47 protein-coding genes, 2 tRNA genes and 2 pseudogenes (1 of these 51 cut by a window edge) are annotated in these 56,421 nt (G+C 67.4%); 24 read left to right on the top strand and 27 right to left on the bottom strand.

Translation table 11 applies throughout. The annotated features are described in order from the left end of the window. A protein-coding gene (glyS, locus tag AC1RUS_RS08055) for a glycine--tRNA ligase subunit beta (protein WP_492914804.1) crosses the window boundary here: on the top strand, nt 1-1,360 show its 3' portion. 770 nt of this gene lie to the left of the window's left edge; the window shows 1,360 of its 2,130 coding nt (coding positions 771-2,130); its start codon lies off the left edge, out of view; the stop codon is at nt 1,358-1,360. Nucleotides 1,361-1,363: 3 nt separating this feature from the next. Here glyS and AC1RUS_RS08050 read toward each other — a convergent pair. From AC1RUS_RS08050 to AC1RUS_RS08025, 6 genes and pseudogenes are all read right to left on the bottom strand, one after another. Then, a pseudogene (locus tag AC1RUS_RS08050) lies at nt 1,364-1,479 on the bottom strand (hypothetical protein); the annotation flags it as partial. Nucleotides 1,480-1,503: 24 nt separating this feature from the next. Next, the gene (locus tag AC1RUS_RS08045; RefSeq protein WP_492914802.1) at nt 1,504-2,235 is read right to left on the bottom strand and encodes a DUF2334 domain-containing protein; all 732 of its coding nucleotides are present in this window, start codon (nt 2,233-2,235) and stop codon (nt 1,504-1,506) included. An 11-nt stretch (nt 2,236-2,246) separates the two neighbouring features. Beyond that, a complete protein-coding gene (locus AC1RUS_RS08040) occupies nt 2,247-3,083 on the bottom strand; it encodes a glycosyltransferase family 2 protein (protein WP_492914800.1) in 837 nt (278 codons plus the stop codon). 112 nt (nt 3,084-3,195) lie between these two features. Continuing rightward, nucleotides 3,196-5,640: a TonB-dependent receptor gene (locus AC1RUS_RS08035; RefSeq protein WP_492914798.1), complete on the bottom strand. Its 2,445-nt coding sequence runs from the start codon at nt 5,638-5,640 to the stop codon at nt 3,196-3,198. A 69-nt stretch (nt 5,641-5,709) separates the two neighbouring features. Beyond that, on the bottom strand, nt 5,710-6,708 hold the full coding sequence (locus AC1RUS_RS08030) for a FecR family protein (protein ID WP_492914797.1): 999 nt from the start codon (nt 6,706-6,708) through the stop codon (nt 5,710-5,712). A gap of 100 nt (nt 6,709-6,808) precedes the next feature. Beyond that, on the bottom strand, nt 6,809-7,300 hold the full coding sequence (locus AC1RUS_RS08025) for an RNA polymerase sigma factor (protein WP_492914795.1): 492 nt from the start codon (nt 7,298-7,300) through the stop codon (nt 6,809-6,811). A 432-nt stretch (nt 7,301-7,732) separates the two neighbouring features. On the opposite strand from AC1RUS_RS08025, the gene ppdK reads away from it, so the two are divergent. Further along, nucleotides 7,733-10,420 (top strand): pyruvate, phosphate dikinase, encoded by a 2,688-nt coding sequence (gene ppdK, locus AC1RUS_RS08020; protein ID WP_492914793.1) that lies wholly within the window; start codon nt 7,733-7,735, stop codon nt 10,418-10,420. Nucleotides 10,421-10,438: 18 nt separating this feature from the next. Here ppdK and AC1RUS_RS08015 read toward each other — a convergent pair. Further along, nucleotides 10,439-10,524 (bottom strand): annotated as a pseudogene (locus tag AC1RUS_RS08015) (hypothetical protein); the annotation flags it as partial. A gap of 45 nt (nt 10,525-10,569) precedes the next feature. Between AC1RUS_RS08015 and AC1RUS_RS08010 the strand changes: the two are divergent. From AC1RUS_RS08010 to AC1RUS_RS08000, 3 genes are read left to right on the top strand one after another with little or no spacing between them, the layout of a single operon-like run. Next, nucleotides 10,570-11,304: an SAM-dependent methyltransferase gene (locus AC1RUS_RS08010; protein WP_492914791.1), complete on the top strand. Its 735-nt coding sequence runs from the start codon at nt 10,570-10,572 to the stop codon at nt 11,302-11,304. 38 nt (nt 11,305-11,342) lie between these two features. Continuing rightward, entirely contained in the window at nt 11,343-11,804 is a 462-nt protein-coding gene (locus tag AC1RUS_RS08005) for a GlcG/HbpS family heme-binding protein (RefSeq protein ID WP_492914789.1), read from the top strand. A 13-nt stretch (nt 11,805-11,817) separates the two neighbouring features. Then, nucleotides 11,818-12,747: a DUF4861 family protein gene (locus AC1RUS_RS08000; RefSeq protein ID WP_492914787.1), complete on the top strand. Its 930-nt coding sequence runs from the start codon at nt 11,818-11,820 to the stop codon at nt 12,745-12,747. Between the two features lie 195 nt (nt 12,748-12,942). On the opposite strand, the gene wrbA is transcribed toward AC1RUS_RS08000, so the two are convergent. Next, nucleotides 12,943-13,542, bottom strand: a complete 600-nt coding sequence (gene wrbA / locus AC1RUS_RS07995; protein ID WP_492914785.1) for an NAD(P)H:quinone oxidoreductase — start codon at nt 13,540-13,542, stop codon at nt 12,943-12,945. Nucleotides 13,543-13,629: 87 nt separating this feature from the next. Next, complete coding sequence (locus AC1RUS_RS07990) at nt 13,630-14,328, bottom strand: pirin family protein (protein WP_492914783.1); 699 nt, start codon at nt 14,326-14,328, stop codon at nt 13,630-13,632. Between the two features lie 112 nt (nt 14,329-14,440). Between AC1RUS_RS07990 and AC1RUS_RS07985 the strand changes: the two genes are divergently transcribed. Continuing rightward, nucleotides 14,441-15,340, top strand: coding sequence for a LysR family transcriptional regulator (locus tag AC1RUS_RS07985; protein ID WP_492914781.1), 900 nt, complete (start codon nt 14,441-14,443; stop codon nt 15,338-15,340). Here AC1RUS_RS07985 and AC1RUS_RS07980 read toward each other — a convergent pair. The 3 genes from AC1RUS_RS07980 to AC1RUS_RS07970 all read right to left on the bottom strand — a co-directional run bounded on the left by AC1RUS_RS07980 (nt 15,333) and on the right by AC1RUS_RS07970 (nt 19,329). Next, on the bottom strand, nt 15,333-15,833 hold the full coding sequence (locus tag AC1RUS_RS07980) for a hypothetical protein (RefSeq protein ID WP_492914779.1): 501 nt from the start codon (nt 15,831-15,833) through the stop codon (nt 15,333-15,335). The two genes, AC1RUS_RS07985 and AC1RUS_RS07980, sit on opposite strands and share 8 nt — an antisense overlap. Before the next feature lie 262 nt (nt 15,834-16,095). Next, nucleotides 16,096-17,880: a beta strand repeat-containing protein gene (locus AC1RUS_RS07975; protein ID WP_492914777.1), complete on the bottom strand. Its 1,785-nt coding sequence runs from the start codon at nt 17,878-17,880 to the stop codon at nt 16,096-16,098. A gap of 129 nt (nt 17,881-18,009) precedes the next feature. Continuing rightward, entirely contained in the window at nt 18,010-19,329 is a 1,320-nt protein-coding gene (locus AC1RUS_RS07970) for an Hsp70 family protein (protein ID WP_492914776.1), read from the bottom strand. A 183-nt stretch (nt 19,330-19,512) separates the two neighbouring features. Between AC1RUS_RS07970 and AC1RUS_RS07965 the strand changes: the two genes are divergently transcribed. Then, nucleotides 19,513-21,345, top strand: coding sequence for a methyl-accepting chemotaxis protein (locus AC1RUS_RS07965; protein WP_492914774.1), 1,833 nt, complete (start codon nt 19,513-19,515; stop codon nt 21,343-21,345). Between the two features lies 1 nt (nt 21,346). On the opposite strand, the gene AC1RUS_RS07960 is transcribed toward AC1RUS_RS07965, so the two are convergent. After that, nucleotides 21,347-21,607: a type II toxin-antitoxin system RelE/ParE family toxin gene (locus AC1RUS_RS07960; protein ID WP_492915294.1), complete on the bottom strand. Its 261-nt coding sequence runs from the start codon at nt 21,605-21,607 to the stop codon at nt 21,347-21,349. Nucleotides 21,608-21,627: 20 nt separating this feature from the next. Next, nucleotides 21,628-21,876: a hypothetical protein gene (locus AC1RUS_RS07955; RefSeq protein WP_492914772.1), complete on the bottom strand. Its 249-nt coding sequence runs from the start codon at nt 21,874-21,876 to the stop codon at nt 21,628-21,630. Nucleotides 21,877-22,000: 124 nt separating this feature from the next. Between AC1RUS_RS07955 and AC1RUS_RS07950 the strand changes: the two genes are divergently transcribed. Continuing rightward, nucleotides 22,001-23,182, top strand: a complete 1,182-nt coding sequence (locus AC1RUS_RS07950) for a BaiN/RdsA family NAD(P)/FAD-dependent oxidoreductase (protein WP_492914770.1) — start codon at nt 22,001-22,003, stop codon at nt 23,180-23,182. A 38-nt stretch (nt 23,183-23,220) separates the two neighbouring features. On the opposite strand, the gene AC1RUS_RS07945 is transcribed toward AC1RUS_RS07950, so the two are convergent. From AC1RUS_RS07945 to AC1RUS_RS07920, 6 genes are all read right to left on the bottom strand, one after another. Then, nucleotides 23,221-25,434, bottom strand: a complete 2,214-nt coding sequence (locus tag AC1RUS_RS07945) for a DEAD/DEAH box helicase (RefSeq protein WP_492914769.1) — start codon at nt 25,432-25,434, stop codon at nt 23,221-23,223. Between the two features lie 240 nt (nt 25,435-25,674). Further along, nucleotides 25,675-27,189, bottom strand: a complete 1,515-nt coding sequence (locus AC1RUS_RS07940; RefSeq protein WP_492914766.1) for a glycosyltransferase family protein — start codon at nt 27,187-27,189, stop codon at nt 25,675-25,677. An 11-nt stretch (nt 27,190-27,200) separates the two neighbouring features. Continuing rightward, the gene (locus tag AC1RUS_RS07935; RefSeq protein WP_492914764.1) at nt 27,201-28,328 is read right to left on the bottom strand and encodes a glycosyltransferase; all 1,128 of its coding nucleotides are present in this window, start codon (nt 28,326-28,328) and stop codon (nt 27,201-27,203) included. A gap of 893 nt (nt 28,329-29,221) precedes the next feature. Beyond that, nucleotides 29,222-31,309 (bottom strand): DNA topoisomerase IV subunit B, encoded by a 2,088-nt coding sequence (parE, locus tag AC1RUS_RS07930; RefSeq protein ID WP_492914762.1) that lies wholly within the window; start codon nt 31,307-31,309, stop codon nt 29,222-29,224. 144 nt (nt 31,310-31,453) lie between these two features. Further along, nucleotides 31,454-32,806: an amidohydrolase family protein gene (locus AC1RUS_RS07925; RefSeq protein ID WP_492914760.1), complete on the bottom strand. Its 1,353-nt coding sequence runs from the start codon at nt 32,804-32,806 to the stop codon at nt 31,454-31,456. Next, nucleotides 32,806-34,275, bottom strand: a complete 1,470-nt coding sequence (locus AC1RUS_RS07920) for an amidohydrolase (protein WP_492914758.1) — start codon at nt 34,273-34,275, stop codon at nt 32,806-32,808. Before AC1RUS_RS07920 ends, AC1RUS_RS07925 begins: the two co-directional genes overlap by 1 nt. Before the next feature lie 166 nt (nt 34,276-34,441). Between AC1RUS_RS07920 and AC1RUS_RS07915 the strand changes: the two genes are divergently transcribed. Together AC1RUS_RS07915 and AC1RUS_RS07910 are read left to right on the top strand one after the other, a co-directional pair. Next, on the top strand, nt 34,442-34,795 hold the full coding sequence (locus AC1RUS_RS07915) for a Kazal-type serine protease inhibitor family protein (RefSeq protein ID WP_492914756.1): 354 nt from the start codon (nt 34,442-34,444) through the stop codon (nt 34,793-34,795). A gap of 2 nt (nt 34,796-34,797) precedes the next feature. Next, the gene (locus tag AC1RUS_RS07910; protein WP_492914754.1) at nt 34,798-35,196 is read left to right on the top strand and encodes a putative quinol monooxygenase; all 399 of its coding nucleotides are present in this window, start codon (nt 34,798-34,800) and stop codon (nt 35,194-35,196) included. Between the two features lie 56 nt (nt 35,197-35,252). Here AC1RUS_RS07910 and AC1RUS_RS07905 read toward each other — a convergent pair whose 3' ends face one another. The 3 genes from AC1RUS_RS07905 to AC1RUS_RS07895 form a co-directional block, all read right to left on the bottom strand. Beyond that, nucleotides 35,253-37,430, bottom strand: a complete 2,178-nt coding sequence (locus tag AC1RUS_RS07905; RefSeq protein WP_492914752.1) for a TonB-dependent receptor — start codon at nt 37,428-37,430, stop codon at nt 35,253-35,255. Nucleotides 37,431-37,729: 299 nt separating this feature from the next. Continuing rightward, nucleotides 37,730-39,139, bottom strand: a complete 1,410-nt coding sequence (gene glnA / locus AC1RUS_RS07900) for a type I glutamate--ammonia ligase (protein ID WP_492914750.1) — start codon at nt 39,137-39,139, stop codon at nt 37,730-37,732. A gap of 45 nt (nt 39,140-39,184) precedes the next feature. After that, entirely contained in the window at nt 39,185-39,523 is a 339-nt protein-coding gene (locus AC1RUS_RS07895; RefSeq protein ID WP_035046431.1) for a P-II family nitrogen regulator, read from the bottom strand. Nucleotides 39,524-39,773: 250 nt separating this feature from the next. Between AC1RUS_RS07895 and AC1RUS_RS07890 the strand changes: the two genes are divergently transcribed. From AC1RUS_RS07890 to AC1RUS_RS07860, 7 genes are all read left to right on the top strand, one after another. After that, complete coding sequence (locus tag AC1RUS_RS07890; protein WP_492914748.1) at nt 39,774-40,133, top strand: hypothetical protein; 360 nt, start codon at nt 39,774-39,776, stop codon at nt 40,131-40,133. Beyond that, nucleotides 40,115-40,684, top strand: a complete 570-nt coding sequence (locus tag AC1RUS_RS07885) for a histidine phosphatase family protein (protein WP_492914747.1) — start codon at nt 40,115-40,117, stop codon at nt 40,682-40,684. The genes AC1RUS_RS07890 and AC1RUS_RS07885 overlap by 19 nt, the downstream gene beginning before the upstream one ends. A gap of 10 nt (nt 40,685-40,694) precedes the next feature. Then, nucleotides 40,695-42,155, top strand: a complete 1,461-nt coding sequence (locus AC1RUS_RS07880) for an NAD(P)H-hydrate dehydratase (protein ID WP_492914746.1) — start codon at nt 40,695-40,697, stop codon at nt 42,153-42,155. A gap of 51 nt (nt 42,156-42,206) precedes the next feature. Continuing rightward, a tRNA-Leu gene (locus AC1RUS_RS07875) sits at nt 42,207-42,291 on the top strand. A gap of 191 nt (nt 42,292-42,482) precedes the next feature. Beyond that, nucleotides 42,483-43,841, top strand: a complete 1,359-nt coding sequence (gene tig, locus AC1RUS_RS07870; protein ID WP_492914744.1) for a trigger factor — start codon at nt 42,483-42,485, stop codon at nt 43,839-43,841. A 173-nt stretch (nt 43,842-44,014) separates the two neighbouring features. Beyond that, nucleotides 44,015-44,641 carry an ATP-dependent Clp protease proteolytic subunit gene (locus AC1RUS_RS07865; RefSeq protein ID WP_492914742.1) on the top strand — a complete coding sequence of 209 codons (627 nt, stop codon included), beginning with the start codon at nt 44,015-44,017 and terminating at the stop codon, nt 44,639-44,641. A gap of 202 nt (nt 44,642-44,843) precedes the next feature. Further along, a complete protein-coding gene (locus tag AC1RUS_RS07860; protein WP_492914740.1) occupies nt 44,844-45,344 on the top strand; it encodes a Spy/CpxP family protein refolding chaperone in 501 nt (166 codons plus the stop codon). Here the strand turns inward: AC1RUS_RS07860 and AC1RUS_RS07855 are convergent. After that, nucleotides 45,341-46,012, bottom strand: a complete 672-nt coding sequence (locus AC1RUS_RS07855; protein ID WP_492914738.1) for an HAD-IB family hydrolase — start codon at nt 46,010-46,012, stop codon at nt 45,341-45,343. The two genes, AC1RUS_RS07860 and AC1RUS_RS07855, sit on opposite strands and share 4 nt — an antisense overlap. A gap of 346 nt (nt 46,013-46,358) precedes the next feature. Here AC1RUS_RS07855 and clpX point away from each other — a divergent pair, with 346 nt between their 5' ends. The 4 genes from clpX to AC1RUS_RS07835 all read left to right on the top strand — a co-directional run bounded on the left by clpX (nt 46,359) and on the right by AC1RUS_RS07835 (nt 51,027). Then, a complete protein-coding gene (gene clpX / locus AC1RUS_RS07850) occupies nt 46,359-47,621 on the top strand; it encodes an ATP-dependent Clp protease ATP-binding subunit ClpX (protein WP_492914736.1) in 1,263 nt (420 codons plus the stop codon). A gap of 394 nt (nt 47,622-48,015) precedes the next feature. Beyond that, nucleotides 48,016-50,415: an endopeptidase La gene (lon, locus tag AC1RUS_RS07845; RefSeq protein ID WP_492914734.1), complete on the top strand. Its 2,400-nt coding sequence runs from the start codon at nt 48,016-48,018 to the stop codon at nt 50,413-50,415. A gap of 150 nt (nt 50,416-50,565) precedes the next feature. Continuing rightward, complete coding sequence (locus tag AC1RUS_RS07840; RefSeq protein WP_492914732.1) at nt 50,566-50,844, top strand: HU family DNA-binding protein; 279 nt, start codon at nt 50,566-50,568, stop codon at nt 50,842-50,844. A gap of 108 nt (nt 50,845-50,952) precedes the next feature. Further along, nucleotides 50,953-51,027, top strand: a tRNA-Val gene (locus AC1RUS_RS07835). Between the two features lie 3 nt (nt 51,028-51,030). On the opposite strand, the gene AC1RUS_RS07830 is transcribed toward AC1RUS_RS07835, so the two are convergent. Beyond that, the gene (locus AC1RUS_RS07830; protein WP_492914730.1) at nt 51,031-51,495 is read right to left on the bottom strand and encodes a low affinity iron permease family protein; all 465 of its coding nucleotides are present in this window, start codon (nt 51,493-51,495) and stop codon (nt 51,031-51,033) included. Between the two features lie 59 nt (nt 51,496-51,554). Beyond that, nucleotides 51,555-52,820: a glycosyltransferase gene (locus AC1RUS_RS07825; RefSeq protein WP_492914728.1), complete on the bottom strand. Its 1,266-nt coding sequence runs from the start codon at nt 52,818-52,820 to the stop codon at nt 51,555-51,557. Between the two features lie 101 nt (nt 52,821-52,921). Here AC1RUS_RS07825 and AC1RUS_RS07820 point away from each other — a divergent pair, with 101 nt between their 5' ends. From AC1RUS_RS07820 to AC1RUS_RS07810, 3 genes are all read left to right on the top strand, one after another. Beyond that, nucleotides 52,922-53,812: an SPFH domain-containing protein gene (locus AC1RUS_RS07820; protein ID WP_492914726.1), complete on the top strand. Its 891-nt coding sequence runs from the start codon at nt 52,922-52,924 to the stop codon at nt 53,810-53,812. Between the two features lie 54 nt (nt 53,813-53,866). Beyond that, nucleotides 53,867-54,025 (top strand): type II toxin-antitoxin system antitoxin, encoded by a 159-nt coding sequence (locus tag AC1RUS_RS07815; RefSeq protein WP_492914724.1) that lies wholly within the window; start codon nt 53,867-53,869, stop codon nt 54,023-54,025. An 89-nt stretch (nt 54,026-54,114) separates the two neighbouring features. After that, on the top strand, nt 54,115-55,308 hold the full coding sequence (locus AC1RUS_RS07810) for a glycosyltransferase family 4 protein (protein WP_492915292.1): 1,194 nt from the start codon (nt 54,115-54,117) through the stop codon (nt 55,306-55,308). Here the strand turns inward: AC1RUS_RS07810 and AC1RUS_RS07805 are convergent. Continuing rightward, nucleotides 55,305-56,315 carry an LLM class flavin-dependent oxidoreductase gene (locus AC1RUS_RS07805; protein WP_492914722.1) on the bottom strand — a complete coding sequence of 337 codons (1,011 nt, stop codon included), beginning with the start codon at nt 56,313-56,315 and terminating at the stop codon, nt 55,305-55,307. The two genes, AC1RUS_RS07810 and AC1RUS_RS07805, sit on opposite strands and share 4 nt — an antisense overlap. Nucleotides 56,316-56,421 lie beyond the last annotated feature (106 nt).

Here is a 56,421-nt window from a genome sequence, read left to right as displayed (position 1 = left end):
GGACCCGTCGTTCCTGGACCTGCCGGCCGAGGTGATCCGCACCTCGATGCGCACGCACCAGAAGTATTTCGCGGTGAAGAAGCAGGGCGAGGCCGGCCTGGCCCCGCACTTCATCACCATCGCCAACATCCAGGCCGCCGACGGCGGCAAGGTGATCGCCGAGGGCAACGCCAAGGTGCTGAGCTCGCGCCTGTCGGACGCCCGCTTCTTCTGGGACGAGGACGTCAAGGTCGGCTTCGAGGCCTGGCTGACGAAGCTGAACGGCGTGACCTTCCACGCCAAGCTCGGGACCATGGCGGAGCGCGTCGAGCGCATCGTCGCCCTGGCCGGCGAGATCGCCCCGCTGGTCGGCGCCGATGTCGAAAAAACCAAGGAAGCCGCGCGCCTGGCCAAGGCCGACCTTACCTCGGAAATGGTCGGCGAGTTCCCCGAGTTGCAGGGCGTCATGGGCGGCTATTACGCTCGCGCCGCCGGCCTGAACCTCGAGATCGCCGACGCGATCCGCGACCACTACCGCCCGCAAGGCCCCGGCGACGCGGTGCCTAACGCGACGGTCTCGGTGGCCGTGGCGCTGGCGGACAAGCTGGATACGCTGGTCGGCTTCTTCGCCATCGACGAGAAGCCGACGGGGTCGAAGGATCCCTTCGCGCTGCGTCGCGCGGCCTTGGGTGTGATCCGGATTATTCTCGACGCACAGAAGCGCCTCCCGCTCGAACACGTTCTCAAGCCCGTGCACTTGAGGGCTCATGAGGCCGCCCACGGCAATCAAACGGTTTTCGATGTCTCTGACGATGGTAGTTTGACGAACCCGCGATCAGTCGCGCTGAACCCTGCCGTTGTCAGCGACTTGCTGGTCTTCTTCGCCGACCGCCTGAAGGTCACCCTCAAGGACCAAGGCAAGCGCCACGATCTCGTCGACGCCGTGTTCGCGCTCGGCGATGACGACCTCGTGCGTATCGTCGCCCGGGTCGAGGCGCTGGACGGGTTCCTGAAGACCGACGACGGCAAGAACCTGCTGGCCGGCTACAAGCGCGCCTCCAACATCCTCAAGGCCGAGGAGAAGAAGGGCTGGAAGGCCGAAGGCGAACGCGACCTGCTGGACGACGCCTCGGCGCCGGAAGTGGCGCTGAACGACGCCCTGCGGATGGTCGAGCCGGCCCTGGCCGCGGCTTTGGCCAAGGAAGACTTCACCGGCGCGATGACCGAGTTGGCCGGCCTGCGTGGTCCGGTCGACGCGTTCCTTGATGGCGTTTTCGTCAATTCCGAGGTCGCCGCCGAACGCGACAACCGCCTCAAGACCCTGGCCGCCGTGCGCGACGCCATGGGCAAGGTGGCGGACTTCTCGCTGGTGGGCGGGTAAGCCCGACTTCCAAATCTTGTCATCCCGGAAAGCGCGCAGCGCTTGTCCGGGACCCAGGATCGCCGCAATGCGGTCGCCCCTGGGTCCCGGCTCTCCGCTTCGCTGCGGCCGGGATGACAAGTTTTATTGGATGAGAGTGAGCGCTAAAGCGCCCGCCGACTCACCGGCGTGAACGTCGACAGGAACGCCTCGAGGAACTTCCAGCTGGCCTCGTCGTGATCCAGGTGATGGGTCAGCAGGCCGATCGGATCATCCCACAGCCCGCGCACCCGGCGCTCTTTCATCAGCTTGCGGGCGCGCAACAGGAACTTCACGCCGCCGCGAAAGCGGGCTTCGGGTTTCCAGCGCATGACGTCCAGATGGGCGTCCACCCGCGGCGGCGCGGCGTCCGGCGCGCGGACCTCGCCGTAGCGCGACACCGTCAGGCCGTGGCGGACCAGCGCCGCGTCCAGCGTGGCGTGGGCGTTGTTCCAGGGCGGCACGAAGAGTTCGGGGGTCAGGCCGGCGCGGGCGAAGACGCCGATGGCCGCCTCGACCTCGGCGGCCACCGCCTCGACGGTGTCTTGATCATTGACCTCGCCCGAGGGCTGGCCGGCCGGCGCGCGGTTCTCGTGGCGAAACCCGTGGATGGCCAGTTCGAGATCGGGGGTGGTGGCGCAGGCCTCGACCAGGGCGGTCATGTCGCCGTCGGGCACCGCCGCCAGGGTCAGGGGCGCCCTGAACCGCCGCGAAAGGTGCAGCAGCCGATTCAGGGCCGGCCCCGGTCGGCGCGCGTCATCGTCGCGCCACCAGAACACCGGGGTCTTGCCACTCGCTCTCCAGCGCGTGAGTTCAGGCCCGACGAGGGTGGTAATCAGGATTCGGTGAAAAAGCATGCCATCGGAGACTAGCCCGAATGGCCAAGCCTGACTTCACTCATATCCATCGGCAGGCCGACAACGTCGCCGCTGACGTCATCATTTCGGGTCAGGTGCAGGATTTCCCGCGCCTTCAGGTTCGACAGCAGCGGATACAGTCCCGCCATCACGGCGATCAGGAAGCCCAGGTCGCCTTCGCGATAGCCCTTGCGCGAGATGTAGCACTTGTAGAAACGGCGCACGCCGCGGAACAGGTCGTTCCACAGGCTCTTGAGCTTGCCGCCGTCGGCCAGGTCCTGGCCGCGCAGGGCCGTGTAGCGGTTTAGGCGCTGGACCATGTCGGCGATGTCGTCGTCGACCTTGTGCAGGATCGGATTTTCCAGACGGCCGCCATAGACGCCCGTGAAGTTGGTGCCCGGATGGACGCGGTCGGCCTTCCAGGTCTTCACGCCCTTGCGGAACAGGCGCGCGACCGACGATGCGCCGAACGAGCCGCCCCAGCCGTGGCGGACGAGGCGGTCGCCGACGAAGTTGTCCACCGGCACCTGATACCAATCTCCCCCCGAAGCGGAATCGACCCTGTGACGCACTTCGTCGGCGAGTTCAGGCGTAACGGCCTCGTCTGCGTCCAGCTCGAGAATCCATTCGCCCCGGCAGGCCGCGACGCCCGCCGTCTTTCTGAGGCCTTCGACAGGAAAGATCCCCGAGATGACCCGGGCCCCCATCTGCCTGGCGATAGCCTCCGTACGATCGGTGCAGCGGTCAGCGACCACGACGATTTCGTCGCAGAAGGACAGGCGCGCGAGGCACTCGGCGATCCGAGCTTCCTCGTTGTGCGCGCAGACCAGTCCCGACAGCACCGACATTCCCAGTTCCCCCGACGCCGGCCAGATCCACAGGTGTGGTTAGCCCGTCATTGATAGGACGCCGCCGCGAGGCCGCCCCCTCAGGAGAAAATTCGTCAGTGGTCGAAGCGCCCTAGAAGGCGCGCGAGACATCCAGGATCCAGGTGCGCGGACGCAGGGGCGTCACCTGGCGTACCTGACCGAAACTGAAGGGGTTGCCGTAGGAGAAGGTGTCGCTGGAGGCGTTGGCGGGATTGGTCACCGCCGCCGCGACGCGCCAGGACCCGGAGGTCACCTGAGCGCCCAGGCGCCCGGTCACATAGCCGCCCATCGAGGGCGAGAAGCGCCGGTCGAAGGTCAGGCGCGAACGGCCGATATAGCCCAGCTGGGCGGTGAGGATCAGCGAGGTGTCGGCGCTGAGCCAGGTCTCGTGGCGGATCAGCGCGCCGGCCGACAGGTCGGGCACGCCGGGCAGGGCGCTTTGGGCGGCCGAGGCGAAGGTCGGGTCCACCTTTGTCAGGCGCGGACGGTTGAAGAGCGCGTTGGCCGACAGCGTGAGACGCTCAGTGGGCCGCATCACCGTCTCGAGCTCGAGGCCCGTGTTGCGGCCGTCGCCGACATTGGCCGTATAGGACAGGCCCGAGGACAGGTACTGGTCGGTCTGGATGTCAGTCCAGACGTCGTGGAACAGGGCCGCGCGCACGGTCATGCGGCCCTTGAACGGCTCGGCGCTGCCGCCGATCTCGTAGTTGCGCAGATGGTCGGGCTTGAACGACGACCGCAGCGCCGAGAGCGCCGAGGTGCCGCCGGTGTTGAACCCGCCCGACCGGAAGCCTTCGGAGGTCAGCAGGTACAGCATCCCGGTGTCGCCCCAGGGGTGCTGCAGCGTGAACTTCGGCGAGACGCCGCTGAAGGTCTGCTGGCGGTCGAACGCCCGCGACTGGGTCGACTGCACGGTCGAGGTTGTGCGCACGGTGGTGGTGAAGGCCCGGCCGCCCAGGCTGGCCGTCCAGCCTCGGCCCAGGTCGTAGGTGGCCTCGCCATAGATCGCCGTTTCGCGGCGCCGGTCGCGGCGGGCTTCCAGATAGACCAGACGCGACGGGTTGGTCGTGGTGCGGGCGCGCAGTTCGCCCGTCCCGTCTTCCTGGGTCACCATGCCGTAGAGGCCCACCAGCCAGCGCAGGCGTCCGGTGTCGGGCGAGGACAGCACGGCGTCCTCGGCCAGCAGCTTGATGTGGCTGGCCTCGTCGAACAGGCCCAGCTCGACGGCGTCCTCGCTGTCGGCGGTCAAGGCGGCGGTGGCGTCGAACCGGCTGGCGAACCGATGGACCACGTAGCCGGTCGAGGACTGGAACTGACCCCAGGGCCCTTCGCCGGTGATGGTCACTGCGCCTTGGCCGAACGCGTTCTTGTGGGTCTCGCGCACCCGGTTGGCGCGGCGCTGACCGCCCAGGGCGGGCGTCGTGTACTGGGTGTCGGTGGAGCGCAGGTCCTGGCGGGTGGCCGAGGCGGTCACCGACCAAGCCTCGTTCAGCTTGATCGCCACCGCCGCGCGCCCGCCGCGCCGGGTGGTGCGGTCCACGTTCGACAGGCGCAGATTGACGTCGTCGACATAGCCGCCCTCGGCGTCGCTGTAGAGCGCCAGCCGCAGCGCCGCCTTGTCCTGGACGATGGGCAGGTTGACCATGCCCTCCAGTTTCTGGCTGGGCGAGCCGGACTCGGTGGTGGCGATGCTGGCCAGGGCGAAGCCTGAGGCCGTGTCCAGGTCGGGCTTGCGGCTGACGATGCGATAGACGCCGCTGAGCGAGCCGCTGCCGTACAGCGAGCCCTGCGGGCCGCGCAGCACCTCGACCCGCTCGACGTCGATCAGCCGAAGGTCCGGATCGGGCGCGTTGTAGGTGAGGGGAACGTTGTCGAGATAGGTGGCGACGGTCTGCTGGGTGCGGCCCGTGAACGTGCCGTCCGACAGCCCGCGCAGCATGATCTTGTTGCGCGCCGCGCCCAGGTTGGTGGTGAAGAAGCCGGCGGTCTGCTGCGAGATGCTGGTGGTGTCGATCGCCCCGGTGTCGGTCAGGCGGCCTTCGGAGACCACGCTGATCCCGCCCGGCGCCGACCGCAGGCGGGTGCGGCGCTTGGTGGCGGTGACCACCACTTCCTCGATGGCCGCGACCTCATGCACCATGGGCGCGACCCTGGGCGCGGGCGCCGGCGCGGGCCTGAGGACGGAGAGGCGCACGGTCGAGGCGTCGACGATCTCGAACCGACACGCGCCGGCGGTGAGCTTGGTCAGGGCCTGGCTCAAAGTCAGGTTGCCCGACACGGCCGGCGCGCGGCCGCCGCAGACCTGGGCGCCGCCCAGGGTGACGCGCGCCTGGACGCCCAGGTCGATCAGGGCTTCCGAGCGGGCCTTGGCGGCGATCTGGATGCGGTAGCGGGGCGCGGACGCGGCCGACACGCCCGAGGCCAGCGCCAGGGCGGAGGTCAGGGTCAGCAGGAAAGCGGGCGTGCGGAACCACGCGCAGGACGCACGTCGATAACGGGATCGGCATAGAAACGGGAAGCCCGCGTTCGAGGTCATGCGCTCCAGCTCTGAACCCTAGAGCCGTCGCCTCGCCGCTAGAACGTTTTGGTTCGCTCCGACAAGACTCTAGCGCGCCCGGATCACGACAGCCTCGGGGGTCGTTGTGGCTTGGACGGGAAGCAGATTAGACAGTCGTCCAATCATCGCATCCTGCTGGTCCACGATCAACACACCCGAAAGTCGCAGGTTCGCGGCGCGCGCATCTCCCAGTTTAACGGGGCGATCAAAGAGCCTGTTCATGTCGGCCGCGATCGCCGAGAGCGGCTGGTCGCGATAGATCAGCCGGCCTTCGCGCCAGCCGAGGATTTCGTCGGTGGCCACGCTGGCGACCTGGGCGTCGGCCTGGCCTTCGACGTGCGAAAGGCCCATGCCGGGCTTCAGGCGATAGGGCGTGGCGGCGCGATCGGTGGTCGGGCGAACCTCGACCAGGCCGCGCTGGACGGCCACGGCGACCGCGCCGTCGCGGCGACGGACGTCGAAGGCGGTGCCCACCACGCGCACCTGGGTTTCGCCGGCGTCGATCAAGAGAGGCCGCTTGGGATCCTTGGCGACGTCGAAATAGGCCTGGGCGTCGCCCATGCTGACGTGACGCTCGCCGCGCTCGAAGCGGACGCTGATTCGCGAGGCCGCGTTCAGGTCGATGCGGGTGCCGTCCTCGAGGGCGATGGTCTTCCGCTCGCCGACGCCGGTGGAATAGACCGTCTCCTTGGCCGCGCCGGGACCGTACATCGGAACCAGAACCACGCCGGCCACGAAGGCCGCGGCGATCGCGCCGCCGGCTGACCACAGCGCCACGCGGCGCGACGCCTGCACCGGCTTGGCGGTGCGGAAGGGAATGATGACGCCGCTTTGCGGGCTCTCGGCCAGGCCGTCGCGATCGATCGAGCGGGTCAGCAGGCCGAACTCCTGGTCGAAGGCCAGGACCTTGTCATAGGCGGCGGCCTTGTCGGCCGAGCTGGACAGCCACGCATCGAACGCCAGCCAGTCGCCGTCCGTGACGGACGGCCCCTGGAGGCGAACCAGCCATTCGATGGCTGCGTCGATGTCGTTCTGAGCCCCGGTCATGCCGCCCTGTCCCGACGCCCGTGCGCGCCTCTACATATGTGAGACGCCGCCACGCGGCCGCTCCCTCCAGAAATTGCGCTCAAGACGCGAATATTCGTCATCACGTCCTCACCATCAACGCCTTCAAGGCCGCGCTTACGTGCTTCTCCACAGCGCTGCGGCTGATTCCCATGGTCGCGGCGGTCTCCGCATGGCTCAGACCGTCCAGTTTGTGCAGCGTGAAGGCCCTGGCCGTCTTGGGCGGCAGGGTCTTCAGCGCGGCCATCATCGCGGCGAGTCGTTGCCGACCGCTTACGACGTCTTCCGCCGAGGGAACGTCCGCGATCGGATCGCCGCCGATGGCCGTGGTCTGAGAGTCGCGCCAGCGCTCGTCGCGGGCGCTGGCGCGTGTCTGGCCGCGCAGGCGATCCAGCATCAGGTTGTTGGCCATCCGGAACAGCAGCGCCGAACTGTCCTCGCGCGCTTCCAGGTCGCCCTGGGCCTGAATCTTCAGGAAGAGGTCCTGCACCAGATCCTCGGCTTCGGCGGTCGAACGCAGTCGCGCCGCGAAGAAGCGAATGAGGTTGGCCCGCTTCTCGCCGTACAGCCGCATCAACGGCGTCTCGGTCGGCGGCGGAGAGGATCGAGGCGGCGACCCGGACAGAACGAGACTCCCAGGGTTTCGGCGACGGGATCGTTGAATGATTCACTTTAGGAGACCGGGAACCCACGGTCCAGCCGCCGATGGATTGAACGCGCGCGACGGCGAAGCTCCGTCTGGCGAACGCTTCTAAAATTTGTTGTTGGCGCGATTACGTCCAACCTTGTCAAAACGCGATCAAGACAACGTTGTCATTGAAATTATTTGCCGAATTTCGGCTCTGATCTCTGGAACGAAAAGCGCTGGTGGACGCCTTCTTTGCCAAAGTGCTAGTGAACGCCCCGGATATTGCAGTGCGGGATCACCGTTCCACGCTTTGTCCCAAGGCAAGACGATCACAAAGAAGATCGCGGCCTGTTTCACTTATCGCAGGGTGAATTCAAAATGCCGGTTGAGACGCTGACCAAAGCCCGTTGGGTCTATTCGTTCGGGGGAGGCGGCGCCGATGGCGACGCTTCGATGAAGAACTTGCTGGGGGGCAAGGGCGCCAACCTGGCGGAAATGTCCTCCTTGGGACTGCCGGTGCCTCCGGGCTTTACGGTCACCACCGAAGCCTGCGTGCACTACTACGCCAACGGCAAGCAGTACCCGGCCGAGCTGGCCCAGCAGGTCAAGGACGGCCTGGCGACGGTCGAGGGCCTGACGGGCAAGACGTTCGGCTCGGTGGCCAACCCGTTGCTGGTCTCGGTGCGCTCGGGCGCCCGGGCCTCGATGCCGGGCATGATGGATACCGTTCTCAACCTGGGCCTCAACGACGAGACGGTCGAAGGTCTGGCCAAGTTGTCGGGCGACCGACGCTTCGCCTATGACAGCTATCGCCGCTTCATCCAGATGTACTCGAATGTCGTGCTCGATCTGGAGCACCACATGTTCGAGGAGATCCTCGACGACCACAAGGATCGCCTGGACGTTCACGTCGACACCGGCCTCACCGCCGACGACTGGGCCGCAGTGATCAAGGACTACAAGGCCGCCGTGCAGGATCAGCTGGGCAAGCCGTTCCCGCAGGACGCCCAGGAGCAGCTCTGGGGCGCCATCGGCGCGGTGTTCGCCAGCTGGATGAACGACCGGGCCAAGTTCTATCGCCGCATGCACGACATCCCCGAGGCCTGGGGCACCGCCGTCAACATCCAGTCGATGGTGTTCGGCAACATGGGCGAAACCTCGGCCACGGGCGTGGCCTTCACCCGCAACCCGTCGAACGGCGACAGCCGCCTGTACGGCGAGTTCCTGATCAACGCCCAGGGCGAGGACGTCGTCGCCGGCATCCGCACGCCGCAGTCGATCACCAAGATCGCCCGCGAGGAGATGGGCGACACCAACCCGTCGATGGAAGAGGCGATGCCGGTCGTCTTCCAGCAGTTCAAGACCGTGGTCGAGACGCTGGAACGCCACTATCGCGACATGCAGGACATCGAGTTCACGGTGGAGCAGGGCAAGCTCTACATGCTGCAGACTCGCAACGGCAAGCGCACCGCCAAGGCTGCGTTGAAGATCGCCGTCGACATGGCCGCCGAGGGCGTGATCTCCAAGCAGGAGGCCATCGGCCGGGTCGAGCCGGCCTCGCTGGACCAGCTGCTGCACCCGACCATCGATCCCACCGCCCATCGCGACGTGATCGCCGTCGGCCTGCCGGCCTCGCCCGGCGCCGCCACCGGCAAGATCGTCTTCGACAGCGACGCCGCCGAAAAGGCCGCCGCCGCCGGTGAAAGCGTCATCCTGGTGCGCGAAGAGACCTCGCCGGAAGACATCCACGGCATGCACGCCGCCCGTGGCATCATCACGGCGCGGGGCGGCATGACCAGCCACGCCGCCGTGGTGGCGCGCGGCATGGGCCGGGCCTGCGTCTCGGGCGCCGGCGACGTCGGAATCTTCCCCAAGGAAGCCCTGTTCAGGGTTCGCGGCCGCGAGTTCAAGGCCGGTGAGATCATCACCATCGACGGTTCGACCGGGGAAATCCTGGTCGGCGCGCCCAAGATGATCGAGCCCGAGCTGACCGGCGACTTCGCCACCCTGATGGGCTGGGCCGACGAGGTCCGCCGCCTGAAGGTGCGCGCCAACGCCGAGACGCCGCTGGACGCCAAGACCGCCCGCCAGTTCGGCGCGGAAGGCATCGGCCTGTGCCGCACCGAGCACATGTTCTTCGACGACACCCGGATCGCCGCCGTGCGCGAAATGATCCTGGCCGACGACGAAGCCGGTCGCCGCACGGCCCTGGCCAAGATCGCGCCCTTCCAGAAGGCCGACTTCGTCGAGCTGTTCACGATCATGGAAGGCCTGCCGGTCACGATCCGCCTGCTGGATCCGCCGCTGCACGAGTTCCTGCCGCACACCGAAGAAGACGTCGCGGCCGTCGCCCAGGCCACGGGTCTCGACGCCGACAAGCTGCTGCGTCGCGCCAAGGAACTGCACGAGACCAACCCGATGCTGGGCCACCGCGGCTGCCGCCTGGGCGTTTCGTATCCCGAGATCTACGAGATGCAGGTCCGGGCGATCATCGAGGCCGCCTGCGACATCGCCAAGTCCGGCAAGGCCGCGCCGATCCCCGAGATCATGCACCCGCTGGTCGCCAAGGGCGAAGAGATGAAGTACCTGCGCGATTTGACCGACCGCACCGTCAAGGCGGTGCTGGCCGAGCAGGGCGTCACCATCGAATACATGGTCGGCACGATGATCGAGCTGCCGCGCGCCGCCCTGCGGGCCGGCGACTTGGCCGCGAACGCCGAGTTCTTCAGCTTCGGCACCAACGATCTGACCCAGACGACGTTCGGCATCAGCCGCGACGACGCCGGCAAGTTCCTGGGCGCCTACATCGACAAGGGCATCTTCGAAAAGGACCCCTTCGTCAGCCTCGACCAGGAAGGCGTGGGCGACCTGATCCGCATCGCCGCCGAGCGCGGCCGCGCGGCCCGTCCGGGCGTGAAGCTGGGCATCTGCGGCGAGCATGGCGGCGACCCCGCCTCGATCGCCTTCTGCGAAAGCGTCGGCCTCGACTACGTGTCGTGCTCGCCCTATCGCGTGCCGATCGCCCGTCTGGCGGCCGCCCAGGCGGCGCTGGCCAACAAGGCCTAGGCTCAACGCCTTGCGTGGTCCTCGCCCTTCGACAAGCTCAGGGTGAGGACCATTGCTAGCCTTCCGTAGATAACCTCATCCTGAGCTTGTCGAAGGACGAGGATCGGGCCCGCACTATCCGGGAACCGGTAGTTCTGGGGTGAGAAGACATGGCCTATATGCGCTGGCGGCGGTTCACCGAACTGCTCTCCCTGGACCAACCCTGGCTGGGCGAGGTCTTCATGCGCAAGCGGGGCAAGGCCATCGTCGCCGCCCCGGTCGAGAAGTGGGACGCCGAATACCAGGCCGGGCTTTATGACCGCCTGGCCCGCTCCGACCAGCGCCATCACCATCGTATGCTGGCCGCGATGATCGCCGATCGCTGGCCCAATCCGCGCGTGCTCGAGATCGGGGCGGGCGAGGGCGTGTTCTTCGAGGCCCTGCGGGCCCACAGGCCGGCCCGCTATGTCGGCGTCGACTTCTCCAAGCCCGCCGTCGACAAGGGCGCCGAACGCCTGGCGCCCGAGATCGCCGCCGGCCAGATCGCCATGCTGCTGGGCGACGGGCGCACCTTCAGGACCGACGAGACCTTCGACATCGTCGTCTTCTCCGAATGCATCGAGCACCTGGGCGAGGTCGAGGATCTGGTGGCTCACTATCAGCCCAACCTGACACGCGACGGCGCGGTGGGGTTGACCATGTGGCTGGCGCTAAAGCCCTTGCGGCTATGGCATCGCCTGAAGGCCATGGGCGAAGTGCTGGACGAGGCGGTGATCAACACGCCGTGGGGCGGCGGCTGGCTGACGGCCGTCGTGCGCACGGGCAAGCGCATGGGCGTGCAACTCGCTCTGCTTGGCATTTGGTTTAACCAATTTGATATTTTGGATAGACCAATTTTCGCCTAGCTGTATATCCGGAAGCCAGACTTCTGGGAGGAAGCACGATGTGGGCGCTTTTTGCGTTGGCCGCTGGTCTCGCCGCGACGCCTGAACCGCCCGTTCTGACCCTTCCCGTGGCGATCGACCTGGCCAGATCGGCCGTCGAGGTCTGCGCCGCCAAGGGTTTCCATGTCAGCGCCAGCGTGGTTGACGCCAAGGGCCTGCCGCTGGTGGTGCTGCGCGACGAAGCCAGTCCCAAGCCGCCGATCGCCGCGCCGCGCAAGGCCGCCACCGCCGTGCTGTTCGACGCGCCTGGCAGCGTCATGGAGCCGCGTGAGAAGGCCGACGCCGACTTCGCCGCCAGGATCGCCGCCGATCCGGACCATCTCAATCCGCATGGCGGCTCGCTGCCGTTGCACGCCCACGGCGTGCTGGTCGGCGGCCTGGCCATCGCCGACACCGGCCACGACACCGCCGACCAGTGCGCCCGCGCGGCCCTGGCCAAGTTCGCCGACCGTTTCCAATAGTCCGGAGTTTCCGATGTTGAAGAGCGCCTGCCTCGGGCTCGCCGCCCTCCTGGCCCTGCCGATGGTCGCGGCCGCCCAGACCACGCCGGTCCCGCCCAAGCTGGTCTCGGCGATGGAGAAGCCGGACGCCGAGGGCCAGAAGCCGCGCGCCAGCGTCGTCTTCGCGCCGTGGCGCTATGACGACATCCTCTGGGAGAACGACCGCACGGCCCACCGTATCTACGGCCCAGCTCTCCAGGCCTACGAGCCGCCGTCGACCTCGGGCATCGACGCCTGGGGCAAGGGCGTGCGCTGGCCGTTCATGGTGCGCCAGTTGAAGACCGGCCAGCAGCACGACTATCACGGCGAGGGACTGGACTTTTACAACGTCGACACCTTCCGCGGGGCCGGCGGTCTGGGGATCTGGCAGGACAACAAGCTGTGGGTCTCCCGCAACTGGAAGTCCCACGAGATCCTGAAGAACGGCCCTGACGTGGCGGCCTTCAAGGTGGACTACGCGCCCTGGCCGGTCGACGTGGATCGCAAGGTCTGGGAGACCCGAACCTTCACTCTGCCGATGGGCACCAACTTCACGCGGATGGTCTCGACCATCAGCTCCGACAAGCCGGGTCCGCTGGTGGTCGGTATCGGCATCAGCAAGCGCAAGGGTCCCAACGGCACGGGCAAGTTCGTCAAGGACCTGGCCCCGGGCCGGGTCTCGTACTGGGAGCCGACCGATCCGGACAAGGGCACGATGGGCGTCGCCCTGATGGTCGATCCCGCCTCTGTGGTCGAGGTGCGGGCCGACGCCGACAACTACCTCGTCCTGGTCAAGGTCGAGCCGGGCAAGCCGTTCGTCTACTACATGGGCGCGGGCTGGGACAAAGGCCTCGACTTCCACTCCAAGGACGAGTGGGAGGCCTACGTGAAGGCCCAGAAGCCGGACTTCGATCCCAAGCATTGAAAGCTGTCATCCCGGCCAAGCGCGCAGCGCGCCGAGCCGGGACCGCCGGAAACGCATGAGCTTGCCGTGGTCCCGGGTCTTCGCCCGAGATGACAAGCGCTGATGATCCCAAACGCAAACCGCCCCGAAGCCGTGAGGCCTCGGGGCGGTGCGTCGCCGTCCTAACCGGGGGAGGGAACGTGGACGGCGAAAGCCTTAGCCGTGCAGCTTGATCGCCGTTTCGGCGACCTTGCGGCCTTGGTAACGCGCGCCGACCAGTTCGTTCTCGGTCGGCTGACGCGAGCCGTCGCCGCCGGCGATGGTGGTGGCGCCGTAGGGGCTGCCGCCGGTCACTTCATCGATCTTCATCTGGCCGGCGTGACCATAGTCGAGGCCGACGATGACCATGCCGAAGTGCAGCAGGTTGGTGATGATCGAAAACAGCGTGGTTTCCTGGCCGCCGTGCTGGGTCGCCGTCGAGGTGAAGGCGCCGCCGACCTTGCCGTTCAGGGCGCCGCGCGCCCACAGGCCGCCGGCCTGGTCGAGGAAGCTGGCCATCTGCGAGGTCATGCGGCCAAAGCGCGTACCCGTGCCGATGATGATCGCGTCATAGTCGGCCAGTTCGGCGACGGAGGCGACCGGAGCGTCCTGGTCCAGCTTGAAGTGGGCGTTCTTGGCCACGTCGAGGGGCGCGGTTTCCGGGACGCGCTTGATGTCGACGGTCGCGCCGGCTTCGCGGGCGCCCTCGGCGACGGCCTTGGCCATCGTTTCGATGTGGCCGTACGACGAGTAATAGAGAACGAGAACCTTGGCCATCATGGCCTCCTGACAACGGATTGAGGGAAAAGGGGCGGGAAGAACCCTATGGGTCCGCCCCGCCCGGGGATTGAAGAATTCGACCGTTTAGGCCGCGTCGACCAGCACCAGTTCGGCGTCTTCGAGGGCCGTGACGGTGATCACGTCCTCGTTGGCGATCGCCGCGCCGTCACGGGCGTCGAGTTGGACCCCGTTGACGGTGACCGAACCGACCGCCGGCACCAGATAGGCGTGACGGCTCTTGCCCAGGTCGTAGGTCGTGCTTTCGCCGGCCTTAAGCGTGGCGCCCAGAACCCGGGCGTCGGTGCGGATCGGCAGGACGTCGCCGTCATTGTCGAAGCCGCTGGCCAGGGTCACGAACTTGCCCGAGCGGTCGCCCTTGGGGAAAGGCTTGGCGCCCCAGGACGGCGCGCCGCCCGTGCGGTTGGGCTCGATCCAGATCTGGAAGATGCGGGTGGTGTCGCTTTCCAGATTGTACTCCGAGTGACGGATGCCCGACCCAGCGCTCATCACCTGGACGTCGCCCGCCTCGGTGCGGCCCTTGTTGCCCAGGTTGTCCTGGTGGGTGATCGCGCCGCTGCGGACATAGGTGATGATTTCCATGTCCGAGTGGGGGTGCGGCGGGAAGCCCGTATTCGGGGCGATCTCGTCGTCGTTCCAGACCCGCAGGGCGCCCCAGTTCATGTTCCTGGGGTCGTAGTAGCTGGCGAACGAGAAGTGGTGCTTGGCCTTCAGCCAACCGTGGTCGGCGCCGCCAAGCTTGTCGAACGGTCTGCGATCGATCATGGCCTGAACCTCTGAATTCTGTGGGCGCCGCCGTCGGCGTCCTTGCTTGAGGTGAAGATAGCGATCAGGATCAGAACCGAAATAGAAACTATTGAAACGCATTGTTTCCAAAATGAGCAAACTTCCTGACCTTGAAGGCCTGGCGATCTTCGCCAAGGTGGTGGAGCTGCGGTCGTTCGCCGGCGCGGCCGACGAGCTGGGCCTGTCCAAGGCCACGGTATCGAAGGCCGTCACCCGGTTGGAAACGCGGCTGGGCGCGCGGCTGTTCAATCGCACCTCGCGACGCCTGGCCCTGACCGACGCCGGCCAGAGCCTGGTCGAGCCGGCGACGCGCGTGCTGGTCCAAGGCGAGGAGGCTGAGAACACGGCTCTGGCCCAGTCGGCCGCGCCCCGGGGCCTCGTGCGGCTGGCCGTGCCGATGTCGTTCGGGCTCAGCGACGTCGCGCCGGTGCTGCCGAGGTTCCTGGAGGCCTATCCCGAGGTCTCGGTCGACCTGCATCTCAGCGACGCCACCATCGACCTGGTCGGCATGGGCTTCGACGCCGCCCTGCGGATCGCGGCTCTTCCGGACTCCTCGCTGGTCGCCCGCCGCCTACGGCCGGTGAAGCGCTACGTCGTCGGCGCGCCGGACTATCTTGAGCGGCGCGGCCGGCCGACCCATCCGGGCCATCTCGCCGAGCACAGCTGCCTGGGCTACGCCTATCTGCCGACGCTGGACACCTGGCGGTTCGTCAACGCGGCGGGCGAAGAGGCTTCCGTCCGTCCCGCCGGGCCGCTGCGGGTCAACAACGCCGACGCCCTGATGCCGGCCCTGATCGCCGGACAAGGCTTGGCCGTCATGCCCGACTTCATCGCCCGCGAGGCCCTGGCCGACGGCCGGCTGGAGGCGGTGATGACCGACTGGAGTCCGCCGCCCATCGCCCTGCACCTGGTCATGCCGCCCGGCGGGCCCAGGCCCGCGCGCGTGGAGGCGCTGACGGCGTTCCTGGCCGAGACCCTGAGGTCTACTTGATCCGCCGGAAGGTCAGGGCTTGGTCGGGCGGGCCGGGCAGGCCGTCGACGTCCTGCTCGATCTTGATGGTGTCGGCGTCGACCAGCCAGACCTTCATCGACTGACGCCGACCCGACTGCCCCTGGGTGACGACATTGACGCCGCGCGGGCCGTCACGCGTCACGCTGATCTTGACCGCCGCCATGTTGACCACCGCCCAGGCCGTGGCGCCGTCCAGCCTGGCGTCGGCGAACTGGATCGCGGCCACGCCGTCCTCGTCGTTCTCGACCAGGGTCCAGGCCAGCATCACGCCGTCGTCCTTGGTGATGTCCAGCTCCGCCGTCGTCGGCGCGGCGCCGGTCATCGACTCGTTGAAGCGCGACGCCGGCAGGTCCAGCGCCCAGCGGCCCAGGGCCCCGATCGGCCCGCTCTGTCGCGCCTGGGCGGTCGGGACCAGGGTCGAGGCGGTGAGGGCGATGGCGAGGGGGATCGCCTTGAGCATTGCGGATTTCATGGACGGCTTCCTGGCGGCGCAGGCGAAAGATAGGCGTGGCGGACGGGAACACAAAGGGTCGGACCGCCCGCTCCGGATCGGGGGAGACAAGGGAGCGGGCGGTCGCCATGGACCCGGCGAGGCCGGGGGAAGCGGCCAGGTCCTGTTCTGGAAACCGGAGGGGGCGGGGGAAGTTCCCTGAACGTCGCCACTCTGCGCGCTCGCCGGTCGTCGCGATTGCGGTTTCCAAGCGCCGTTTGAACGGATCGCGCGCCGATCGCGCCTAGAGGCTCTCGACCTGGGTGGGTGTCAGGGCGCCGACCTGCACCGGTGTCATGGCCTCGATATTGGTCGTCGACAGCCAATCCAGCTGCGTGACGGTCAGGCCCGGAATCTGGGTGGGCATGAGGTAGCCGACCTGCGTGGTGCTGAGCCCGGCGATCACCGTGGTCGACAGCGAGCCCAGCTGCGTCGAGGCCAGGGACGCGATCTGCGAGCCGCTCAGCTCGTCGAAGTCGCTCTGCTTGAGGCTGCGCACCTGATAGGCCGACAGGCCCTTGATCGCCGTCGTGGTGATCGAGGCGACCTGGGTGGCGTCCAGCGCCGCCAGGTTGGTCACCGACAGCGCGCCCAGCTGCGAGGCGGTCAGGCCGCCGATCTGGGTGGCTGTGAATTCGGCGATGTCCGTCGTGCTCAGGCCGGCCAGCTGGCTGGCGGCCAGGCCGCCGACCTGGGTCGCGGTCAGGCGCTGGAAGGCGGTGGCGTCCAGGCCCGCGACGTTGGTCGCCGACAGTCCGCCGATCTGCGTGGCCGACAGCCCGCCGACCTGGGTGGTCGACAGCTCGGCGAAGTCCGTGGCGGTCAGGCCGCCCAGCTGCGTGACGCTGAGACCGCCCAGCTGCGTGCCGGTCAGGGCCGCGATCTGCGTGCCGCTCAGCGAGTTGAAGCTGGTGGTCGACAATCCGCCGACCTGCGTCCTGGTCAGCTGGCTGAACTGGGTGGCCGACAGGCTCGACAGGTCGGCCGTCAGGCCGCTCAGCTGGGTGCTGGAGAGCGCCGCGAGCTGGGTGCTGGACAGGCTGTCGAGCTGAGAGACGTTCAGGCCGGCCAGATTGGTCGACGAGACGCCGCTCAGCTGCGTGGCGCTGAAGCCGTCGATCTGGGCCGCCGACAGCTCGGCGAAGTCGGTGGCGCTCAGGCCCTGGACCTGGGTGTAGGTCAGGCCTGACAATTGCGTGGTGCTGAAGCCCGCCACCTGGGTGGCGTTCAGCGACGACAGCGAGGTGGCGTTGAGCCCGCCGATCTGGGTGGCCGTCAGCCCGCCGATCTGGGTGTCGGTCAGGCCGGTCATCTGGGTGGCGCTCAATCCGGCCACTTGCGCCGCCGACAGGGCGCCCAGTTGGGTGGTGTCGAGGCCGCCCACCTGCGCGGCGCTGAGGCCGCCGATCTGGGCGGCGCTCAGCCCCTTGATCTGGGTGGTCGACAGGCCGTCGATCTGGGCGTTGCTGAGCGCGCTCAGCTGGGTCAGGCCCAGGGCCCCGACCTGGTCGGCGCCCAGCGCGCTGATCTGGGTCGACGACAGCTCGCCGATATCGGTGGCGGTGAGGCCGGCCAGATGCGTGGCGGTGAGGCCGGTCAGCTGACTGCCTTCCAGCGAGGCCACCTGGGTGGCGTCGAGCGTGGAGAAGCCGGTCGCCGACAGACCGGCCAGCTGCGTGGCGCTCAGGACGTCCAGGCGGCTGGCGTCCAGCTGGGCCAGCTGGGTCGAGGTCATCGCGCCCACCTGGGCGCCGCTGAAGGCGGCCAGCTGGTCGGCGTTGAACATCACATTGGCGGCGAAGCCGGGGATCTGGGTCGCCGACAGACCCTTCACCTGGGTCGAGGACAGCGCGCCCAGCTGGGCCGCGTCCAGGGTCGCGACGGCGCTGGCGTTCAGCGCGCCGACCTGGGTGCCGGCCAGGGTGGCGATCTTGGTCGTCGACAGGCCGTCGATGATCTGTTCCGGCAAGGCGGCGATCTGCGCGGCCGAGAGATACGAAATCGGCAAGGGCTCGTCCTGGTCGAACACGGGCAGATCGCGGGGGACGATCTGGACCCGTTTTCGAAACGTACGAGGTCAAGGTTAGGTTGAAATGAAGATTCGGTCCACGCGACATAGTAGACCGTAAGACGTCACGGCCTGGGCCTTGGTCCGTGTTCAGACGGCCTTGCGGCTCCAAAGATCCAGATCGTTCTCGCGACCAATCAGCGCCAGACCCGAGGCGATGGATTCGAACTCGCCGCCGCTCTCGACACGATCGGCCGCGAACCGGCGCAGGAAGATCTCGCGCACGGCCGGAACGAACGAGCTGCCGCCGGTCAGGAACACCCGGTCCACGGCCTCGGGCGCGAGGTTGGCGCTGGCCAGGGCCTGGTCGACGGCGGTCTCGATGGCCGCCAGCTCTGGCGCGATCCAGCCTTCGAACGTCGAGCGCTCGACCTCCTGCTCGATCAGGATCGAGCCGGCCTCGAAGCGGAACGTCGCCCGCGCGTTGGCGGACAGCGCCTCTTTCAGGCCCGAGACCGAGCGGTAGAGGGCGTAGCCGTGATTGTCGTCCAGCACCTCGATCAGGCGGCTGATCTTCTCGGGCTCCAGGGCGGTCTTTTCCAGCGAGCGGATGTCGCGCATGTCGCGCGAGGCCCGCAGCAGGGCCAGCTGGTCCCAACGGGCGAAGGCGGTGTAGTAGCGCTGCGGGATCGGCAGGCGGTTGTCGAAGGCCCTGTACAGCGAGCCCTTGCCCAGCGCGGGCGAGACCAGCTGGTCGATGATCCGGTAGTCGAAGGCGTCGCCGGCCACGCCCACGCCCGAATGGCTCAGCGGCGTTGAGCGCAGCGAGCCGTCGGCCTCGCGCTCGAACCGGACCAGCGAGAAGTCGCTGGTGCCGCCGCCGAAGTCGGCCACCAGCACGGTGGCGTCCTGCTTCAGTTGGCGGGCGAAGAAGAAGGCCGCCCCGACCGGCTCGTAGGCATAGCGGATGTCGGTGAAGCCCAGGCGCTGGAAGGCGGCGTCGTAGCGCTGCAGGGCCAGGGCCTCGTCGGGATTGCCGCCCGCGAAGGTGACGGGCCGGCCGACGATGACGCGCGGCGGCAGCTCGGCCATGGCGTCGCCGGCGTGCTCACGCACCTTCAGCAGGAACGCCGCCAGCAGGTCCTCGAACAGGTAGCGCTTGTTGAGGATACGGGTCTCGGTGAAGGCGGCGCTGGCCGCGAAGCTCTTGAACGACTGGATGAACCGCGTCTCTAACGGATCCTCCAGATAGGCCTCGATCGCCCACGGACCGGCCTCGACCACGCGCTCGTTGGCCTCGCCGTTGTGACCCTGAAGGCTGTGGAAGCTCAGCGCCGAGCGGAAGGCGAAGAGATCGCCGCCATTCGTCGGAAACCGCACCAGGCGCGCGGGGCCATCGCCGTTCGTCATCGAGACGACGGTGTTGGTGGTGCCGAAATCGATGCCGATCGTCGGCGGGGCGCCGGACATGGGAAAGCCAGGGTTCGAGGGTGGGGCGTGCGTCGTAGCGGCTGAGCGCCGGGCGTCAAGCGCGCGAGTGACGCGGAGGCGATTAAGCCGTCGTTTACGGAGCGCACCGCTATTCTTGAAGTCAGTGAATCGGAACGTGGCGATGAATGATCCACGTTAGGTAACCGGTGTCGGGGAAACGCCATGAAGTTGGATGATCTCAAGATCTCCTCGAAGGTTCTGCTGCCGGCGGTCGTGCTGGCCGTCGCCACGATCTCCTGCGCCGGCATGGGCGTGTGGCAGCAGAAGCGGGCGGACGCCGCCACCGAGCGTCTGGTCAAGCATCGCTCCCCCGCAGAGATCCAGTCGGCCCGCTTCCTGCGCCGCATCAGCATGATGGGCTACGCCGCCCACCGCATCGTCACCTATGACGGCGCGTCCGAGCAGGCCCAGGCGGCCTCCAAGGAACTCGACAAGGTCTATGCCGAGGGCAAGGAAAGCCTGGGCAAGATCGCCGCCGCCGATCCCTCGGCCACCGAATACACCACCGGCATCGGGCAGCGCCTCGACGCCATCTATGCCCAGGCGCGCTCGGCCGCCGACCTTGGCCTCAACAATGACGACGCCGGCGCGGTCGGCGGGCTCAGCGGCGTCGACACCGCCATCGCCGGCATGGCCAAGGACGCCAAGGCCTGGGGCGACGTCTACAACAAGGACACCGCCGCCATGGTGGCCGAGGCCTCCAAGTCGGCGGCCATGGGCTCGTGGTTCACCCTGCTGTTCGGCTTCAGCGCCGCCGCCGCCGGCATGGGCTTCGCCGCCTGGATTGGCTCGTTCAAGATTTCGCGTCCCGTGCGGGCCCTGTCGCGCACCATGACCAGCCTGGCCGAGGGCGAGCTGAACGTCGACGTGGTCGGCGCCGGCCGTCGCGACGAGGTCGGCCTGATGGCCAAGGCCGTCCAGGTGTTCAAGGACAACGCCGTGGCCCTGCGCTCGGCCGAGAGCGAGCAGGCCCGCGTCTCGGCCTCGGGCGAAGCCGAACGCCAGCGCAACGAGGCCGCCGCGGCCGCCTCGGCTCGTGATCAGGCCTTCGCCGTCGAGCATCTGGCCAACGCCCTGTCGCACCTGTCGCGCGGCGACCTGACCGTGCGGATCACCGAGGCCTTCCCGGCCGGCTACGTGCAGATCCGCGACGACTTCAACGGCGCCATCGCCCAGCTCGACGAGGCCATGGGCAAGATCGTCGCCACAGTGGGCCTGGTGGGCGCCAGCGCCGACGAGATCGCCGCCGCCGCCGACGACACCGCCCGCCGCAGCGAGCAGCAGGCCGCCAGCCTGGAAGAGACGGCCGCCGCCCTCGACGAGATCACCGCCACCGTCCGCCGCGCCTCGCAGGGCGCCGGCGAGGCCAGCCGCGTCGTCACCGCCACTCGCTCGGACGCCGCCCGCTCGGGCGAGGTGGTGCGCGGCGCGGTCTCGGCCATGAACCAGATCGAGAGCTCCTCGCAACAGATCAGCCAGATCGTCGGCGTGATCGACGAGATCGCCTTCCAGACCAACCTCCTGGCCCTCAACGCCGGGGTCGAAGCGGCCCGCGCGGGCGACAGCGGTCGCGGCTTCGCCGTCGTGGCGCAAGAGGTGCGGGCGCTGGCCCAACGCTCGGCCGACGCGGCCAAGGAGATCAAGACCCTGATCTCGTCTTCCACCCAGCAGGTGGGCGAGGGCGTGCGCCTGGTCGGCCAGACCGGCGAGGCTCTGGACGGCATCGTGACGAAGGTCAGCGAGATCGACGCCCTGGTGTCGGAAATCGCCGCCTCGGCGCGCGAACAGGCCACCGGCCTCAACGAGGTCAACGCCGCCGTCAATCAGATGGACCAGGGCGTGCAGCAGAACGCCGCCATGGTCGAGCAATCCACCGCCGTCAGCCACGGCCTGAAGTCCGAGATCGGCGGTCTGGTGCGTATGATCGGCCGGTTCGAGGTCAGCGGCGAGGGCGGGGCGTCGACCCACCGCTCCGGCATGAGGATGGCCGGCTAGTTCAACGTCGCTCCCTCGCGTGCCTCAGATGCGCGACGACGACCATGTTGGCCTGGATCCGGTATTGGACGATGTAGCCGGAGTTCCCGAACGGAACGGAGATTTGCTTCAAGTTCGGCGATGGCCCTGGAAAGCCGCGCTCTGCGTGGTCGGATAGCGATAGTATCGCGTCACTCAGGGCCTCGACGGCGCGCGTCGCGGCGTCTGAGTTCTTGTCGGCGAGAAACAATTCGAGGCGATGCAAGTCCTGCTGCGCTCGCACCGTCAACCGCACCGACCGCTTCACGAGCGTTTGGCGATCCGCTGTTGGACGTTGTTGCGGAAGGTCGCGAGCGCTTCCTCGGCGGACACCGATTGGCCGGTCCTGTCGAACTCTTCCAGCGAAGTGAGCGCTTCGGCCCAGTCGTCATCCATCGCGCGATCAAGCGCATTCAGAGCGTACGCCTCCGGAGACAAGCCGGCGGCTTGCGCAGCCGCTTTCAAGCGCTCGGCGCGTTCCGCATCGATGTGAATGTCAGCGCCGTCGGCCATCCTTCAAGAGTCGCTTAGGATCGGCGGTCCGTCAATGTCGCCGCGAACCGACCTCCGATTGACATTTGACGCATCTGGCCGCCCTTAACGCCGCTTCTCTCGCCGACGGAAAGATAGCGCTCTCTTGGAACAGTTCGACGTCGTCGTAATCGGAGCCGGCGCGGCCGGCATGATGTGCGCCATCGAGGCGGGCAAGCGCGGGCGCTCGGTGCTGGTGATCGATCACGCCAAGGCTCCCGGCGAGAAGATCCGCATCAGCGGCGGCGGGCGCTGCAACTTCACCAACATCCACGCCGCCCCGGCCAACTTCCTGTCGGCCAATCCGAAGTTCTGCGTCTCGGCCCTGCGCCGCTACACGCCCAAGGACTTCATCGCCCTGGTGGATCGCCACGGCATCGCCCATCACGAAAAGACCCTGGGACAGCTGTTCTGCGACGGCTCGGCCGTGCAGATCATCACCATGCTGCTGGCCGAGATGGACGCCGCCGGCGCGCAGCTTCGCCTTGAGACCGGCGTCGATCGCGTCTCGCGGGCTGGCGAAGGCTATGAGCTGGCCCTGACCAGCGGCGCCAATGTCCGCTGCGCGTCGCTGGTGATCGCCAGCGGCGGTAAATCAATCCCGAAGATGGGCGCGACTGGCTTTGGCTACGACATCGCCAAGCAGTTCGGCGTCGGTGTCGTCGAGACCCGTCCGGCGTTGGTGCCGCTGACCTTCGAGGTCAAGACGCTGGAACGCCTGGCCCGACTGTCGGGCGTGGCGCTGGACGCCGTGGTGGCCCACGGCAAGACCAAGTTCCGCGAAGGCATGCTGTTCACCCATCGGGGCCTGTCGGGTCCGTCGATCCTGCAGATCTCGTCCTACTGGCGCGAGGGCGACGAGATCCGCATCGACATGGCCCCCGGCGTCGACGCCCTGGCGGCCCTGAAGGCGGCGCGCACCGCCACGCCGCGCCGGGCGGCCTCAACCGTGATGGCGACCCTGCTGCCGCAGCGCGTGGCCCAGGTGGTCTCCGACGACGAAGGCGCGCAGGGAAACATCGCCGACTGTTCGGACAAGGTGCTCGGGCGCCTGGCCGCCGCCGTCAACGCCTGGACCTTCAAGCCCGTCGGCTCGGAAGGCTATCGCACGGCGGAAGTGACCCTGGGCGGGGTGGACACCAACGATCTGGACTCGCGGACCATGCAGGCCAAGGCCGTGCCCGGGCTCTACTTCATCGGCGAGGTCGTCGACGTCACCGGCTGGCTGGGCGGGTTCAATTTCCAGTGGGCCTGGGCCTCTGGATGGTCCGCTGGCCAAGCCGCTTAAGAAAAAGGCCTCTCCGGTGGGAGAGGCCTTTTCCGTTTCTACTTCTTCTTGAACGGCTTGCCGCCGGCCTTGGCCTTGAAGGGCTTGGGACCCTTGAACGGCTTGGCCGGGCCATCGCCGCGCGGCTTGGGCGAGTACGAGGTCTGCGGACCGGCCGCCTTCTCGCCGAACGCCTTGGGCGCGCCGGCGCGGGGCTTGAAGTCGCGCTTGGGACCGTCGTCGCGGCCTTCGGCGCGCGGCTTGTAGGCGCGCTTGGCGCCGCCTTCCGCGTCGGCCGGCGAGTAGGGACGGGGAGCCTCGTCGCCACGCGGAGCGCGGGGCTTGAAATCGCGCTTGGCCTCGTCACGAGCCGGACGCGGCTTGTAGTCGCCCTTGGGCTCCTCGCCCTTGCCGTAAGGCTTGGCGGTGCTGAAGCCGTCATCGCTGAAGTTGGACGGGCGCGGGGTGTGGTCACGCGAGCCCGGGGCGTTGGCGCGCGGCGAACGCGGTGCGTCATCACGCGGCGGGCGCGGCTTGAACTCGCGCGGCGCGTCGTTGTCGCGAGGAGGACGCGGCGTGAACTCGCGACGCGGACCGGCTTCGCGGGCGGCCGGGGCCGCCGTCGGGGTGATGGCGACGTCGTCGCGGACCGTGGCCTGCACCGCCGCACCGAACTTCACCGCCGCCTCGGCCGAGATCTCGAACTTGGTGTCGTAGTCGAAGATCCGGATCGAGCCGATGTCCTTCTTGGTGATGTGGCCCAGGCGGCAGATCAGCGGGATCAGCCACTTGGGGTCGGCGTTGTTGCGGCGGCCGGTGTTGAGGCGGAACCACTCCGAGCCTTCCATGTCCGCGCGGGGCTCGCGCTCGGGACGGTCACCGAAGTCGCGCGGACCGCCACGGTCGGAGAAGTCGTTGCCGCGCTCATTGCGCACGCGCGGGCCCGGGTCGGCGCCGTGGCGCGGATCGTCGTAGATCTCTTCCGGAGCCGGCAGCTTGGCGCGGCGGGTGCGGATCAGGGCGGCGGCGATCTCGGTCGGGGTGCGCTTGGCCAGCATCAGCTCGGCCAGGGCCAGATCGTCCTCGTTCGAGGCTTCGGCGAAGATCGGATCGTCCAGCAGGCGCTCGGTGTCCTTGGCGCGGATCTCGTCGGCGGTCGGGGCGCCGCCCCAGTTGCCTTCGACGCCAGCCGCCATCAGCAGCTGCTCGGCCTTGCGGCGGCGGGTGTAGGGCACGACCAGGGCCGAGACGCCCTTCTTGCCCGCGCGGCCGGTGCGGCCTGAACGGTGGAGCAGGGTGGCCTTGTTGACCGGCAGTTCAGCGTGGATGACCAGGCCCAGGTCGGGCAGGTCGAGGCCGCGCGCGGCGACGTCGGTGGCGACGCAGACGCGGGCATGACCGTCGCGCAGGGCTTGCAGGGCGTCGGCGCGCTCACGTTGCGACAGCTCGCCCGAGAGGCCCACCACGTCGAAGCCGCGCTCGCGCAGCTTGCTGTGCAGGGCGCGGACGCTTTCGCGGGTGTTGCAGAACACCAGGGCGCCGGGGCTTTCGAAATAGCGCAGCAGGTTGACGATCGCGTGCTCGGTCTCGTTGGGCGCGACGCGGACGGCGCGATATTCGATGTCGCGGTGCGGCTCGTTGCGGCCCAGGGTGTCGATGCGCAGGGCGTCATTCTGATAGCTCTTGGCCAGCTGCACGATCTCGCGCGCCAGGGTGGCCGAGAACAGCAGGGTGCGGCGTTCCTTGGGTGCGGCGTCGAGGATGAACTCGAGATCCTCGCGGAAGCCCATGTCGAGCATCTCGTCGGCCTCGTCGAGGACGGCGACCTTCAGCTCCGACAGGTCCAGGTGACCGCGCTCGATGTGATCGCGCAGGCGGCCCGGGGTGCCGACGACGATGTGGGCGCCCCAGTTCAGGGCGCGCTGCTCGCGACGGGCGTCCATGCCGCCCACGCAGTTGACGACCACGGCGCCGGCGTCGGCGTACAGCCACGTCAGTTCGCGATTGACCTGGATGGCCAGCTCGCGGGTCGGGGCGATGACCAGGCACATCGGCGGGCCGGCCTTGGAGAACTTCTCGTCCTCGCCCAGCAGGGTCGGCGCGGCGGCCAGGCCGAAGGCGACGGTCTTGCCCGAGCCGGTCTGGGCGCTGACCAACAGGTCGCGGCCTTCGGCGTCGGCTTCCAGCACGGCGGCCTGGACGGGGGTGGGCTCGAGGTAACCCTGAGCAGCAAGAGCCCGCTCAAGAGCGGGGTGGGAGGCGGGGAAGGGCATATAGGTCCAATTCGGTTCAAGCGGACGGCACACACACACGTGCGGCCCGCGCCACGACCAAATACGACCCCCAAACGGACCGTGTTCTTGGTCTTATCTCGTGAAATATAGACCCGTTTGGCCGCCTTGCCGATGAGGCGCGGGCGAAAAGAGGTCCAAGGGGCGCTTAGGAGGCTAAATTGGTCGGGATTGCAAGAGTGGCCAGGAAATTCCCACCAGGTGCGGCGGATTCGCCGCAGGTCAGTGGCCTGGCAGGCGCTCGTAGACGATCGTCCTGGATTTCAGAGTCGGGACCACGGCGACTGGCCGATAGTTCCGCGCCAGCTCGGCCTGGACGATGGCCACGACCTCGAAATTGAAGTCCTTGGGCACGGGACTTTCGTCGACGATGACGCTGGGCTTGCCGGCCAGGATGCGCTGCACTTCGGTGGCCTGATCCACGCCGATGGCGCCGTGCTCGCGCAGCAGGTTCAGGTGTCCCGGAAACGGGTGACGGGTCGGCAGGCACGAACCGGTCAGGTGATAGAGGATCGACTCGCCGTTCCAGACATAGAGGCAGTTGGTCAGGCGCGGCCGGATGGCGGCGACCACGGCGGCCATCTCCTTCTGCGTTCCGCGCCGCATGTGGGCCTTGTGAATGACCCCGGCATAGGCGCTGGCTCCGGCGACCAGCATGATCCCCGCCGCGACCAGGCCCAGGCGACGCCGTCCGCGCCGATAGCGGAACAGCGGCGCGCAAGCCGCCGCGATCGGCGCTGTCAGCGGCAGGGCGTAGTGGGTGAAATAGGTGCCGAACAGCAGGTAGCCGCCGACCGCCGCGCCCAGCCAGGCCATCACGAAGCAGAAGGTGGCCTTGCCGCGCGGAAAGGCCCGCCAGGGCTTGAGGATCAGGGTCAGCACGATGGCGAAGACCGGCAGGTGCAAGGCCTTCCAAGCCTTGGCCAGTCGGTGCAAAAGCTCGCCGGCCGAGGCGTTGGAGCGCGCGCCGATCGACAGGAAGTTGGCGTAGACGAAGGCCTGCGCCTGGCCGATCCACGCATAGTAGGCCAACGCCGCTAGGGTCGGCGCCAGGGCGATGGCCACCCACAGCGCAGCGTCGACGACCAGGCGATCGATCCGCCGGCTGGTCCGCCACGAGGCCAGCATCAGCATGACGCCAAAGAACACGCCCTCGAACAGGGCGGTGTACTTCACCTGCATGGCCACGCCGACCAGGGCCATGGCGACGGCGCCCAGACGTCGGATCTCGCCGGCCCGGATGTCGGGCCTGGTCCAGGCGATCAGGGTGGCCAAGGCCGCCCCCACCACGAACAGGGTGTAGAACACAGGCGCTTGACCGCCCGATCCGCCCAGCAGGCCGATCAGCAGGATGTAGACGATCCCCGCCACCACACCGGCCACGAGGCCGGCCATCGGCTCGGCGATGCGGACGATCAGCAGGGCCGTGCCCGCCGCGAACAGGGTGGCGACGATCTGGTATTGCACGATCCCATCGCCGCCGAGCAGGCGGATGCCGGCGAACAGCACGAACAGGCCCACCGGCTTGCGGTCCCAGATGTCCACATAGGGCAACGCCCCGTGCAGCATCCGGTCGCCGACCAGCAGGTAGAAGTTCTCGTCCACCTGGATCAGCGGATTGCCGAACTGGCAGCAGCGAATGGCGAAGGCGGCGATCAGCACGACGGCGGCGGCCAGCAGCCATTGGCCGCGTCGATCCAGCGCGGCGGCCCAGGCGGTCGGGGAGAAGCGTTTCAAGGTCGGCCGAGTCATTCGCCTGAGAGAGACAGGGCGGCGGGCTTGGCCGCAAGCTCCACGTTCGACTTGCGAGCCTGGTCGGGCGTACGCCAGGTGACCCGTCGGGCGGCCTGGTAGTTCCAGAACGCGCCCAGCACCGCGCCGGCCGCGCCCGCGACGAGCCACGGCGCGCCGATGGCGTTGAGGCCCGCGCCCGCCGCCTCGCTGACCAGGGCTCCGCCCAGGCACGCGGCGTAGAAGCTCAGCAGGCCGCGCCACAGCGCCGCGCCGGTCAGGCGTCGGTCGCGGAAGGTCAGGCTGTTGTTGAGCACGAAGTTCCAGCTCATCGCCGCCAGGATCGCCAGGGTCTGCGCCGCCCAGAACGGCAGGCTGGTCAGGCCCGTCAGGCTCAGCACCGACAAGTGGGCGGCCAGGCCCGTCGTCCCGACCAGCAGGAACTGGCTCATGCGGGCCGGGATCGCGCCGCCGGTGCGTTTTTCGACCAGCAGGGTCACTAGGTCGACGGCGACGCGCAGGTCCAGCTTGGACTCCCCGCCGGCTCGCGCCCGCAGGACGGTCGGGATCTGCGCGACGTGGGGCCGGCGACGGCCCGAGGCGACGATGTCCACCAGGATCTTGAAGCCCAGGCCCGAAAGGCTGGGCCGGACGGTTTCGTACCAGTCCCGACGCATCAGGAAGCAGCCGCTCATCGGATCGGCCAGGCGCAGGCCCAGCAGCGCGCCCGAGACGATCACGCCGACGCGGCTGATCAGGTGTCGGGCGCCGCACAGGCCCGACTCCGCGCTTTCCAGGTAGCGGCTGGCCACGGCCACGTCGGCGTTGGAATCCTGAAGACGGGTCAGCAGGCGGGCGATCAGGCGGGGATCGTGCTGGCCGTCGCCGTCCATGATCGCCAGCGTCTTGCCACGCGCCGCGTCCCAGCCGGCGATCGCCGCCGAGGCCAGGCCGCCGCAGCCTTCGCGGCGGATCAGCCGCACGCTGGAATGGGCGCGGGCGTGGGCCTCAACGACCCTGGCGGTCAGGTCGTTGGCGGAATCGTCGACGACGATGATCTCGTGCGGCACGCCGGCCAGTTCGGCGCGGACCTCGTCCAGCACGCCGCCGATGGCCTCGTGTTCGTCCAGGGTGCAGATGATCACCGAGACTTGCGGCCGACCCCAGCTGGAGGGCTCGTCATTGACGGTTGTGTATCGAGGAAGAGTAGAGGTTTCGCTCTGCGAGATCATGACCGGGGCCGTTCATTTCAGCGGAGTGTCATGATCTCCGCCAAGTCGGCCCGTTCTTTGTTGCCTTCGTATCTGGACTTAATTCGTCATGTGTCAGCGGGGAAATGTAGCGCGCGGTTAGAGGATAGACGCGAGGACAGCTGCCCTTCTCCCCTTGCGGGAGAGGCGGCGCGCAGCGCCGGATGAGGGGGCGACAGACCTGTCCAGACGGGCGCGAGGCGTTGCGGGGTATGGCTTCGAGGCCGGTGCGCCCCCTCATCCGTCAGCCCCGGCCTTCGCCGGGGCCGACACCTTCTCCCGCAAGGGGAGAAGAATAGGACCGCGGGCATTCGTCTCGACTTTTCCAATGCGCCCAACCCTCCCGTATTCTCTACCCACCTCGTCGCGAGGAAAGGGCGCAAGGCCAGCGACCGTTGCGGCGACGAGGGGTGATCGAGCGGGGTCGGTCGGAGTCGCGCGAGCGGGGCCGGTCGGCGTTGAGGGCGGGGGACGCAAACCCGCCCATCGGAGGTCTCGCTGAAGACCTCCGCCCGTCCGAAGGTCCGCTCCGGGCCCCTCCGGAATCGACGTGGCTTGCAGCCCCAGGGCTGGGTCCGTCGCGAGGAGGACAAGCCCGGGTGGGGCAAAAGGCTGAACAGGCCTGCGCGCCCCGGCCAGAGGGAAAACGGTCACGCGGAGCGGACGGCTTCGTCGAAACGGTACTCATCTAACTCACATCCGGACGTCGTCCGGACGCTCCGCGCCCCTTTCCATCCCTTCAGCGGTGACCCGCGTGAGGTCGCGAAACCGTGCGTCCCTTCGAGGCCTCAGACGTCCAGGTCGGCCGCCGCGAACTCGGCGTTTTCCTGGATGAAGCGGAAGCGCAGCTCGGGCTTGCGGCCCATCAGCGTCTCGACCAGGTCCTCGACCGCCTCTTCCGAGCGCGGCAGGGTGATCTTGGCCAGGGTCCGCACCGCCGGATCCATGGTGGTTTCCTTCAGCTGGGCGGCCATCATCTCGCCCAGGCCCTTGAAGCGGCCGATCTCGGGCTTCTTGCCCTTGAACGTCGTGGCCAGCAGCTCGTCCTTGTGGGCGTCGTCGCGGGCGTATTCGGTCTTGCCGCCGTGGCTGATGCGGTACAGCGGCGGCAGCGCCAGGAACAGGTGCCCGCCCCGGATCAGGTTGGGCATGGTGCGGTAGAAGAAGGTGATCAGCAGCGAAGCGATGTGGGCGCCGTCGACGTCGGCGTCGGTCATGATGATGATCCGCTCGTAGCGCAGATCCTCTTCCTTGTACCGGTTGCCGGGCTGGGCCCCGAGGGCCAGCATCAGGTCGGACAGTTCCTTGTTGGCGGTGAACTTGTCGCCGCTGGCCGAGGCCACGTTCAGGATCTTGCCGCGCAGGGGAAGGATCGCCTGGTTCTTGCGGTTGCGGGCCTGCTTGGCCGAGCCGCCGGCCGAGTCGCCTTCGACGATGAACAGTTCGGCGCCGTCCACCGCGCCGCCGGCGCAGTCGGCCAGCTTGCCCGGCAGGCGCAGCTTGCGGGTCGCCGAGGCGCGCTGGACTTCCTTGTCCTTGCGGCGCTTGAGGCGTTCCTCGGCCCGGTCGATGACGAATTCCAGCAGGGCCTGGGCGGCCTTGGGGCTGCCGGTCAGCCAGTGGTCGAAGGGGTCGCGCAGCGCCGCCTCGACGAAGCGCTGGGCTTCGCTCGAAGAGAGCTTTTCCTTGGTCTGACCCTGGAATTCCGGGTTCTTGATGAACACCGAGATCAGGGCGCCGGCCTGAGCGATGACGTCGTCGGCGGTGATGATCGCCGCGCGCTTTTCGCCCTTCAGTTCGGCATAGGCCTTGAGGCCTCGGGTCAGGGCGGCGCGCAGGCCGCTCTCGTGGGTGCCGCCCTCTGGGGTGGGCACGGTGTTGCAGTACGACTGCATGAAGCCGTCGTGCTCGCCGAACCCACGCGGCGTCCAGGCGATGGCCCACTCGACCGCGCCAGCCTCGCCCTGACGCTCGATGCGGCCCGAGAAGCTCTCGGGCGTGACCATCTCCAGGCCCTTGGTGCGCTCGGCCAGGAAGTCGGCCAGGCCGTTGGGGAAGTGGAAGGTCGCCTCGGCGGGCGTCTGGTCGTGGATGCGCTCGGCGGCGCAGGACCATTTGATCTGCACGCCGCGGAACAGATAGGCCTTGGAGCGGGCCATGCGGTACAGGCGCGCCGGCTTGAAGTTGGCGCCTTCGCCGAAGATCTCGTCGTCGGGCTTGAAGCGCACCATAGTGCCGCGCTTCTTGCTGGGCTGGATCTTCTCGACCGGGCCCAGCGGCTTGCCGCGCGAAAAGACCTGCAGGTGCTCGAACCCGTCGCGCCAGACGGTGACCTCGACCCGCTCGGACAGCGCGTTGACCACCGAGGCGCCGACGCCGTGCAGGCCGCCCGAGGTCTCATAGGCCTTGCCGCTGAACTTACCGCCGGCGTGCAGGACGGTCATGATGACTTCCAGGGCCGACTTGCCCGGATGCTTGGGGTGCGGGTCGACGGGCATGCCGCGACCATCGTCCTTGACCGACAGATAGCCGTCGGCGTCGAGCTTGACCTCGATAGTCTTGGCGAAGCCGGCCACGGCCTCGTCCATCGAGTTGTCGAGCACTTCGGCGAACAGGTGGTGCAGGGCCCGCTCATCGGTGCCGCCGATGTACATGCCGGGTCGCTTGCGCACCGGCTCCAGGCCTTCCAGCACCTCGATGTCGCTGGCGGTGTAACCGCCCGACGAGGCGGCCGGCGCCACGCTGGGAGGCGGCGGCGCGGCGGGACGGGCGGGCGCTTCGACATGGGGCTCGCGCGCCGGCAGCGGCGCCGCCGGCGTCGGGGACAGCGCGTCGTCGAACAGGGACAGCGGAGGCAGGTCGTCTTTGGAGGACATTACGGGAACATGCGTCGATTCGGTGGGAAGCTCCGTATGGGCTTCCCGGACTCGCCTGAAAAGAGGCGTATCGCCGCGACTATAGGGAAAACTGGGGAACGGTGCGACTTGCCCCCTCCGGCGGAGGGGGCAAGCGCTCGGTCTCTACCGATAGGCCGGCGGCAAACCGTTGTCGGGCGCGGCGTAGCGGTCCCGAAGCTGGGTCAGGCGGCTGTCCTTGGGCTGCTCGACGCCGGCGATGAACACCTTGTCGGCCCAGGTCGTGGTTTCCAGCGGATCGCCGGTCCACAGGACGAGATCCGCGGCCTTGCCGACTTCCAGAGAACCGATCCGGTCGGCCATGCCCCAGATCTTGGCCGGGTTCAGCGTCACCGCCGCCAGGCCGGCCGAGTAGGGCAGGCCGTTGGCGACCGCGAGGCCCGCGTTCAGGCGTTCCTGGCGCAGGTTGTTGAAATCCCGCGCGCCGTTGATCGCCACCGTCACGCCGGCCGCGTTCAGCCGGGCGGCGTTGTCGAGGCGCGAGCCCAAGGTTTCGAAACTGTCGGGCAGGTCGGCCTGGGTGTCGACGATGACCGGCACGCCGGCCTTGGCGATCTCGGCGGCCACGACCCAGCCTTCCTCGGCGCCTTCGAGGATGATCTTGATCTTCTCCTCGGCCGCCAGCTTGAGAGCCAGGCGGATGTCCGAAGCGCGGTGGACGCGGACCAGCAGGGGCGTCTTGCCCTGCACGACCGGGATCAGGGCCTGGAGGTCCAGGCGCGACAGACCGAACTCGCGGGTCGCGCCTTGTTCGTAGGCGGCGCGGTTGCGGGCGAAGGCTCGGGCGTCTTCCAGGGCCGACTTGATCAGCACGATCGAGGCGCCGCGCGAACCGCCGGCCGCGCGAGCCCCGGATTCGCCCAGCGACACCGTCACGGCCAGCTTGGAGCCCTGCACCAGATCGCTCTCGCCGGCCTTGAGGCGGACGAACGCGGCCTGGCCGCCGAACAGCGGCGGATCGCCCGAGCCCGAAGCGCCGGCCGTCATCTCCTCGACCACGCCGTCGTCGGCATGCTCGTGCGCGCCGCCGCCGACGCCCGACAGGACCGGGGTCACGGCCGAGGCGGTGACGCCGCTGTCGCGGGCCACGCCAATCATCGGCGAGGCCGGATTGACGCTGTAGGCGATGTCGAAGCCGGCCGACAGCGCGCTGCCGGTGCCGTCGTCGCGGGTCTCGCGGACGCCGCCGATCTCGGAGGCCGTCAGGTTGGACGACGGCGCGATCAGGCCGGGGGTGATGACCCCGCCCTTGGCGTCGATCACGCTGGCGCCGGCCGGAGCCGCCACGCCGGCGCCCAGGGCGACGATCTTGCCGTCACGGATGACGATCGTGCCCGAGGCCACGGCCGGACCGCTGATCGGCTCGAGCCGCGCATTGGTGATGGCGATGGTCTGGGCGGCGGCCGGAGCGGCCAGGGCGGCGCAGGCGGCGCCCGTCAGGAGGAAGGACCGGATCATCAGTTGAACGCTCCCTGGCCGGTTTGGCCAAGCTCGAAGTCGGACTTGGGCTGATAGCGCGGATCATGACGGTCATAGGTCAGGGCGCCGTCGATGAAGACCTTCTCGGCCTGGGCGTAGACGCTGAACGGGTCGCGGCTCCAGATCACCACGTCGGCGTTCTTGCCCGGCTCCAGCGAGCCGGTCTTGTCGGCGATGCCCATGGCCTTGGCGGGGTTGGCGGTGATCCACTTGATCGCCTCGGCCCGGCTGATGCCGTAGCCCAGCTTGTTGCCAGCCGTCATGGCGATGGCGGCTTCCTGGTTCAGGCGCTGGGTCATGATCGGGTCGTCGGAGTGGATGACGACGCAGGCCCCGGCCTTCCAGAGGATGGCGGCGTTGGAGTCGATCGCGTCCAGGCTTTCCATCTTGAAGCCGGTCCACGACGACCAGGTGGCCGAGCAGATGCCCTCCTTGGCCAGCAGGGCGGCGATCTTGTAGGACTCCACCGCGTGGTGGAACATGGTGATCTTGTAGCCGAACTCCTTGGCCACATCGATCATCACCGCTTCCTCGTCGGCGCGGTAGCAGTGGTTCTGGACCAGGATGTCGCCCTTCAGGACGCCGGCCAGGGTCTCCAACTGCAGGTCACGCTTGGGGGCGTCGGCCTTCTCGCCCTTGTCCTTCTTAGCGCGGTAGTCGTCCCACTTGCGGGCGTAGTCGGCCGCGTCGATCCAGGCCTTGCGATAGCCGTAGACATTGCCCATCGCCGTCGAGGGCGAGCGACCCTTGCCGCCATAGACGCGCTTGGGGTTCTCGCCGCAGGCCATCTTCAGGCCGTAGGGCGCGTCGGGGAACTTCATGCCCTGCATGGTGATCGCGGGCACATTCTTCAGCGTCACCGAACGGCCGCCGAACAGGTTGGCCGAACCGGGGAGGATCTGCAGCGTGGTCACGCCGCCGGCTCGGGCGCGGTTGAAGCCGGGATCCTGCGGCCAGACCGAGTGCTCAGACCACACCTGGGCGGTGTTGGGATCGGTGGCCTCGTTGCCGTCCGACTTGGCCTGCACGCCGGGCGAGGGATAGACGCCTAGGTGGCTGTGGGCGTCGATGACGCCGGGCGTCACCCACTTGCCCTTGCCATTGATCACGGCGACGTCCGCCGGGACCGGCGTGCCGACGGGGCCGACCGAGACGATCTTGCCGCCCGACATGAAGACCACGCCGTCGTCGATCTGTTGGCCGGTGGCGGTCAGGATCGTCGCGCCGACGATCGCCGTGGCGCGCGAGGGCAGGGCGGTATAGGTCGACGGATAGCCCGTCGAGGTCGAGCCATCCAGGCCCTTGGGCAGTGGTTTGGCCTCGACCTTCTCGGCCGGCTTGGCCGCGTTCGGGGCGGGCTTGGCGCCGGCTCCCGTCGTCGTCGCGCAGGCCGTGAGGCCCAGCGCAAGCGCGCCTACGGCCGCAGCCGTGTAACGCCATCCCATCATGAAAATACCCCGACTCTCGAAGAGGCGGGCAGGACAGACGAAAAGTTGGTGGCGAGCAAGAGAGGCTCGGCCCCGGATCGGCCGATCCGCGAAATTTGTCTGTCGCCTGACGCCAGAGCCGTCATGATGCGTTGCTATGCACATCCGTTCTGAGGGGAGATGTTCGATGGCCTTGCGATCGTGGTTTCTGGGTCTGGCGGCGCTGTTGCTGGTCGCTTGCGAGAGCCCTGGGGCGAGCGCGCCCTCGACCCCGCCGCCGATGTCGCGCGCGCCGGTCGCCGAGGGCGGCATGTGCGGCGGTATCGCCGGCTTCCAGTGCGCCTCGGGCCTGACCTGCGCGATGGAGGCCGGCCAGTGCCGCACGGTCGCCGACGCTTCGGGGATCTGCCGCAAGCGCCCGCAGATCTGCACGCGGGAATACCGCCCGGTCTGCGGCTGCGACGGCAAGACCTATGGCAACGCCTGCACAGCCGGCGCGGCCGGGGTCAGCGTCGCCTCAGACGGCGAGTGCAAGGCCTAGGGATGACGGACTTGAAGATCGAACGAAGGACCGTTCTGGCCGGCGGCGTAGCCGTCGCGGCGGTCGGCGCGCCGATAGCGGCCGCGAGCAAGGAGCAGACACCGATGTACGGATTGATCGGCCAGATGATGGCCGCGCCCGGCAAGCGCGACGAGTTGGTCGCCATCCTCAGCGAAAGCACGCAGGGCATGCCCGGCTGCCTCAGCTACATCCTGGCCAAGGACGCGGCCAATCCCGACGCCCTGTGGATCACCGAGGTCTGGACCGACAAGGAGCACCACGCCGGCTCGCTGAAATTGCCGGCGGTGCAGGCGGCGATCGCCAAGGCCCGGCCGATCATCGCCGGCTTCGGCCAGCGGTTCGAGACGGTTCCGGTCGGCGGTGTCGGCCTGAAGGCGTGACATGAAAAAGGCCGCGGATCGCTCCGCGGCCTTTCCCGTCTTCGGTTCGAGACCGACTACATCTTCACGTTCAGCGAGACGCCGATGATGCGCGGCTCGTTGACGAAGGCGGTCAGGTTGTCGAAGTCGATCGCGCCCTTGAGGTTGTCCTCGTCGGTGATATTGCGGGCGAAGACCGCCGCTTCCCAGGCGCCGTCCAGCTTGGCGTAGCCCAGCTTCAGGCCGCCCTCGAAGTCGCCCTTCGAGTAGAACTCCTTGGACTGGTACAGGAAGAAGTTCGTCAGGCCCTGCAGCTTCCAGTCGGTATAGGCGAACAGCTCGCCGTCGGCGCCGACCGGCACGCTGTAGCGGGCCGTGAAGTCGAAGGTGTACTTCGGCGCGTTCGGGAACGGGTTGCCGTCGACCAGGGCCTGGCCCGCGGCGTTCAGCTTGTCGGTCACGGTGCAGGCGGCGCAGACGGCCACGGCCAGGGACGAGTCCTTGATCTCGGTCTTGGCGTAGCTGTAGCCGGCCGTCAGGGTCAGGTTCGGGGTGACCACGAACTCGCCGTCCAGTTCCAGGCCATAGGCCTCGCCCTTCTTGGCGTTGATCAGGCGGTTGGAGTTGCTGCCGCCGCCGACCGCGCTGAACTGCGGATCGTCGATGGTGTAGGTGAACACCGCGCCGTTCAGGCGGACGCGGCGGTCAAGCAGCTCGCTCTTCAGGCCCAGCTCGTAAGACATGATCGTCTCGGACTTGGCGGCCGAGGCAGGGGAGAAGAAGGCGATGTCGCGGCCCTGGATCGACGGGCCGCGGAAGCCCGACGCCACCTTGCCGTAGACGCTGACATTGTCGGCGACGGTGTAGAACGCGCTCAGATCCCAGCTGACCTTCTCGTCGGAGACCGACACCGGCGCGGCCGGGTTCGGGCCCGAGACCACCTTCATGTCCTTGTCGTCGCTGGTGTAGCGCAGGCCGCCCGTCAGGGTCAGGGCGTCGGTGGCCTTGTACGAGGCCTGACCGAACACGGCCCAGGCGGTGTTCTTCTGCTCCAGCGTGGTGGCCGGGGCGAAGAACGGGTCGGTGCGGATCTGGTACTTGGTGTCGAAGTAGTAGCCGCCGACCTGCCAGCTCAGCGGACCGTCGGTGTCGCTGGCCAGGCGGATTTCCTGGGTGGTCTGGTCCAGTTGCTTGATGCCGTCGACGCTTTCCGACTGGAACGGGATGAAGCCCGGGCCAGCGGGGTTGCCGCCGTCGATGTCGCCGCGGCTGGAGCCGTCGGTGCTCTCATAGGCGGTGATCGAGGTCAGGGTGACGCCGCCAAAGTCGTAGTCGATCTTGGCCGAGGTGCCCCAGCCGTCATACTTCTGCGGGTTGCCCGCGCCGGCGTCGAAATAGACCGTCTTGCGGTCGTAGTTGGCGTTCAGCTTGTTGGAGCCCTTGGTCAGGATGTTGGCGCGGAAGACCGCCGCCGTGCCGTCCAGGTCGCGGGCGTGGATGTTGAACAGGGCGCTCAGCTTTTCCGTCGGCGTGAACAGCACCTGCAGGCGCGCGGCGCGTTCGTCAAAGCCGCCCAGGGCGTCCTTGGTCTTGGTGAAGGCGTTGTTGATCCAGTTGTCGCGGTGCTGGATCAGCAGCGAGGCGCGGGCCGCGACCTTTCCGGGGACGATGGCGCCGCCGACGCCGCCGTCAAAGGTCATGGTGTTGTAGCTGCCGTAGGTGGCGGCGGCGCGGGCCTTGAGCTCCTCGCTCGGCTTGACCGTGTCGAACTTGACGATGCCGGCCGTTGTGTTGCGGCCAAACAGCGTGCCCTGCGGGCCGCGCAAGACTTCAACCTGGTCGAGGTCGTAGATCGGCGAGCTCTTCAGCACGACGTTTTCCAGCACCACGTCGTCCTGGATGATCGACACCGGCTGCGAGGCGGCCAGGTCGAAGTCGCTGTTGCCCAGGCCGCGGATGTAGAAGCGCGGTGCGGCGCGGCCGTTCGACGATTCCGCGTAGAGGCCCGGAGCCTTGGCCGAGAGGGCCAGGATGTCGTCGCCGGCGGCGAAGGTCGATTGCAGCTTCTCGCCGCCGATCGCCGCGACTGACACGGGGATATCTTGAATGTTTTCGCTGCGCTTCTGGGCGGTGACGATGACGTCGCTGACCGTGGTGTCCTGCGCGAAGGCGGCGGGCGCGGCGGCGATGGCGATGCTCAGGGCGGCGACGCCGCAGGAAAGGCTGAGCGCGGTACGACGAGTGGAGCTTTGCATGGAGAGATCCTGTGCTGACCAAGCCTGGCGTCGCCGACTCTGTGGGGGCGTTCGCGTGGCTTCCGTTGTGCTGCGTTAAGCTCAGTTGGCGCTTCGGCGATATCGTCCGCTACGGGATTTCGAGCGCTTCCGACGGATTGCGTCGGTTCTGTTGCGGAGTTGCGACAATTTTGTTCAGCAGGCGCCCATAAGTAAGAAATCATTCCCAAGTCGGCGAGGCGGCGCGAGCGCCGATTCCAATGAAAAGGGGCCGGAGATTGCTCTCCGGCCCCGATCCCTAGTCCTAGACGATGTTCAGCCTAGCACTTGTAGTACATGTCGAATTCGACGGGGTGCGGGTGCAGCTGCAGACGCATCACTTCTTCCATCTTCAGCTCGATGTAGCTGTCGATGAAATCGTCGTCCATGACGCCGCCGGCCTTCAGGAAGGCGCGGTCCTTGTCGAGGTTCTCGAGCGCCTCGCGGAGCGAACCGCAGACTTCCGGGATCTTCTTCTGCTCGCGCGGCGGCAGGTCGTAGAGGTTCTTGTCGGCGGGCGCGCCCGGATCGATCTTGTTGTTGATGCCGTCCAGGCCGGCCATCAGCAGGGCGACGAAGGTCAGATAGGGGTTGCCCATCGGGTCGGGGAAGCGGGCTTCCAGACGCTTGGCCTTCGGCGAGTCGACGTGCGGGATGCGGATCGAGGCCGAACGGTTGCGGGCCGAATAGGCCAGCTTCACCGGGGCTTCGTAGCCGGGCACCAGGCGCTTGTACGAGTTCGTCGTGGAGTTCGAGAACGCGTTGATCGCCTTGGCGTGCTTGATGATGCCGCCGATGTACCACAGGCACATGTCCGACAGGCCGGCGTACTTGTCGCCGGCGAACAGCGGCTTGCCTTCGCCCCAGATCGACTGGTGGACGTGCATGCCCGAACCGTTGTCGCCGAACATCGGCTTGGCCATGAAGGTGGCCGTCTTGCCGTAGGCGTGGGCCACGTTGTGGATCACGTACTTATAGAGCTGCAGACGGTCGGCCATGGTGACCATGGTGTCGAACTTCAGGCCGAGTTCGTGCTGGGCGGGCGCCACTTCGTGGTGGTGCTTTTCCGGCTTCATGCCCAGCTCGCCCATCACGGCCAGCATTTCGCCGCGCAGATCCTGAGCCGAGTCGATCGGGTTGACCGGGAAGTAGCCGCCCTTGGGACCCGGGCGGTGGCCCATGTTGCCCTCGGGATAGGTCTTGGCCGAGTTGCCCGGCAGTTCGACGGAGTCGAACGAATAGCCGGTGCTGTTGGGCTGGGTGTCCCACTTCACGTCGTCGAAGATGAAGAACTCGGCTTCCGGGCCGAAGTACACGGTGTCGCCGATGCCCGAGGCCTTGACGTAGTTCAGGGCGGCCTTGGCGATCGAGCGCGGGTCGCGGTTGTAGGGGGTGCCCGTGTCGGGGTTCACCACGTCGCAGAACAGCGCCAGGGTGGTCTGCTGGTAGAACGGGTCGATGATGGCGGTCGACAGGTCCGGACGCAGCTTCATGTCCGACTCGTTGATGGCCTTCCAGCCGGCGATCGACGAGCCGTCGAACATGGTGCCGTCATTGAGGAAGTCGTCGTCGACGAGGTCGATGTCGAACGTGACGTGCTGCATCTTGCCGCGAACGTCGGTGAAGCGGACGTCGACGTATTTGACGTCCTTTTCCTTGATGAGGTTCAGGATTTCCTTGGCCGTGCTCATTCCGTATCCCCTTCTTGAGCGTCGTATCTGTTCAACGGTCCGCGCCTAGACGGCGGCGGGGCCGCTTTCTCCGGTTCGGATGCGGATGACTTCCGCGATCTCCGACACGAAAATCTTGCCATCGCCGATGCGCCCGGTGCGGGCGGCGCGGGTGATGGCCTCCAGCGCGGGTTCCAGCTGGCTGTCTTCGACGACGACCTCGACCTTGATCTTAGGGAGGAAGTCCACGACGTACTCGGCGCCGCGATACAGTTCAGTGTGGCCCTTCTGGCGACCGTAGCCCTTGGCTTCGAGCACAGTCATGCCTTGGACGCCCATCTCCTGAAGGGCCTCCTTCACCTCATCCAGCTTGAACGGCTTGATGATGGCTTCGATCTTCTTCATCGGTTCCACTTCCGGGCCCGCTGGCGCATGGCGCCGTTACATGGGCGGCACGGATCACGTCGGCCGGGCAAGCCGCAAGCTTTCGTGCGTGGGAAACCGGTTCGCTTCGTCTTGATGAGAAGTGAATGGTCAAAATACATGCATATTAAGTTCGAAAAATAGTCAGATCGGGTTTGCCGGCCAAATGGCCTTGCGAGGTGGCATTTCGTCCCTAGGATCGACCGAAACGGCCGTTTGAACGGGGGTGAAAATGCGTGACGGCACGCTGGTTTCGATCCGCGCGGCTCAATTTGCGAAACCCGACAAAATCGAAAATTCGCCGTTCCCGCTGAAACTGCTGAAGATTGCGGCGGAACGCGCGGTCGCTGATGAGGCTCTATCGGGGTCGGTTCTTGCCGAACTCGACGCATTGGCGGTCATCACGTCCAGTATGGATGCGCCAGAGGGCGTTTCGAGGTTCGTGCGCCCGCGTCACGCCAGCCGGTCGCCGAGCATGAAACCCTTACCGTGCGCCGACCTGTGCCTCCCGCCTTGCCGTGATGATCCTCAACAGGCGGTCAATATCCAACCTCTCTCGACCGGAGCGAGCCGATGTCCCGCGTTCATGTGATCCGCCACGGCAAACCGGCCTCGACCTGGGGCGGGGCGGACGACGATCCGGGCCTGGACGACCAAGGACGCCAGCAGGCCGTCGCGGTGATGGAGTTGCTGATGGCGCTGCCGGCGGACCAGCGACCCAGGCGCGTAGTCTCGTCGCCGCTGCGGCGCTGTCGCGAGACGGCCGCGCCGACCGCCCGCGCCCTGGGCGTCGAGATGGTGATTGATCCGGCGGTAGGCGAGATCCCGACGCCTGCCGCCCTGTCGGCCGCCGAGCGTCCCGCCTGGTTGCGCGCCGCGTTCGACGGGACGTGGAGCCAGATCCAGGGCGATCTGGACTATGAGGACTGGGCGCGAGGCGTCGCCCGCGCCGTGGCGTCTCACCCCGGCGCGGCGGTGTTCAGCCACTTCGTCGCCCTGAACGCCGCTGTGGGCGTCGCGACGGGCGAGGCGAGGGTGGCGGCGTTCCGGCCCGACCATTGCTCGGTCACGGTGTTCGACATCCGCGATGAGCGCTTGATCCTGAACGAGAAAGGACGCGAAGCTCAGAGCCAGGTGCTCTGAAGGAGGCGTCGTGCCCGGCGAGATCATGACCGTGGCGGAGATGTCCGCCGCCGACGCCGCCGCCGTAGCGCGCGGCGTTCCGATCTCGACCTTGATGGAGCGCGCGGGCGCGGCTGTGGCCGACGCCGTGCGAGCCCGATACTCGCGCCGTCCAGTCATCATCTGGTGCGGACCGGGCGACAATGGCGGCGACGGCTATGTCGCGGCCCGCCATCTGCGCCGGCGAGGCTGGTCCGTGCGCGTCGAAGCCTCGGCGCCGCCGCGAACCGAGGCGGCCAAGGCCGCCGCCGGGCGGTGGCGCGGCGAGGTCGGCGCGTTGTCGTCCGAACCGACGCGCGCTGGTCTCTATATAGACGCGTTGGTCGGCGCGGGCCTGTCGCGGCCGCTCGAGGGCGAGGCGGCCAAGCTCGCCCAGGCGGTCCGCCATCTGGACACGCCGATCGTGGCGATCGACACGCCCAGCGGCGTTTCCGGCGACACGGGCCAGGCCGTCGGCTGCGCCGCGCTGCGCGCCGACCTCACCGTCACCTTTCATCGGCGCAAGCCGGCCCACGTCCTGGTCGAGGGACGTCAGGCCTGCGGCGAGGTCGTGGTGGCCGACATCGGCCTCGCGGCGGCGTTGGAAGGCTGGACCCTGCATGAGAACACCCCCGACCTCTGGGAAAGCCGGCTTCCGTGGCCCGCCCTCGACGCGCACAAGCATCGAAGAGGTCGCCTGAAGGTGGTCAGCGGTGATGCGTCGAGCACCGGCGCGGCGCGGCTGGCCGCGCGCGGCGGCCTGCGGATCGGCGCGGGCGTGGTCACCGTCCTGTCGCCGCCGGGCGCGATGGCGGTGAACGCGGCGAATCTGGAAGCGGTCATGCTGTCGGCATTCGACGGCGAGGGGACGTTGCAGACCGCGGGCGAAGGCGCCGACGCCGTGGTCATCGGTCCCGCGGCGGGCGTCGGCGACGTGACGGCGCGCAATTTCTTCGCCCTGGCCCGCACCGGCGCGGCCCTGGTAGTCGACGCCGACGCTCTGACCAGCTTCCGCCATGACCCGGACGGCCTGTTCTCGGCGCTCGATCGCGACGACGTGCTGACTCCCCACCCCGGCGAGTTCGAACGCATCTTCCCGGGATTGCTGGCCGCGTCGCCGGAGCGCATCACGGCCGCCCGCGAGGCGGCGCGACGCGCGGGCGCGGTCGTGCTGCTGAAAGGCCCCGACACCGTGGTCGCCGCGCCCGACGGCCGCGCGGCCGTGTCGCTGAACGGATCGCCGTGGCTGGCCACAGCAGGGTCGGGCGACGTGCTGGCCGGCTTCATCGGCGGCCTGATCGCCCAGGGCATGGAGAGCTTCGAGGCCGCTTGCGCGGGCGCGTGGATTCACGCCGAGTGCGGCGCGGCCCATGGTCCGGGCCTGATCTCCGAGGATTTGCCCGGTCTGGCGCCGGCTGTGCTGGCGAGGCTCTTCGCCCGAAAGCCCCGCTGAAAATCCGCCGGACTTGCGCCCGCGAAGCGAAGTCCGTAAGCCCTCCCGCACGCGGATGTGGCGAAACTGGTAGACGCACCAGATTTAGGTTCTGGCGCCGAGAGGCGTGGAGGTTCGAGTCCTCTCATCCGCACCAAATCCAGTGAAGCTTTCCGTCCGTCGCAGGACGGGCGCGACTTTTGACTTCAGCGCTCTTGGATGGTCGCGCACGTCGTGACATAAGGGCGCTCTTTTCGCCGCCCCGGCCTCGCGGGCGGCGTCGATGTTTTTGACCCCAGGGCGGACCCCCGGCGCGTTGCGCCGCAGGTCCGAGATATAACAATGTCGATGCAGATCGTTGAAAAGTCGGGCGAAGGCCTCAGCCGCGTTTATGGAGTGACCGTGCCGGCCGCCGAGCTGGCCACGCGTCTCGATGCGCGGATCGCCGAAGTCGCGCCGCAGATGAACGTCAAGGGCTTCCGCCCCGGCAAGGTGCCCGCCGCCCACGTTCGCCGTCTGTACGGCAAGGCCCTGATGGGCGAAGTCGTCGAGCAGGCGCTCAACGAAACCACCCAGAAGGTGCTGGACGACAACAAGCTGCGCCCGGCCGGTCAGCCCGACCTGAAGCCGTCCTCGGACATGGAAAAGGTCATCGCTGGCGGTGAAGACCTGGCGTTCGAACTGGCCGTCGAGGTCATGCCCGACTTCGAGCCGATCGACCCCACCAGCATCTCGCTGACCAAGCCGGTCTACAAGGTCTCGGAAGCCGAGGTCGACGAGGCCCTGGCCGAGCTGGCCAAGCAGGCCCGCACCTACGAGCCCCGCAAGGGCAAGAGCCTGAAGGCCAAGGACGGCGACCAACTGCTGATCGATTTCGTCGGCACCGTGGACGGCGTCGAGTTCGCCGGCGGCAAGGCCGAAGGCGCCGAGCTGGTCCTGGGTTCGGGCCAGTTCATCCCGGGGTTCGAAGAGCAACTGATCGGCGCCAAGCCGGACGACGCGATCACCGTGAAGGTCACCTTCCCGGAAGACTATCAGGCCAAGGACCTGGCCGGTAAGGCCGCCGAGTTCGCCACCACCGTCAAGGAAGTGCGCGCCCCGGTCGACGCCGAAGCCGACGACGAGCTGGCCAAGCGCCTGGGCCTGTCGGACCTGGCCGCCCTGAAGGAGCTGCTGAAGTCCAACCTGTCGGGCCGCTACGACAACTCCTCGCGCTTCAAGCTGAAGCGCGCCCTGCTGGACGTGCTGGACGCCAGCCACGACTTCCCGCTGCCGCCGCGCATGGTGGAAGCCGAGTTCGCCGGCATCTGGCAACAGGTCCAGGCCGACAAGACCCAGGGCGGCCTGCCGCCGGAAGACGCCGACAAGACCGAAGACCAGCTGAAGGACGAGTACAAGAAGATCGCCGAGCGCCGCGTGCGCCTGGGTCTGGTGCTCGCCGAGATCGGCCGCAAGAACGACGTGGCCGTCACCGACCAGGAACTGACCGACGCCATCATGCGCGAAGCTCGCCAGTACGGCGCGCAAGCCCAGCAGGTGTTCGACATGTACCGTCAGCGCAGCGACCTGCAGGCCGCCCTGCGCGCCCCGATCTACGAGGACAAGGTCGTCGACCTGATCTTCGGCAAGGCCAAGATCGACGAGAAGGAAGTCTCCAAGGACGAGCTCCTGGAAGAAGACGACCTGCCGGAAGGCTACGGCGGCTAAGGCTTCCGTCCATCGGACAGAACCAGGCGCGGCTCGAAAGGGCCGCGCCTTTTTCTTTGCCCCAAGCGTGTCTCCGGCTCCTTGCAACCTGTTAAGCGCCACGCGATATGCGTTAGCGACGCCGCGCGAGGTCTGATTCGCGCGGCCCTAAAACGCGAAAAAGGGCGAACCCTATGTATGATCCGATGGCGACGGCGATGAACCTCGTGCCGATGGTGGTCGAACAGACCAGCCGCGGCGAGCGTGCGTTCGACATTTTCTCGCGCCTGCTGAAGGAGCGGATCATCTTCCTGACCGGACCCGTCGAAGACGGCATGGCCAGCCTGATCTGCGCTCAACTGCTCTTCCTGGAGTCCGAGAACCCCAAGAAGGAAATCGCCATGTACATCAACTCGCCGGGCGGCGTGGTGACGGCTGGCCTCGCGATCTACGACACCATGCAATACATCAAGAGCCCGGTCTCGACGGTGTGCATGGGCATGGCCGCCTCGATGGGCAGCCTGCTGCTGTGCGCCGGCGCCGCCGGCCAGCGCATCAGCCTGCCGAACTCGCGCATCATGGTGCACCAGCCCTCGGGCGGCTTCCGTGGTCAGGCCTCGGATATCGAGCGCCACGCCGAGGACATCATCAAGACCAAGCGCCGCCTGAACGAAATCTACGTGAAGCATTGCGGCCGCACCTATGAAGAGGTCGAGCGCACGCTGGACCGCGACCACTTCATGAGCGCCGAGGAAGCCAAGGCCTGGGGTCTGATCGACCACATCAACGAAAGCCGCGACGGTCCCGACATCGCCGAATAGTCGGTCTGACGTCGAACGATCCAGCCGCCGCTCCGCAAGGGGCGGCGGCTTTTTCGTGGGCGAAAGGCGTCGCCGCAATCGGAGCGGACGCGTATCTGACCGATACGTTGGGGCCGGCCGCGCAACAAAGCGGTCCTAGATCGGTCGCCATGGTGGGGCATCGGTGTCCGTAAGACGGGGGCGTCTTTCGAGGAGAACCACCATGTCGATTTCCCGCTCCGGCGCCCTGGCCGCCTTCGCCGTCGCCGCCTGTTTGTCGACCGCCGCCCAGGCCCAGGACGCCGTCGAGAGCCCGACGCAGTTCGTCGGCTCGGTTCGCCTGACCGTCAGCCCGGTTCAGGCCCAGAGGATCATTTCCGAGCGCCTGCTGCGCGACGGGGTCGCCGCCGGGTTCCAGACCCTGCGCCAGACCCTGCAGCTGACGCCCGCTCAGGACGAACGCTGGCGCGACTTTATCCTGGCGACTAACGCTAGCGCCACCGCCGTCGATCCCACGACCTTGGTCGACGATGAGGACTCACCGGTGAAGCTGGCGCGGGTGAACCTGGATCTTCAGCGCGAACAGCTGGCGCGTGAAGCCCGCAGGATCCGGGCGATGGAACGGCTCTATAAGTCGCTCAACAGCAGCCAGAAGGCGGCCTTCGACGCCGGCGTCGCGATGATCGGCAGCCTGGCGGTCGCCTCAGCCGGTTCTAGCGACTAGGCCGGCTTGCCGCGGAAGACGCGGTAGCCGCGCTCGTCGGCGATGGCCAGCATCTCGGTGTCGCCCGAGGTGTCGCCATAGGCGGCCGTGAGTCGGACCTCCTCGCCGAAAACCTCCTTCAGGCGGATGACCTTTTCCTTGGCCCGGCAGTTGGGGCCGTTCAGCGCCCCCACGACCTTGTCGTTGAGGTCAAAGGCCAGGCGGGTGCCGATCAGCAGGTCGGCGCCCAGCCCGCGCGCGAACGGCGCGACGGTGATGTCGGGCGAGGCGGTGACGATCACCAGCTTGGCCCCCTTGGCCCGCCAGCGCCGCCAGACGGCGAGGGCGTCCGGACGGAAGAGGGAAGGGGCGTGCAGCTCGGCGAAGGTGCGCGCGTCGGCCTCCAGTTTCTCCTGGCTGACGCCCTTGAGGAATTCCCGCACGGCGGCCGCCTTCAGCTTGCCGCGATTGCGGTTGAAGACATAGCCGATCAGCGCCGGCGTCAGGCGGATGACCCCCGAGGTCCAGCGTCGCGGGCCGGCGCGCCACTTCAAAAAGGCGTTGAAGCTGTCGCGCACGGTCAGGGTGCCGTCGAAGTCGAAGGCCACGAGCGCCGGCGCGTCCATCAGGTCGCCGGTCATCGGCATCGAGGCCGTCAGGCCCTTGGCCATCAGTGAGCGCTTCGCCATCTTTCTCCGCACGCCCCTGGCGCGCCCTGTTGCGTGACCGCGTGTTCGACCACGATTCCCGCGCCGCTTCTAAGGCCTTCCGCCAATGGGGAAGGGACCGAGAAGAACGGCGGTTGCGTCATCGGCCCAGAACCCCATTTTAGAGGGGAAAACCATGACACCGCACAACGCATTCACGAACCAAACGCTTGAAAAAGCCTCCAAGGCTTGTGAACCGCGTCCGGATCGGGGAATGTCAAGGATTAGACAACTCCCGGCATGTAAGCTGTCCGTTCGGTGGCGGCGAGTGAGCCAGGAGCGGGCGTTCACGGCAGTAGCCGTCGCCGCCATAGCGTGAGAAGCGACCATGACGAAAGCCGCGAGCGGCGATACCAAGAGCACTCTGTACTGTTCTTTCTGCGGAAAGAGCCAACATGAGGTGCGCAAGCTCATCGCGGGACCGACGGTGTTCATTTGCGATGAATGCGTCGAGCTCTGCATGGATATCATCCGCGAAGAGCACAAGATCGCCTTCGTGAAGTCTAAAGACGGCGTGCCGACGCCGCGCGAAATCTGCGAAGTTCTGGACGATTACGTAATCGGCCAAGGCCACGCCAAGAAGGTTCTCGCCGTCGCGGTGCACAATCACTACAAGCGCCTGAACCACGCGTCGAAGAACAACGACGTCGAACTGGCCAAATCCAACATCCTGCTGGTCGGTCCGACCGGCACCGGCAAGACGCTTCTGGCCCAGACCCTGGCCCGAATCATCGACGTGCCGTTCACGATGGCGGACGCCACGACCCTGACCGAAGCCGGCTATGTCGGCGAAGACGTCGAAAATATCGTGCTGAAGCTTCTTCAGGCCGCCGACTACAACGTCGAGCGCGCCCAGCGCGGCATCGTCTACATCGACGAAATCGACAAGATCAGCCGCAAGTCCGACAACCCGTCGATCACCCGCGACGTGTCGGGCGAAGGCGTGCAGCAGGCCCTGCTGAAGATCATGGAAGGCACCGTCGCCTCCGTGCCGCCGCAAGGCGGGCGCAAGCATCCCCAGCAGGAGTTCCTGCAGGTCGACACGACGAACATCCTGTTCATCTGCGGCGGCGCCTTCGCCGGCCTCGAGAAGATCATCTCGGCGCGCGGCCAGGGCAAGTCGATCGGCTTCGGCGCCAAGGTGGCGGATCCGGAAGAGCGTCGCACGGGCGAGATCCTGCGCAACGTCGAGCCGGATGATCTGCAGCGCTTCGGCCTGATCCCGGAATTCATCGGCCGTCTGCCGGTGGTCGCGACCCTGGAGGACCTCGACGAGGTCGCCCTGGTCAAGATTCTGACCGAGCCGAAGAACGCCTTCGTCAAGCAGTACCAGCGCCTGTTCGAGATGGAGAACATCGGCCTGACCTTCACCGACGACGCCCTGCACGGCGTCGCCACGAAGGCCATCGCCCGCAAGACCGGCGCGCGCGGCCTGCGTTCGATCATGGAAGGCATCCTGCTGGAGACCATGTTCGAGCTGCCCAACTACGAGGGCGTCGAAGAAGTGGTGGTCAATGCCGAGGTCGTCGAAGGCCGGGCCCAGCCGCTTCTGATCTACGCGGAAAAGAAGGGCGGCGCGGCTTCGGCCTGATCGCCTCCTACTGATTGAATCAGGCGCGTTTCCCTCGGGAGGCGCGCCTTTTTCATGTCTGGTCGACGACTTTTTGCGGCTTCTCGTCGCGATGGTGCGCCGGCGCCACAGAGCCGGCGGGCCGGGTCGCATCGTTGTGGGGCTTGGCTTTGCAACGAAATTGCGTGGACCAGGCGTTTAAGGGCATATCCCCTTCAGCTTGACCGCCTACGCGCGACCTGTCGCCGCTATGAGGCGACTCTTCTTGAACGCTGTTGCGAAACGTCCACATAAATAGGGACCATTCCGTCCAGTCCCGGGCGGACGGGCCGATCGACCCAGGCGCATCGTCTGGCGTGACGGCGGCCCGCATGGCCGAGCGCGGGTTCCACGCCGGCCGGGAGTAAAGAGCACTATGTCCGAACTTCGTACGCTTCCAGTCTTGCCGCTGCGGGATATCGTGGTGTTCCCGCACATGGTCGTGCCGCTCTTCGTCGGACGCGACAAATCGGTGCGCGCCCTCGAAGAGGTGATGCGCGGCGACAAGCAGATCCTGCTGGTGACCCAGAAAAACTCGGCGGATGATGATCCGGCGCCGGGCGACATCTACGATGTCGGCGTTCTGGCCACCGTTCTCCAGCTGCTGAAACTGCCGGACGGCACCGTCAAGGTGCTGGTCGAGGGCAAGGGCCGCGCCGCCGTCGTGCGCTTCACCGAGCAGGAGGCCTACTACGAGGCCCAGATCGGCGAAGTGAACGAGGACGAGGGCGTCGGTCCCGAGGCCGAGGCGCTGTCGCGCGCCGTGGTCGAGCAGTTCGAGAACTACGTCAAACTCAACAAGAAGGTGCCGCCCGAGGCCCTGGCGTCGATCCCGCAGATCGCCGAGCCCGGCAAGCTGGCCGACAGCATCGCCGCGCACCTGTCGGTGAAGATCGGCGACAAGCAGCACCTGCTGGAAATCTTCGACATCGTCAAACGCCTGGAGAAGGTCTTCGCCCTGATGGAAGGCGAGATCAGCGTCCTGCAGGTCGAGAAGAAGATCCGCTCGCGCGTGAAGCGCCAGATGGAGAAGACCCAGCGCGAATATTATCTGAACGAGCAGATGAAGGCGATCCAGCGCGAGCTGGGCGATCCCGACGACCAGCGGGACGAACTCATCGATCTCGAAAAGCGCATCAAGCGGACCAAGCTGTCCAAGGAAGCGCGCACCAAGGCCGAGGGCGAGCTGAAGAAGCTGCGCAACATGAGCCCGATGTCGGCCGAGAGCACCGTGGTCCGCAACTATCTGGACTGGATGCTGTCGATCCCGTGGGGCAAGGCCAAGACCAAGAAGATCGACCTCAACGAAGCCGAGGACATCCTCGACGCCGACCACTACGGTCTGGAGAAGGTCAAGGAACGGATCCTCGAGTACCTGGCCGTCCAGGCCCGGACCAACTCGCTGAAGGGCCCGATCCTGTGCCTCGTCGGTCCTCCCGGCGTCGGCAAGACCTCACTGGGCAAGTCGCTGGCCAAGGCGACCGGCCGAGAGTTCGTGCGCATGAGCCTCGGCGGCGTGCGCGACGAGGCCGAGATCCGCGGTCACCGTCGCACTTACATCGGCTCGATGCCCGGCAAGGTCATCCAGTCGATGAAGAAGGCCAAGACCACCAACGCCTTCGTTCTGCTGGACGAGATCGACAAGATGGGTAGCGACTACCGCGGCGATCCCGCCTCGGCGCTGCTGGAAGTGCTCGATCCGTCGCAGAACTCGACCTTCGGCGACCACTATCTGGAGGTCGACTACGACCTGTCGCAGGTGATGTTCGTCACGACGGCCAACAGCCTGAACATGCCCCAGCCGCTGCTGGACCGCATGGAGATCATCCGCATCGCCGGTTACACCGAAGATGAGAAGCTGGAGATCGCCAAGCGCCACGTGCTGCCCAAGCTGATCAAGGACCACGGCCTGAAGGACAGCGAGTTCGTGGTGCCCGAGAAGGCGATCCGCGACCTGATCCGCTACTACACCCGGGAAGCCGGCGTGCGGTCCCTGGAGCGGGAACTGGGCGCCCTGGCGCGCAAGACCGTCCGCGATCTGGCGCGTGAGAAGATCAGCTCGATCACCATCGATGACGAGCGTCTGGCCAAGTACGCCGGCGTCAAGAAGTACCGCTACGGCGAGACCGACGAAGTCGACCAGGTCGGCATCGTCACCGGTCTGGCCTGGACGGAGTTCGGCGGCGACATCCTGACCATCGAAGCCGTGAAGATGCCGGGCAAGGGTCGCATGACCGTGACCGGCAACCTCAAGGACGTGATGAAGGAGTCGATCTCGGCGGCGCAGTCCTACGTCCGCTCGCGGGCGCTGCACTTCGGCGTCAAGCCGCCGGTGTTCGAGAAGACCGACGTGCACATCCACGTGCCCGACGGCGCCACGCCCAAGGACGGCCCCTCGGCCGGCTCCGCCATGGCGCTCGCAATGGTCTCAGTGCTGACCGGGATCCCGATCCGCAAGGACATCGCCATGACCGGCGAGATCACCCTGCGCGGTCGCGTCACGGCCATCGGCGGCCTGAAGGAGAAGCTGCTGGCGGCTCTGCGCTCCGGCGTGAAGACCGTCCTGATCCCTCAGGAGAACGAGAAGGACCTGGTCGATGTCCCGCAGTCCGTTAAGGATGGCCTGGAGATCATTCCGGTTTCCACGATCGACGAGGTGCTCAAGCACGCTCTGACGGGGCCTTTGACGCCGGTGGAGTGGAACGAGGCAGACGAGCCGATTGCTGCGACTGCGAAGGCGGACGAGGGCGACAGTGACGCTATCCTGACCCACTAAACGTAAGTTATTGGCGATAAGTTAAGCGGCGCGGGAGATTCCCGCGCCGCCTTCATTTGACGGGGCATTTTCCGCCGCCATAATCCCGGCCGAGCGAAGTGGCGTCGGGCTTCAACAGAGCGCCGCTGCTTTATTGGCTGGGAGAAAAACATGACCACAAAAGCCGAACTCGTCACGGCGATCGCCGACAAGGCGGGCATTAACAAAAATCAGGCCAAGGACGCCCTCGAAGCTTTCATCGAGTCCGTCACGGAATCGCTGAAATCGGGCAATGACGTTCGCCTTGTCGGCTTTGGCACGTTCAAGGCCGTGGCCCGCGCGGCGGGCACCGCCCGCAACCCGCGCACCGGCGAGACGGTGAACCGCCCGGCCTCGAAGACCGCGCGCTTCCAGGTCGGCGAAGGCCTGAAGACCAGCCTCAACGGCTAAGTGGTTTGAAGATTACGAAAGAGGGCGGGCGCCTGTCGGCGGCTCGCCCTTTTTCTTTTCGCGCTTTGCGCGACGCGCGACGCCCGCTAGAAGGCGCGTCGCACTTTGGGGCGGTTAGCTCAGCGGTAGAGCGTCTCGTTTACACCGAGAGGGTCGGGGGTTCGATCCCCTCACCGCCCACCAAGTTCAGTTCGACGGCTTGGCCTTCGCGGCCGAGCGCTTGGGCGAAGCCGCGGCCTTGGTCGTCGCGGGCTTCTTGCGCTTCTCGCGCTCGTTCATGGCCTTCTCCACCAGGTCCTGGTGTTTCTTGGCCTGGCCCAGACAATGGGCGTGCAGGCGCTCCAGCTCCTTGTCCGTCAGCTTCTCGATGCCGATGAACTGGTTCTCGGCCGTCGAGGCCACGATCAGCTCGTCCAGCTTGGCTTGCAGCGCCGCGCCGTCGCGGTTCTGGGTGTTCTGGATCAGGAACACCATCAGGAAGGTGATGATCGTGGTGCCGGTGTTGATCACCAGCTGCCAGGTTTCCGAGAACTTGAAGATCGGGCCGGAGCAGGCCCAGAGCACCACGGCCGCGACGCACAGCAGAAAGGCGATCGGACTGCCCGTCGCCTTCGCCGTGGCGTTGGCGAACTTGGCGAACAACTTGTCCATGACGAAAGCCCCTGTCGATCCTGGCCTATCGCCAAGCTTGCAGGTCAACGTCGAGGGCTTCAGGGCGTTCCGGGCGAGATCAGGCTTTCGATCTGGGCGGCCGCCGATCGGACCTCGGCGTCATGGCGGATCGCTTGGCCCAGGAGGGCGGCGGCCTGGCGATAGGCCGGATTCTCCAGCAGTTCAGTCACCGCCGCCGCGATCGCGTCGACGCTGGCGTCGGACCCCAGGCGCAGGCCCGCGCCCCGGCCGGTCACCCGCGCGGCGTTGTCGTTCTGGTCACGGCCCAGCGGAAGGCACAGCAGCGGAACGCCCGCCATCAACGGGCGCAGGGTCGAGCCGTGGCCAGCGTGGGTGACGAACACCGCCGTCTGGTCCAGCAGAGCGCCGTGCGGCGCCGATCGAACGACCGTGACGTTGTCCGGCGCGGGGAATTCCTCGGGCGACAGCGTCGGCCCGGTGGTGACGAGGCCGCGCACAGGCAGGCGGCCCAGGGCCTCGATCACTCGCGTCACGACGGCTTCCTGGGCCTGATAGAGGCTCGAGAACGACACCAGGACCAGCGGCGCATCGCCGGCCGGCGCCGCGAACGGCTCGACCCAGGCCGGATCGGCCAGATAGGGGCCGACATAGACGAACGGATCGGGCAGCGGATCAGGCGCGAAGTCGAACGCGCGGCTGGCGCCCAGCAGGATCTTGCCGGCCTTGTCGAGCTGCTCGAAGAGATCGGCCAGGGGCGGCAGGCTGAGGGCTTCGCGCGTGGCGTTCAGGGCTGGCAGGCCGCTCTGGAAGAAACCCCGGCTCATCTGGGTGACCATGGCATGCATGGCCCGCTCCTCGTCCGACCTCGCCTCGGCCATGCCCGCGCCGAACGGCGGGGCTCCGGCCATGGTCGGCAGCGACCAGATGTTGGCGGTGAACAGGGCCAGCGACAGGGCGCGCGCCTCGGCGGCGGCCATCACGCCCAGAAGCAGCTCCTGGCTGATCAAGGCGTCCGGCGTGAAGGCGTCGATGGCGGCGAGGGTGTCCTGAGCGTAGGCCAGGGACGGCCCGGCCATCACTCGGTCGACGAGACGATGGATCACCTCCAGCGGGCTGTCGGCCTCGTGGTCCTTCAGCCGGTCATCCTCGCGGCGTTTGCCGGTCTGGCTGGGCGCCGTGGTCCAGGCGCGGAAGGGCAGGTCCAGCGCGCCGGCGTCGACGTCGTTGCACGCGTCGCTGAGCATCAGGACCTCGTGACCCCGATCCTTGAGGTCGCGCGCGACCAGCAGCAGCGGCTGGACATGGCCGCCGCCTTCCCAGGTGGTGAATAGAAAACGCGCCATGGGATCCCCGCTTGTCGAACGTCCCGCTTACGCGGTCACGCTTCGCCTTGCCAAGAGCGATCAAAGTGATATCACTTTTATATCTCTGAGGAGACTGGACCATGGCTGACGCTCACACCATCAATCGATCTGTCGAACGCATTCGCGGCGGCGCGAGCGGAGGGCTGCCGCTATTGGCGGTTCCGGTCCTGATCGCCTGCGGCGTCTGGTGTTTGACCCAAGCCGAAACCTACGGCCCTGTGGCCGTCATCCCCGGCGTCGTTCTGGTTCTTCTGGGGGCCCTTGTGGCCAGCGGCTTCTATTCGATGCAGCCGAACGAGGCCTATGTGCTGACCTTGTTCGGGTCGTATGTCGGCACCGATCGCACCACCGGCCTGCGCTGGGTCTTGCCGTGGTACGGTCGCAAGAAGATCAGTCTGCGGGTGCGCAACGTCACCAGCGAGATGCTGAAGGTCAACGACAAGCGCGGCAATCCGATCGAGATCGCCGCCAACATCGTCTGGCGCGTGGCCGACTCGGCCCAGGCGATGTTCGACGTCGACGACTATGTGGCCTTCGTGAACATCCAGATCGAGACGGGCCTGCGCGAGGTCGCCTCGCACTACGCCTATGACCACGCGGAGGAGGGCGAGCCCACCTTGCGCGCTCACGCCGAAGAGGTCGGGGCGCGGCTTCAGGCCGACCTGCAGAGCCGCATCGCGGTCGCCGGGGTCGCCATTGACGAGGCGCACCTGATGCATCTGGCCTATGCGCCCGAGATCGCTGGGTCGATGCTGAAGCGCCAGCAGGCCGAGGCGGTGCTGGCCGCGCGCCGCACGATCGTGGCCGGCGCGGTGGATATGGTGGAAAGCGCGTTGGGCCAGTTGAGCGAGCGCGGCGTCGTGACACTGGATGACGAGCGCAAGGCGGCGATGGTCTCCAACCTCCTGGTGGTGCTGTGCGCCGACCGCGAGGCGCAGCCCGTCGTCAACACCGGCACGCTCTACGGCTAGGTCGTGTCCGGAGAAAACAACGAAGGCGGGAAGGGCGGACGGCGCGCGTTTCTGATGCGCGTCCGTCCCGACGTGCTGGCCGCCGTCGAACGGCTGGCCAGCGCCGAGCTTCGCAGCGTCAACGCCCAGGTCGAAATGCTGCTGCGCGAGGCGCTCGCCCGGCGCGGCGCCAGCGTTCGTCCGCCCGAGGGGAGCGGGAGCGAGGAACCCTAGTTGTCGTCAAAGCTTTATCGTTCCAAGGTCCAATGGGGGATCATGGGGGGCGATAGGGAATCGGCGTGAACCAACCGAACGCGGATCAACTGATCGACACCTTCCCCGCGCGTGACGAAGCGCAAGCCTCGGCTCCGGACCAGGTGCGGTTGATCGACACCACCATGCTCTACGCGCCCAGAAGCGGCGGCGTGCGGCGTTATCTCAATTCCAAGCGGACCTGGCTTACGGCCCAGCGGCCTGGCGTGCGGCACACCCTGGTCGTGCCCGGCGCGCGCGACGCCTATGACGGCCGTGGACGGGTGTCGATCTACGCCGCGCCCCTGCCGTTCGGCGACGGCTATCGCTGGCCCGTGGTCAAGCAGGCCTGGATGGAGCGCCTGATTCGTCAGCGCCCGGACATCATTGAGGCCGGCGATCCCTATACCCCCGGACTGGCGGCCTTGCGGGCCGGCGACGCCTTGGGCGTGCCGGTGGTGGGCTTCTGCCATACCGATCTGGGCGCCCTGGCGGCCCTGCATATCGGCGAGTGGGCCGAAAAGCCGGTTCAGCGGCGCTGGGCGGCGATCTATCGCCAGTTCGACCAGGCCGTGGCGCCCAGCCGGTTCATCGCCGGACGGCTGATTGAGGCCGGGGTGTCCAACGCCATTGGCCTGCCGTTGGGCGTGGATGTCGACATCTTCAGCCCGGCGCACGCCGATCCCGTTGGCCTGCGAGCCCGGCTGGGCCTGACCGCGCGGCACAAGATCCTGGTGTTCGCCGGCCGTCCGGCGCGCGAAAAGCGGCTGGACGTTCTGGTCGACGCTGTCGAGCGCCTGGGCGACGACTATGTGCTGCTGCTGATCGGCGCCGGGGCCGGGGCTCCGGCCAGCGACCGCGTCATCAGCATGGATTACCAACGTGACCCCAGGGTCCTGGCGGGCATTCTGGCCAGTTGCGACGCCTTCGTTCACGCAAACGATAACGAGCCGTTCGGTCTGGTGGTGCTTGAGGCCATGGCCTGCGGCCTGCCGGTGATCGGCGTGGCCTCGGGCGGCGTGGCCGAGTCGGTGGATGCAAGCGTCGGCGCCTTGGCGGCGGCGTCGGAAGGCGGCGCGCTGGCCGAGGCCATCGAGTCGACCTTCGCCCGCGACGCCCATCTCGTCGGCCAGGCCGCGCGGCGGCGGGCCGTGGAACGCCACGGCTGGGATTCGGTCTTCGGAACGCTGTGCGACATCTATGGCGGCCTGACCGGCCACCCCGGCTTCAAAAGCCCGGCGACGCCCCTGCGGGCGTCGCACTAGGTCGATCGGAGTTCGTCGCGGATCCCGGCCAGGATTTCGTAGCTGCGGCGGCGGTCCTGGTGATCGTGGATCTGCGAGGCCGCCATCACCTCGTCCGCGCCTGTCAGTTCCAATACCTGACGGATCTTGGTCTTGACCGTCTGCGGCGATCCGATCGCGGAATAACGGAAGGTGTGGTCCAGGCCCGCCAGCTCGCTGGGCGAGGCCATCTGGGTGATGTCGTCCACCGGCGGCGGCAACAGGCCGGGTCGCCCGCGACGCAGGGCCAGGAACTGTTGTTGGGTCGATGACGAGAGACGCCGGGCCTCGGCGTCGGTTTCAGCCGCGCAGACCCCGATGCAGACCATCAGATAGGGCTGCGCCAGGGCAGCCGACGGCTTGAAGTGACGACGATACAGCGTCACCGCATCCATCAACTGGTCGGGCGCGAAGTGGGCGGCGAAGGCGAACGGCAGACCCAGGGCGGCGGCCAGCTGGGCGCTGTAGGTGCTGGACCCCAACAGCCACAGCGGAACGTCCTGGCCTTCACCCGGCACGGCTCGCACGGACTGGTCCGGCGAGGCCGGCTGGAACCAGGTCTGCAGTTCGACGACGTCCTGGGCGAACGAATCAACCGCGCCCATGTAGCGGCGCAGGGCTCGCATCGTGGCCTGATCGGTGCCCGGCGCGCGGCCCAGACCCAGATCGATGCGACCCGGATGCAGGGCGGCGAGGGTGCCGAACGCCTCGGCGACCATCAGCGGTGCGTGATTTGGCAGCATGATTCCGCCCGACCCCACCCGAATCGTCGAGGTGCCGGCGGCCACATGACCGATCACCACGGCCGTTGCGGCGCTGGCGATTCCCGACATGTTGTGATGCTCGGCCAGCCAGTAGCGGTGAAAGCCGAGGCTTTCCGCGAGTCGGGCCAGATCCAGGCTGTTGCGAAGCGCGTCGCTGACGGTGGAGCCCATCGGGACGGGGGCCAAGTCGAGGACGGAGAACACGGGTGCGGACGCTTTGGACATCGACGCTACATCGTGTCGCGCTGGCGCATCCGCAACAGCCCTTGATGCGGCTGGCGCAGGATATCGAGAGGAAGGCTTGTATTCTGGGGGAAAGCGCCGGACGGTG

Source organism: Caulobacter sp. GW821-FHT10F06 (assembly GCF_058809215.1).
The sequence above is the reverse complement of the archived record's forward strand: the minus strand, read 5'-3'. Positions and strand labels throughout refer to the sequence as shown.

What these genes read in the sequence shown, in the direction of transcription:
- AC1RUS_RS07805 (WP_492914722.1), bottom strand. Translation starts at nt 56,315, where the DNA reads ATGTCCAAAGCGTCCGCACCCGTGTTCTCCGTCCTCGACTTGGCCCCC.
- AC1RUS_RS07955 (WP_492914772.1), bottom strand. Translation starts at nt 21,876, where the DNA reads ATGGCCGACGGCGCTGACATTCACATCGATGCGGAACGCGCCGAGCGC.
- AC1RUS_RS08005 (WP_492914789.1), top strand. Translation starts at nt 11,343, where the DNA reads ATGTGGGCGCTTTTTGCGTTGGCCGCTGGTCTCGCCGCGACGCCTGAA.
- parE (WP_492914762.1), bottom strand. Translation starts at nt 31,309, where the DNA reads ATGTCCTCCAAAGACGACCTGCCTCCGCTGTCCCTGTTCGACGACGCG.
- AC1RUS_RS07915 (WP_492914756.1), top strand. Translation starts at nt 34,442, where the DNA reads ATGGCCTTGCGATCGTGGTTTCTGGGTCTGGCGGCGCTGTTGCTGGTC.
- AC1RUS_RS07925 (WP_492914760.1), bottom strand. Translation starts at nt 32,806, where the DNA reads ATGATCCGGTCCTTCCTCCTGACGGGCGCCGCCTGCGCCGCCCTGGCC.
- AC1RUS_RS07860 (WP_492914740.1), top strand. Translation starts at nt 44,844, where the DNA reads ATGTCGATTTCCCGCTCCGGCGCCCTGGCCGCCTTCGCCGTCGCCGCC.
- AC1RUS_RS08040 (WP_492914800.1), bottom strand. Translation starts at nt 3,083, where the DNA reads ATGTCGGTGCTGTCGGGACTGGTCTGCGCGCACAACGAGGAAGCTCGG.
- AC1RUS_RS07970 (WP_492914776.1), bottom strand. Translation starts at nt 19,329, where the DNA reads ATGTCCGGCGCCCCGCCGACGATCGGCATCGATTTCGGCACCACCAAC.
- AC1RUS_RS07890 (WP_492914748.1), top strand. Translation starts at nt 39,774, where the DNA reads ATGCGTGACGGCACGCTGGTTTCGATCCGCGCGGCTCAATTTGCGAAA.
- ppdK (WP_492914793.1), top strand. Translation starts at nt 7,733, where the DNA reads ATGCCGGTTGAGACGCTGACCAAAGCCCGTTGGGTCTATTCGTTCGGG.
- AC1RUS_RS07820 (WP_492914726.1), top strand. Translation starts at nt 52,922, where the DNA reads ATGGCTGACGCTCACACCATCAATCGATCTGTCGAACGCATTCGCGGC.
- AC1RUS_RS07825 (WP_492914728.1), bottom strand. Translation starts at nt 52,820, where the DNA reads ATGGCGCGTTTTCTATTCACCACCTGGGAAGGCGGCGGCCATGTCCAG.
- tig (WP_492914744.1), top strand. Translation starts at nt 42,483, where the DNA reads ATGCAGATCGTTGAAAAGTCGGGCGAAGGCCTCAGCCGCGTTTATGGA.
- AC1RUS_RS07945 (WP_492914769.1), bottom strand. Translation starts at nt 25,434, where the DNA reads ATGCCCTTCCCCGCCTCCCACCCCGCTCTTGAGCGGGCTCTTGCTGCT.
- AC1RUS_RS07985 (WP_492914781.1), top strand. Translation starts at nt 14,441, where the DNA reads ATGAGCAAACTTCCTGACCTTGAAGGCCTGGCGATCTTCGCCAAGGTG.
- AC1RUS_RS07895 (WP_035046431.1), bottom strand. Translation starts at nt 39,523, where the DNA reads ATGAAGAAGATCGAAGCCATCATCAAGCCGTTCAAGCTGGATGAGGTG.
- AC1RUS_RS08000 (WP_492914787.1), top strand. Translation starts at nt 11,818, where the DNA reads ATGTTGAAGAGCGCCTGCCTCGGGCTCGCCGCCCTCCTGGCCCTGCCG.
- AC1RUS_RS07830 (WP_492914730.1), bottom strand. Translation starts at nt 51,495, where the DNA reads ATGGACAAGTTGTTCGCCAAGTTCGCCAACGCCACGGCGAAGGCGACG.
- AC1RUS_RS07815 (WP_492914724.1), top strand. Translation starts at nt 53,867, where the DNA reads ATGCGCGTCCGTCCCGACGTGCTGGCCGCCGTCGAACGGCTGGCCAGC.
- AC1RUS_RS08010 (WP_492914791.1), top strand. Translation starts at nt 10,570, where the DNA reads ATGGCCTATATGCGCTGGCGGCGGTTCACCGAACTGCTCTCCCTGGAC.
- AC1RUS_RS07990 (WP_492914783.1), bottom strand. Translation starts at nt 14,328, where the DNA reads ATGATCGATCGCAGACCGTTCGACAAGCTTGGCGGCGCCGACCACGGT.
- AC1RUS_RS07865 (WP_492914742.1), top strand. Translation starts at nt 44,015, where the DNA reads ATGTATGATCCGATGGCGACGGCGATGAACCTCGTGCCGATGGTGGTC.
- AC1RUS_RS08025 (WP_492914795.1), bottom strand. Translation starts at nt 7,300, where the DNA reads ATGCGGCTGTACGGCGAGAAGCGGGCCAACCTCATTCGCTTCTTCGCG.
- clpX (WP_492914736.1), top strand. Translation starts at nt 46,359, where the DNA reads ATGACGAAAGCCGCGAGCGGCGATACCAAGAGCACTCTGTACTGTTCT.
- wrbA (WP_492914785.1), bottom strand. Translation starts at nt 13,542, where the DNA reads ATGGCCAAGGTTCTCGTTCTCTATTACTCGTCGTACGGCCACATCGAA.
- AC1RUS_RS08035 (WP_492914798.1), bottom strand. Translation starts at nt 5,640, where the DNA reads ATGACCTCGAACGCGGGCTTCCCGTTTCTATGCCGATCCCGTTATCGA.
- AC1RUS_RS07885 (WP_492914747.1), top strand. Translation starts at nt 40,115, where the DNA reads ATGTCCCGCGTTCATGTGATCCGCCACGGCAAACCGGCCTCGACCTGG.
- AC1RUS_RS08030 (WP_492914797.1), bottom strand. Translation starts at nt 6,708, where the DNA reads ATGACCGGGGCTCAGAACGACATCGACGCAGCCATCGAATGGCTGGTT.
- AC1RUS_RS07965 (WP_492914774.1), top strand. Translation starts at nt 19,513, where the DNA reads ATGAAGTTGGATGATCTCAAGATCTCCTCGAAGGTTCTGCTGCCGGCG.
- AC1RUS_RS07980 (WP_492914779.1), bottom strand. Translation starts at nt 15,833, where the DNA reads ATGAAATCCGCAATGCTCAAGGCGATCCCCCTCGCCATCGCCCTCACC.
- AC1RUS_RS07855 (WP_492914738.1), bottom strand. Translation starts at nt 46,012, where the DNA reads ATGGCGAAGCGCTCACTGATGGCCAAGGGCCTGACGGCCTCGATGCCG.
- AC1RUS_RS07920 (WP_492914758.1), bottom strand. Translation starts at nt 34,275, where the DNA reads ATGATGGGATGGCGTTACACGGCTGCGGCCGTAGGCGCGCTTGCGCTG.
- AC1RUS_RS07905 (WP_492914752.1), bottom strand. Translation starts at nt 37,430, where the DNA reads ATGCAAAGCTCCACTCGTCGTACCGCGCTCAGCCTTTCCTGCGGCGTC.
- AC1RUS_RS07910 (WP_492914754.1), top strand. Translation starts at nt 34,798, where the DNA reads ATGACGGACTTGAAGATCGAACGAAGGACCGTTCTGGCCGGCGGCGTA.
- AC1RUS_RS07840 (WP_492914732.1), top strand. Translation starts at nt 50,566, where the DNA reads ATGACCACAAAAGCCGAACTCGTCACGGCGATCGCCGACAAGGCGGGC.
- glnA (WP_492914750.1), bottom strand. Translation starts at nt 39,139, where the DNA reads ATGAGCACGGCCAAGGAAATCCTGAACCTCATCAAGGAAAAGGACGTC.
- lon (WP_492914734.1), top strand. Translation starts at nt 48,016, where the DNA reads ATGTCCGAACTTCGTACGCTTCCAGTCTTGCCGCTGCGGGATATCGTG.
- AC1RUS_RS08045 (WP_492914802.1), bottom strand. Translation starts at nt 2,235, where the DNA reads ATGCTTTTTCACCGAATCCTGATTACCACCCTCGTCGGGCCTGAACTC.